Here is a 55,367-nt window from a genome sequence, read left to right on the forward strand (position 1 = left end):
CCCTTTTTTAAAGGGGGACTTAAAGCTCCCTCCTTTATAAAAGGAGGGTTGGGGTGGATTTATATTTAATTAATATCTTTCTACTTTTTTAAGCCAGCCGAATTTATCGGGTGCCGCACCTTTCTGTATTGCGGTATAGGCCTCATATATCTTTCTGGTGTGCTCGCCAATCTCGCCGTTTCCGACCTTGAGTATTTCGCCGTCATCGAAAACGTATTCGTTGACAGGAGAAACAACAGCTGCGGTACCGAAACCGCCCGCCTCAATTATATCCCCGCTCTTTATCTGAGCTACGAAATCTTTGATGGCGATGCGTTCCTGACGAACCTTATATCCAAGGGTCGGCAGAAGCTCTATCATGGATATTGAAGTGATTGAGCGCAGAATCGAATCCGTGAATTCGGGGATTATTACCGTCCCGTCTTTCATGATATGGAAGTGGTTCATAGCGCCCGCTTCCTCAATATATGTGTTTGTTGCGTCGAGGTAAAGAACCTGGCTGGCGCCGCATTGTTTGGCAACCATTCCGGGTTTCAGTGACGCAGTGTAGTTGCCGCCGGTTTTGGAGGCACCCGTTCCGCCTGAAACCGCTCTGTGATATTTGTCGGTGATAAGCAGTCTTACGCTGTGGTTGAAACCGCCCGCGTAGTAGGGACCGCTGGGTGACAGGATAACGCAGTATTTGTATTCACGGCTGGGGCGAACACCGAGAGCATCCTCTGTGGCAAACATAAATGGACGGATATAGAGTGATGATTCGGGTACGTCAGGACACCATTTGCGGTCGATGTCCATAAGACGCATTGCGCCCTCCACCTGAAGCTCTTCGCTGATGGACTGCATGCAAATTAGTTCTGCGGAAACGTTCATCCTTTTCGCGTTCTGATCCAGTCTGAAAGCGTAAATCTCGCCGTCGGCGTGTCTGAATGCTTTTGCGCCTTCAAAAATTGTCTGACCGTAGTGCAGGGACACGGCTCCGGGCATCATTTCGATGGGACCGTAAGGCACGATACGGGCGTTTTTCCATTCCCCGTCTTTGTAATCAACGAGAAACATGTGGTCTGTGCGGAACTGACCAAAGGGAAGGTCTTTGATACCTGCGATCTGCGAATACTTCCTATCACTTTCAGGAAGCAGTTTGGATGTTATTTCCATGGGACTCCTCCAATGCCTTTACCGTCACGATAAAGGGTTCGTGCATGAAAATATACTCCCTAGGTATGCAGATAGTAAAGGAGAAAATGCTTATATTTTCTTTTTGGCATATTCTGCACAGGAAATTCCGGCAAATCTGCCAGTGCTCCAGCACATCTGGAGGTTATATCCTCCGGTCGGAGCGTCCAGATCCATCACTTCCCCCGCGAAGAAAAGCCCGTCAATAATCGTGGAACTCATTGATCTGCCGTCGATTTCTTTAAGGCTCACTCCGCCCGCCGTAACAACGGCTCTCTCGAATCCGGCAAACTGAACCCCTGAAAGCTCAAGCCCTTTCATGGCAGATACAAGCTTATTGCGGTCTTTTTTTGACAGATTTGAAGCTTTCAGCATAGGGTCGATACCTGAAACCGTAAACACGGCAGGCACCAGAGAGGACATAACACATTCATCTATAATATTTTTCAGTATTTTTTTATTATTCGTGCGCATGGACTGTTCAAGTTCTGAATCAAGCTCCGCCTGGGTTTTAAGCGGCAAAAGGTCTATCAGAAGCCTGTTGTCGGCATTGCGGTCGAACTCGTGTCCTGTGATGTCATACACTGCGGGGCCTGAAACACCTTTGTCGGTGAAAACAAGGTCGCCGTCTGCGGATGCGACGTTCTTTCCGTCAGATACCAGTATCAGACGAATATCCCGCAGGCTTACACCCTGCAAATCCTTTATCCATTCGCTGTCGGTATATGCCGGAACGAGAACCGGACGCGGTTCAACAATAGTATGCCCCAGAGCCGATGCCAGTGTATACCCGTCACCGGACGAACCTGTCGCAGGGTACGATTTACCGCCGCAGGCTATCACAGCCGCACGGCACCTGATATCGCGTCCGCCCGCTGTAACAGAGACTACCTGTCCGCCCTCCGTATTTACGTTCGCAACAGGAGATGAAGAAATAAATTCCACGCCGCCCGACACGCAAAACCCCATCAGAACGCGCAGAACATCCGCCGAACCCGCCTCGCCGGCAGGAAAAACCTTAAAACCTTTCTCAACAGCAGTTTTAAGCCCTTTTGAGTTAAAGAACGAAACCACGTCGGAAGTGGTGAATGAGTTTATCGCCTGATACAGAAACCTGCCGTTCTTGCCGAATTTTGCAACGAACTGTTTCGTATCTTTCATAGTATTAGTTATGTTGCAGCGTCCGCTCCCGCTTATTAGCAGTTTACGTCCACATGTGACCATCTTTTCCGCAACAAGCACCTTGGCGCCCTCTTTCGCGGCAAATCCCGCCGCCATAAGTCCTGCCGCTCCGCCGCCTATTATAATAACGTCATACATAGTTGCCCTTTATCAGAAATTTTGTACCTAAAACTCAAAAATATGTTAAACTATGTCACCGATTAATTAAAGGTGATTTATGGAAACTATCAGAGGAAAAGCGGAAAAAATACGCAATACTGTTTCTGTCAACAGCGGAGGGCAAAATTCAACTGTAACAACTAGCCATATTGCACTTTTCCAGATAACTGGAAAACAAATAAAAGTTATATCAGGGGAACCGATAATGATAGAGGAAGGAGACGAAGTAGTTCTTGCCGGAAATCAAAAAAACGGTGTGTTCAATGCTATTGCGTACAAAAACACAACTACCGGTGCAATAGGAAATCAGCCATATCTTTCATATTTTATCATCGGGATTGCATTTCCTGTATTTGCGACCATATTTTTTTTGAATTTCAAAAGTATTTTGACCGAAAGTTTTTTTCAGGTGAAGTTTTTACTCTTTCTAATACTTCTTCCTGCAGTCTTTATTTTGGTTGGGGTGTATTTACTCATAACCGGATTAAAAATTATTAAAGCCAAAGGTATGCTTAACTGAATTTTAATAACTGTCGAACATATATGAATCTTAATTGTCTGCCATATTAAGAGACACACAATGAAATTCTTCAGATCTATAACAGGCAGGCTTCTGCCGGCTTTTTTCATTACGGCACTGCTGCCGACACTGCTTCTTTCTGCCAGTGTCTATTTTTCAGCAAAACAGTCCGCTTTGCTGACCTCTGAAAATATGATAGACGAACAATTCTCCATGGTGGATTCACTCATAGATCAGATGCTGGTGTCCTCCGCAACGGAGCTTTCCGTTGTAGAACAGCATGAAAGCTTTAAAAAGTTCCTGAAAACAGGCGACCCGCAGGACATTGCACGTGAATTCAGCTCAATAATGCTGCGCCATCCTGAGTTTCTGCAAATCAAATATATAGATAAAAGCGGAATGGAGATAATACGCCTGAACAGAACGCAAAAAGGGCTTTCACGCACCAAAAACAGTGAACTGCACAACAGAGCCGACAAGTATTATTTCAGACAGGCAATCAGCATGTCAGGAAAATACATATACGTTTCCGGTCTCGACCCGAACGTGGAAAAAGAGAAAGGGCATATACGAAGACTGGTAGCGCGGATAGGAGTTAAGGTTGAAAAAAACGGCATATTGCTCATAAATCTCGACGGCAACTACATATTCAAACACATCCTTCCCCTTGCCGGAGCAAAACCGGCAAAAGCAATGCTCATCAATAACTCCGGCAGATACATAAGCTATGACGGCAGCAGTTTTAAAGAATACGCCGCAAATGAGATACAAAACCGTTTCGATATAGACGCAAAAAGCCTTCTTACAGAACAGCATATTACTCAAAAAAGGGTCAAAGACGGATATCTTTCCGTAATGCCCATAAAGTTTGACAACTCGGAAGGTTCAAACATGTGGTACGTCGCAATATACGAATCCGACAGCGAAATAAACACCGCAGTATTCTCCATCATGCGCCCCTATATGATAAGTCTCTGGGTGGTTTTCGGTTTTGTGCTGGTATTCACACTTCTGGTGTCGGCAAACATAATCAAAAAAGTTAAACATCTGGTGAGGTTTATACCCTCGGCAGCAGATAATGGATTCACGGAAACAGGCATCAATGAATTTGACGGCATAGGACATGCCATCCGCAAAACAGCTCTGGGACTGAAACAAAGCACCCTTGAGCTTGAAAAGCTGAACAGAAACCTTGAAACAAGAATCGCCGAACAGGTTGAAAAAATAGCAGGTATGACAGAAAAAGAGCTTGATTATCAGAAACAGCTTCGGGAGATTCAGGAACAGCTTATGCATGCCGACAGGCTGGCGTCCCTGGGGATGATATCCGCCGCAATGGCACACGAGATAGGCAACCCGCTTGCCGCCATGAAGACCAGTCTGGAAGTTCTGCGCACAGAGAACGAATCGCCCGAAGAGAAGGAATTTATTACATTGATAATCTCACAAGTGGATAAGCTATCGGTTTTCCTCAAATCGATCACAAAATTCGGCAGAAAGCCTGACGCGGAATATAAAGAAACGGACATAGCGGAGGTTCTTAAAGAGGTTGTTCTGACTCTTGAAAAAGAGACCGAGCGCAACGGGATACGTATAAGCCTTAAAGCGGAAAAAAGTATTGTCGTATGCGACGAAATGCAGTTCAGGCAGGTTATATTCAATATACTCCTCAACTCAGTTCAACAGCTTTCAGAGAAGGACGGCGGAAACATAGACATAACGCTTAAAGGCAACAACGGTGCATATGAACTCATAATTACCGACACAGGCGGCGGAGCGAAGGAACCGGAAAAGATGTTCAAACCTTTTTACACCACCAAACAGGACGGCACAGGATTAGGACTTGCCATTGTGAACGATATAGTCAAATCAACGGGCTGGAGCATCACCGCAGAAAACATAGCGGAAAAAGGACTTCAAACCGTAATAAAAATTAAGAGTGCGGACAATGAAAACTAAACTGCTGATAGTCGAAGACGACCAGCTTCTCGGCAAATCACTTGTACGGTTCTTTTCAAAGGAACATGAAACTACGCTTACAAATACGTTCGCAGCTGCGAAGAACGCCATAATGTACGAGGATTTCGACGTGGCAATCCTTGACGTCAACCTTCCCGACGGTGAAGGAACCGATCTTCTGCCTATCATAAAAAACTCGCCCGGCAACACCGAGGCTATAGTAGTAACAGCTTATCCGGAAGTGCAAATGGCTGTAAAAACCCTTAAAATGGGCGCATTCGACTATGTGAACAAGCCTTTTGAACTGGTAGATCTGCAACTCTGCGTCAACAACGCCATGACACTGAAACTGGCAAAACAGAATCTGGGGGCTATCCATGCCATGAAGGACAGAACTTCTCTGGACAGCATCGTCGGCAGCTCTGATGTTATGCAGGAAATGAAAAAACAGATAATTCTGGCGGCGCAGTCCGACGAAACAAGAGTCCTTATATCCGGTGAAACAGGAACGGGTAAAGAGCTGGTGGCGGAGGCAGTCCATATGCTTTCTCCGAGAAAGGAACGTCCTTTCATGAGCATAAATTCCGCCGGACTGCCTGAACAGCTTGTTGAATCGGAACTTTTCGGATATGAGCAGGGTGCCTTCACCGACGCGAGAAAAAACAAAAAAGGACTGATAGAGATGGCTTCCGGCGGTACGCTTTTCATGGACGAAATAGGCGACCTGCCGATGTCCACACAGGTGAAACTTCTGCGGTTCCTCGAAAACGGAACCTTTTTCAAGCTGGGCGCGACAAAAGAAACGAAAGTAAACGTACGCATCATAACAGCGACCCACAGAAACCTTGAAGCGCTCGTTAAGGAAGGTAAATTCAGAGAAGACCTGTTTTTCAGGCTGAACGTCGTGAATATAGTCATCCCACCGCTTGCAAAAAGAGGCGGTGACTGCATTGAACTGGCTCAGTATTATCTGGACAAATACAGACGAAAGATGAACAAACAGCCGATGGAGCTTTCCGCGCACGACAGGCGTGTTATTCTCGATTACGGCTGGCCCGGCAACGTGCGCGAACTCAGAAACATAATGGAGCGGACAGCGCTTTTCGGTCATCTGCCGGAACTGAACCCGAAACCTGCGGTTGCCCTCGTGCATGAAACAAAGCCAGAAATGTGCTGTTTGAAAGACGTCGAGAAACGGCACATCCTCTCCGTTTACGAATCCTGTGAGCGCAATAAGACAAGGGCAGCAAACGTTCTTGGAGTAAGCCGACTGACCCTCAGAAAAAAACTGGAAGAGTACGGAGTGGACGACCCCGACTGATAAGTTTCTTACCAAACGGCAAGAAACTTACCGGATATTTTTTTATCATCATTAATCACAGAATAATATAAGTATCTATAGCATAATTCTTTTTCAAAAACATAAAAAGTGGCACACCTGTTGCAATCTATATGACATAACGAATACGTTGACTCAGGAGGTCAATCATGAAAAATGCATCACTTTTCGCATCATCAATACTTGCAGCAGCTCTTATGTTTTCCGCTTTCAGCGCTATGGCATCAGAAACAAAAGCGCCCGCAGTTAAAAAAGAGATGGTTAAAGCCGTCATGCTGACACCCGAAGAAACAAAAAAATGTGAGGAATACGCTAAGAACCCTGCAATGGTAAAACTGACCAAAGCAGAAATCGAAAAATGCAAAACACTGAAATCTGATAAGATGAAATAAGCAGTAAGCAATCCTTCAAAATCCCCTTATTATCCGGTAAAAACGCCGCATGCGACTGCGGCGTTTTTTAATATTTTCAATCTTTTAACCTATCTCTTCTTTATCAGTTAAAAAGACCTATTTTGTGAAGGAAGACAATCAGAACTGTCAGAGGTGTTATGAATCTGATGATAAAATACCACACGTTGAACACTATCACCAATTTGTCAGTTTCTGCTATCTGTCTGTAAGCGATCTCTTTTTTGAGGATATGACCAACAAATACCGATGTCAGCATTCCGCCGATGGGAAGCAGATAATTGCTGGCAAAATTATCCATGGCATCAAGAACGGGCATCCCTGCGACAGTGAAATCTCCGAGTACGTTATATGACAAAGCAGCGGGAAGCCCTGTAACAAACAACACAAAACCCATCATGACAGACGCTTTTTTGCGTTCCATCCCTTTTTCATCAATGAGATATGCAACAACGACCTCGAATATTGATATCATGGAGGTCAAAGCAGCAAAAGCAAGCAGAAGGAAAAACAGGAACGAAAGAGCATGACCGAAAGGCAAAGATGCAAAAACCTGCGGAAGAGTTTTGAATATAAGTCCTGGTCCCGCTGCCGGTTCAAGCCCTACTGTGAAAACTATAGGGAACAGCGCAAGCCCTGCGACAAGCGCAACAATCGTATCGAGAACCGCAATCTTAGTTGCCATGGGAAAGATCACCTCTTTATTGTCCATATACGAACCATAAGTTACAATGATACCCATTGCCAGCGACAGGGTGAAAAATGAATGACCTATCGCCTCAAGAACACCTTCTACTGTCAGCTTTGCAAAATCAGGATAAAACATGAATCTTATGCCTTCCATCGCTCCCTTGGTTGTCATAGCATACGCGAACATAACAACCAGAATTATGAACAATCCGGGCATCATGACCCTGTTCCACTGCTCAATCCCTTTTTTAACGCCTTTGAGAACGGCATAGACCGTCAGCACAAGAAATACTGTGAAACAGAAAATCTGCGTCAGAGCATCGCCGACAAGCTGTCCGAAAAGTCCTGTAAGCTGTTCAGCCGGTAGTTTAAGATACGAACCTGAAACCGATTTTAAAAGAAAATTGAACGTCCATCCGGCAACGGTGCCGTAATAGGAAAGAATCACATAACTCGCAATAAAGTTTATCCATCCGATGTTTGACCAGAACGGATTCTTACTTAAATGCTTAAAAGTGCCGACAACATCTTTCTGGGATTCCCTGCCGATGAGCAGCTCAGCTATCAGCAGAGGCAACCCGCATATCACAATGGCGAGAAGATAGACCAGAACAAAGGCGCCACCCCCATTCATGCCCGTAATATAAGGAAATTTCCAGATATTACCAAGCCCCACAGCGGATCCCACCGCGGCTAATGTAAAGCCGAGGCGTCCGCTCCAATGATTTCTCATAGTGTTCTCCTTTGAAAAAATAATAATAGGAAAATTTGTTGTGCTTCTTTATTGCAAAAAAATCAGAAAAATTCAATCGGCTGAAACGATATGTATGAAAATAATCTTAACTTCTGATATCTGCTAAAATAATAAATGAACCAGTGACAGTTTCAACTGATGTTGACCGGAAGGGAAATCAGTAATATATTTTCGTTGAAACAATTGTTCCGGCATGAGGTGCAAAATGGCGACAAAAAAGGGAGAGACATACGTTTGTAAGGTCTGCAACGCGGTAGTTAAGGTTGAAAACGGCGGAAGCGGCGCTCTGATGTGCTGTATGGTGAAAATGACAAAAATGTAACAAGGGCGGACATTCCTGCCCGCCCGTAAGATGTCTTAGTAGTTAAGTATAAGCATCTCAAAATGTTCTTGTTTATGTGCGCAGGCGGGGCATACCGCAGGTGCTTCGATACCTTCGTGGATATGTCCGCACACAAGGCATTTCCATGCAACTGTTGCGCCTTTTTTGAAAACAAGACCGTCTTCAATGTTTTTCGCAAGCTGACGATATCTGGCTTCATGGTGAGCTTCGATAGCCGCAATCTTTGTGAAAAGAGACTCAACCTGCGGAAATCCTTCTTCCTTGGCAATTTTAGCGAATGTGGGGTAAAGAATTTCCCATTCTTCGTGTTCACCATCGGCAGCAAATTTCAGGTTATCGAGAGTTTTAGCAAACGCAACGGGGTAGTCAGCATTGATGTTTACCATAAGAGGTATCTGGTCACCGAGGAGATCGTTTGCATAGTCGAAAAAGCGTTTCGCGTGTACTCTTTCGTTATCGGCAGTTTCAAGAAAAATATTCTCTATCTGACGGTATCCGTCCTTGCGTGCCTGAGCAGCGTAAAAGCTGTATCTGTTGCGTGCCTGAGACTCGCCTGCGAAAGCTTTCATAAGGTTTTGGAGTGTTTCTGTACCTTTCAATGATTTTGACATTTCTGTCCTCCTTTGTTTTATTTTTTGCATTATAACACAGTCTATCTAAATTGCAATATTATTCTTCTGACAATTTTTATCCAATAATACTTCTCAATTCACACTTCATTCAATTATATCAGATAATGTTCACGGCAACAGTAAAAATTGCGCCAGATGGGCTGTTCTCCGCCTTAACATAACCGCCTAGTTTTTCCGCCATCCCTCTTACGATGGAGAGACCTATACCGGTTCCTGTATCGCCCTTTGTTGAAAAGAACGGTTTGAAGATCTCCTCTGGAAGGAGCGATTCGTCAATTCCGCCGCCGTTGTCTGCAAAAACGGCGATAACATGGCTTCCGCCGTTGTGTACGTCAATGTCTATACGACCTTTCTGTATTCCTCGGTCTCTTATAACATCCATCGAGTTCATGATAATGTTCATGGTTATCTGTCTGAAATCTCCAGGCACGCCGAAACTTTTTACAGAATCGTCACCGCTTACGGAAACGGTTATTCCGCTGGCTGTCAGAAGCGGCTTTGCAATGTTAACCACATCGTTTGCAACCGAAAGGACGCTGAAAGAAGATTTCTCTGCGGACAGACTGAAATAGTTGCGAAACTCTGTCAGCGTTTCATTAAGATACTGAACCTGAGCTTTGAGTATTTCGCTGTTCTCTTCAAGGTTGTGAGGTTCATCCTTCATAACCTGCGCCACCAAAGAAATAGTGCTGAGCGGCTGTTTCATTTGATGAACGGCAGCAGACAGCAGACCGCCCATTTCCACCATTCTTTTCTGCTGTATGACCACCATATCTTTTTCCATCAGTTCTTTTTCACGTTTGAGTTTCTCTGTTATATCCCGTATCACCGCAATCACAATGGGTCTGTTGGTGTGGTATGTCTGGCGAACGGTGGTTTCAACTGTGCGAACTTTTCCGTCTGCACGAATTATGCGAAGTCTCCCCTCATAAACGCCGACGCTGTCCAGCGCGACTCTTAATCTCTGGATGTATGTATCGTATTCATCCTTATCTTTAATGAGATCCGATGAATGTTTCTGAACCAGTTCCTCTTTGCTGTATCCGAAAAGAGTACACGCCGACTTATTTACATCGGCGAAATTCATCTTTCCGTTTTCTCCTATCTCAATTATAAGCACTGCATCCTGGCTCATTTCAAAAAGATTCTGATATTTTGAGGTCGTAACGACACACGCCATCTTTTCAGCTTCAACCCGTTCGTTTATCCGTGCGTTCAGATCAGAAAGGAGCAGTTCATACATCCTTTTCTCGGAAGCATCCGCAATAATGGAAAAGAGCAGTGTCTTGTTCTTTGCAGGAATGGGACTTGAATACACTTCAACATCCTTTATTGAACCATTCTTCATTCTGTGTTTAAAGTTGAAATAATTTCTTTTATAAAGTGCTGCCTGCGCCATCTCTTTTTTGATAGCCTCCGGCGAAAGCATATTTATCTGATCTATCGTCAGCGATTCTATCTCTGCCTTTGTATAACCGTAAAAAGCGCACGCTGCCTCGTTAGCATCAAGTATCCTGCCGTTCTTGCCCGCATCAATGAGCATCATAGGAGCCGATTTTGAAAGATATTGAGGAATGAAGGGCTGATCTGATCCGTAAAAATCTATCTGCGACCGCCCTTCTTTTGTCAGGTTTTGTGCCGAGAAGAAATAGTTGTCACCGGAATCATGCATGAATTTCAGGGAAAACACCTGTTTGCGACCATTCACCATCATGGACAAGTGAACTTCCAGCGCACCGTTTCCGGTAGCCACCGACCTGAAATCGGGAATGTTTCCAATGAAAAATGGAGCCGGCAATAATACATCCACACCGGGAAAGTACTCGTCAAAAAGCTGATTTTTAGCAATAATGTTGAGATTCACATCTGTATACGCGGCAGCTATTTTGATTTTCTGCAACAGATCAAGTTTATTTTTCATACGCCGTTCCATATAAATCCGGATATACTTAATCTAACACATTTATATACCGATTGGAATTATTGAAGTTCAGATTATTATATGATACTATAAGTTATTAATGGTGAAACATGAAAATCAGACTTTCAACAGTAACATTAATCACCGCTATCTCAGTTGCGGTCATTTTTTCGTTAACCCTCATATATAATCTTTCTTCTTTGTCGGAAAAACACATAAAAAGGTCTGAAACTGAACTGAAAAGAAACTATGAGGCACGACAAAAAGAGGTGATACGCAATGAAGTTCAGCGTTGCATAAACAGAATAAAACAGGAACAGTCAGAGGTTTACGGCGACGCAAAAACTGCCGTCCGCGACAGAGTCGATTCCGCAGACGAGTATATGAAAATACTCAAAGCCGGCGGAAATTCCGATAAAGCCATAAGAACCGCTCTCGATTCTCTCATCCATTCGTTCAAATGGGAATTCAAAACAGGCTATTATTATGCTCTGGATCAGAACGGCATAATAATCAGCCACGGCGGAAACTCAAAATATGAAGGGATAAATGCTGTTTCCCTCGTTGGCAATACCCAGTTCAACCAGTTTATCAAAAGAGCATACGAAGAAGGCAGTGCATATGGCGAATATGAATTTGAAAAACCGAACGAATCCGGAAAAAAATATTCAAAGATAGCCTACGCAAAGTACAATCCTGACACAAAAATACTCATAGCTGCCGGAATATATCTGGACGAAATCGCAGAGCTTGCAAAAGGAGATATTCTGGCAAGCATAAAAAAAGACCGTTTCGGAACAGAGGACACAGGATATTTCTGGATCATATCAACTGACTACAAAAACATCTTCTACCCTGACAAAACCATAGGCAGTGCAGATATAAGGACTGTTACCTCAGGCGATGGCAGAAAGATTTTTCTGGAAGCCATAGAAATGGCAAAAACTCAGGGCGAAGGATACATCTCATATCAATGGAAACTGCCGGATAAAGACGAATACTCCGAAAAAACCTCATACATAAGCTATGTGCCGGAATGGGAATGGGTAATAGGCACAGGATTCTATTATGTATCTCTGAACGAGCTGATAGAATCCGAAAAAAAAGCGATACTTGGAACATCCAGACAGGAACTCTATTCAAACATAGTTCTGATAACCATCCTTCTGGTTTTTTCCATGGCTGCATCAATATTTGTTTTCAGAAGGATGCGCGAGGTTGAAGACAAACAGTCAAAAATACTGAACGATCTCAAACAGTATAAATTCATCATGGACGAAAGCGCCATCGTCAGCATGACAGACCCTACTGGCATAATAACCTACGTCAACGACCAGTTCTGCACCACCAGCGGATACACAAGAGAACAGCTTGTCGGGCGTAAACACAACATACTCAGACATCCGGACACGCCTTCGGAATATTTCGCGGAACTCTGGAAGACGATAGCCCGCGGTAAAATATTTAAAGGTATCATAAAAAACCTCCGTCCCGACGGCTCCCACTACTATCACAACGTAGTGATAATACCGATCAAGGATGAAAATGAAAAGATTGTGGCTTATACGTCGTGCAGTCAGGATGTCACGGAGGTGATAGAGAACAGGAAAAGGCTTCAGGTTGTCTTCAACACGGACAAACTGACTGGACTCGGAAACAGATATAAACTTCAGCAAGACATCGAAACCTCTAAAAGACCTTGCCTCGCCATCTTGGACATAGACAGATTCCACGAGATTAACGAACTTTACGGAATGAAACTGGGCGACAGACTCCTTGCAATGTTCGCTGACAGGCTGGTAAAAAACTCACATCTGAAAACTTTTGAACTTTACCGCCTCCATTCCGACGTCTTCGCCGTACTGGCTCCATACATGGATCTCATGACCTTTACGGAAATCGTCAAGAGTTCGTTGGCAACTATTACAAAGGAATATTTTGTAATATCTGACAAAGAGATGATATTAAGCTGCTGTATAGGGTTCGCCGACAGCACCCGATCCGACATTATGGCTGAAGCGGATATCGCCGTTCAGCAGGCTAAGTTTGAAAACAAAGCATTTCAGGTTTTCGATCCGAACCTTAAGGATAATTTTGCAACATATGAGCAGAATATAAAGATACTTAAAATGCTGAACGATGCTGTGGACAAAGACAGAACAGTTCCATTCTTCCAGCCGATATATGCTTTCAGTACAAAGGGGATATGGAAATATGAATGTCTGATGCGAATCATAGGAGAAAACGGAGAGGTTATTTCTCCGGCGCAGTTTCTGGATGTCAGTAAACAGACCAGACTTTACCCCAGGCTGACACTGGCTGTGGTGAAAAAATCCATAGATATGTTCAAAAAGGTTAATGCAGAGTTTTCCGTCAATTTATCTGTGGAAGACCTTCTCAACGAAGAGACCATGAACGAAATATTCAGATATGCCAGCAATGCGGGGATAATGAGCAGAATGGTTATAGAGATAGTTGAAACCGAGCGGCTGACAGGGGACGAGAACATTCTGAATATTATAAGCAGATTTAAGCAGAACGGAACGAAAATAGCTATCGACGACTTCGGTTCAGGATATTCAAACTTTGACTATCTGCTTAAGGTTCAGGCGGATTATGTCAAGATAGACGCCAGTATCATAAGGCTTATCTCAAAAGATGAGCGGGCTTCCGACATTGTTCGCTCCATCACAAGCTACGCAAAGAAGATGAAAATGCAGACAATCGCTGAATTCATCGCTGACGAGGCGACAGCAAAAAAAGCGAAAGAACTGGGAGTGGACTTTGCTCAGGGCTACTGGTTCGGAAAACCGGAACCGGAACCAGCAACAGAACCGGAACACGTTCTATGACGCAGTCCTTTTTGATGTAACATATTTCAGTATCAGCGCCGCCAGAGGCGCAAGGTGAAAAAACAGGTCGAAAATATCTATGGGGCGTTTGAGCGTCCCCTCTGAAAGCATCCTCAACTTTTCCACAATATGCGGTTCCGGTGTAAACGGTGCCAATCCCATAACGATTGTCAATACTATAAGTATTGAATAATTGACATTTTTAAACATCAGTTCATCTCCATATGAAATACACAATTATGTTAAGTAAACAGTAGACATGACGATTAGCATCAAAGAATCGAAATTACCGGAGCCAGTCATGTATGTGAACTATAACTCAAAATCAGCGCAACTTCAATACTCCGCTTCCGAGTCGAAAACCGACAAAGCAGGCACAAAGACAAGAAGCGTGGATATCCGTATCGACTATAAAAGTGTCGATATGAAGGCTGTTGACACATCCGATACAAAAACCGGAAACGACAGCTACGTCACAGACAGGGAAGCCGGAAACATAGAAGAATATGTCAGAAAATCGGTTTCCAGCATTATGGACAAAATAGGCAGGCACAGCCAGAACACACTGCGCGCACAGGCGGACACTGTTCTTGCAAACGTGCATATCATGAGTGTATCAATTGAGATAAGCGTTCATACTGAAACCACAGACGCTTCCGACACAGCAAATTCCCTTCTGGGTGAGGATGGTTATTTCGGCATTGAAAAGACATCCCAAAGACTTTTTGAAATGGCAAAAGCACTCTCAGGAGACGACGCCGAAAAGCTTCAGGAGGCTAAAGACGCTATTACAAAAGGATATGAATCCGTTGCGGGACTCTTCGGTGAAAGCACACCGCAGATAACTCACGACACATATAACAAAACAATGGAAAAAATGGACAGCTACATTGACCATCTCAACAGACAGGTTGAAAAGTCCTATGCCTGACAAATATTAAGAAAAATACTTATCTTGGCGCCGAGACCAGTGTTCTCGGCGTTTATGTTTCCGTGCATCCTCTCACATATTATAAGCCTGCTCATATACAGTCCCAGACCGGTACCCTTCTCGCCCTTCGTGGATGAATATGCAGTGAATATCTTGCCCAGCATATCCGCGCTTATGCCGCCGCCGTTGTCTGAAACCGCTATGAGAACTCTGTCTCCGCGTCTTCCGACGGTGATGTCTATCTCGCCGTCCTCCGCGCATTTGGCTTCCAGAGCGTCTCTGGCGTTTGTAAGCAGGTTAAGCACAACGTTCTTGAACTCGTTTTCATAGCCGAACACAGTGATATTTTTGACTTCCTCTCCCTCAGGGTAGATTCCGCATTTGATGCTGTAGTATTTAAGCTGAGGTCTGTAAAGCTGCAAAACGTCGCTGACAGCTTTGAAAACATTGAATTCGCAAGCCTTGCCCATGGGTTTAAGAAAATTTCTGAAATCGTTGATGGTCGCCGTCATAAAATCTATCTGTTCGTTTATGCTGACCACCGTCTTATGTACCAGTTTCTGAGAATCCGCATCAAGTTCAAGCAGTTCCTCAAGCATCTGGGATATCATAGCGATGGCATTGAGCGGTTGCACCCATTGATGCGCTATGATACCGACCATCTCACCCATTGTTGCCATTTTGGACTGTTGCAGAAGCATCCGTTCCTGCTCAATATTCTTTTCCTGCGCCTCTTTCAGACCGGAAATATCGTTCAGAAAGCAGAAAACCCTTGTTTCCTCATCCGTAACAAGCAGTTCAAAACTGGTGAGAATGTGTTTGATATGTCCTTCTTTGGTACGTATACGGTAATCTATGGAACCGCATCTGCTGATGGTCTCCTCAAGGTTGTGAAAAACAGACGAAACCTTTTCTCTGTCCTCCGGAACAACGAAAATATCGGAAGATTTCCTATTTTTAACATCATTAAGGTTATAACCGGTCAGCGTCATGCAATACTGGTTGCAATCCAGGATACGTCCCTCTCTGTCCATAGTAAAGATACCTATGTTTGCCCGATTATAAAGTGTTCTATAGAAGGTTTCCTGCCTGCGCAGTTCCTTTTCGGCATTCTTTTTGAACGTTATGTCGTAGAAAACGCCGTCCAGCACATATCCGGACGAAGAAAGCTTACGGATAACTACCTTTATATGTCTTTCCGCTCCGACATCGTCCAGAACGGTTATTTCCGATTCTATAGTGGTATGTTCAGATATCTCAGACAGCGTATCGCATATTTTGTGAAAGTTTTCATCAGTAATGCGGCTGCATATTTCATCAATATTAATAACAGTTCTCTCGGAGTCAAATCCGAGTACCTGACAAGCTTCCGGTGTAAGCACAAGGCAGCGCTGGTCGCTCAGATATTCAAAGTTTCCGGCACCTGCTATCCTGTTTGACTGACTGAGTTTCTTTCGGTTGAGTTCAAGATCGCTGACAGCCTGATTAAGCGCGATAGTCTTTTTGCGCACCTCTTCATCCAGAAGATTTTCCGGAGAATTCTCCACAGGTTCAGGCAGTGACGAAACGGGAAAAAGCATCGCGAGGATACAGTTATCAAGCCCGATATCCGTAAAAGTTACGATATAATGACTGTTGTCCACGAGAACAAGCTGTCCTCTTTTGCTCAGACCGTTTTCGGCAAAGATATATCCGCCGAATATCTCGGAAATAGCCTTTCCTGTCGGATTGTAATACATGATTCTGCGTACGCCTTCAGACGCCCATAAAACCTTATCAAAAGGTGCTCTTCCGGTGACCCGCAGAATCAGTGAATCTGTATGTTTCGTCATATACCTAATCATATCTTAGAACATGTCTATTACGCAAGTTAAGATATTATGTGAATTATGAATTACTAATTATTTCATCATAAGAAAAGGGAGCGGATGCTCCCTTTAATGCTCGTCGTGAGTATCGCATTTCTCCCCTGTCTGGCAATGCCCCTGCCCGCACTTGCACGAGCTTTTGTTGCGTCTTAAAAAAAGTACAAGAGCGAAAAATGCAACCGCTATAAAAACTCCGATGAAGACTGCGAAAAACTGCATCATATCAGCTTCCGAAATCGTCAAAGAAGATATTCTCCGGTTCAACGCCGAGGCTGTCCAGCATTGAAAGAACCGAAGATATCATAACGGGAGGTCCGCAGAGATAATACTCTATCTCTTCCGGCGCCTCGTGGTCTTTCAGATAATTCTGAAGCGCAACGGTATGTATGAATCCTTTATATCCCGTCCAGTTGTCCTCCGGCTGGGGGTCGGACAGGGCTATGTGATAAGTGAAGTTCGGATACTTCTGCTCCAGTTCCCTGAAATCCTCCGTATAGAAAAGCTCGCGGAGGCTTCGTCCGCCGTACCAGTAGCTTATCTTTCGTGTTGTGTTAAGTGTGCAGAGCTGGTCGAATATAATGGAACGCAAAGGCGCCATACCTGCACCGCCGCCGAGAAACACCATCTCTTTTCCGGTATTTCGTCCGTAAAACTCGCCGAAGGGTCCTGCAATGGTCACTTTGTCCCCAGGCTTTCTGCTCCATACATACGAAGAGCCGATGCCAGGGGGTACCTGCTTGCCGAAAGGGGGGGTGGCTATACGCACATTGAGCTTAACGAGTCCCTCTTCCGCGGGATAGCTCGCCATGCTGTACGCTCTCTGTATCTCCTCTTTGGTTCCGGCGTGGAGTTTAAAGAAACCGTATTTGTCCCAGTCGCCTCTGTACTGCTCTTCAATATCAAAATCAGCAAAATCAGCCTCGTAAGGCGGAACGACCACCTGAATATAACCGCCCGCTCTGAAATCAACCTTTTCAGGCACTTTCAGAACAAATTCCTTTATGAACGTTGCAACGTTGTCGTTTGAAATGACCTCGCATTCAAGCCTTTTCGCCGCGAATACCTCCGGCGGAAGTTCGATGGTCATGTCCTGTTTAACGGCGGTCTGGCATGAAAGCCTTACACCTTCTTTCTCCTGTCTGCGGTTGATATGGGTCTTTTCCGTAGGCAGGATAGCTCCCGCCCCCTCAACGATGGTGACGCGGCACTGACCGCATGCACCGCCGCCGCCGCAGGCGGATGAAACGAATATTCCGTTATCAGCCAGAGCATTCAGCAGCTTTCCGCCGCTTGATACCTGAAAGTCCTTTTTATGGTTGATGTTTATGGTCACCGTTCCGGCAGAAACAAGCATCCTTCTGGCGTTGATGATAACGCCCACCAGAAGCAGGATAACAGCCGTAAAAACGAAGACGCCCATTATTAGCAGTGTCATAACTTTATCCCCGAGAACAGCATAAAGGCTATCGCCATGATGCCAGCCGTAATGAATGTTATGCCCATGCCGCCAAGCCCTCTCGGTGTGTCGGCATATTTAATTCTGTCCCTGATTCCCGCCATGGTAACTATTGCCAGCGCCCAGCCTATGCCCGAACCAAGTCCGAACACAACGGATTCGCCGAATGAATAGTCTCTCTGCACCATGAACAGCGAACCGCCGAGGATTGCGCAGTTAACTGTGATCAGCGGCAGGAAGATTCCCAGTGCCGAATAGAGTGTCGGGACGTATTTATCCAGAGCCATCTCAAGTATCTGCACTATGGCGGCAATAAGACCTATGTATGTGACCAGCCCGATGAAGCCGAGGTCAAGGTCGGGAAGCCCAGCCCATGCCAGCGCACCCTCTTTCAGCACGAATCTGTAAAGAAGGTTGTTCGCAGGAACCGTTATCGCCTGAACAACGACAACCGCAACGCCGAGACCGAATGCGGTCTCCACCTTCTTTGAAACGGCAATGAAGGTACACATGCCGAGGAAGAAGGACAGCGCCATATTCTCAATGAAAATGGATTTTATGAACAGCGAAAGGTATGCTTCCATATCAGTCCTCCGCCTTTACAACTGTCAGTCTGGCTATCCATATCAGGATGCCTATCAGGAAAAACGCGCTGGGCGCAAGGAGGAACAGCCCGTTCGGCTGATACCATCCGCCGGAGTTCACAGAGGGCAGTATGGTGAATCCCAGCAGTTTGCCGGAACCCACAAGCTCCCTGATGGTGGCGATGATGATAAGAACCAGACCGTAGCCCGCGCCGTTGCCCAGACCGTCCAGAAAGCTTCTGAATGGCGGGTTGCTGATAGCGTACGCCTCCGCACGTCCCATGATGATACAGTTGGTGATGATAAGCCCCATGAACACCGAAAGCTGTTTGCTGATGTCGAACATGTAGGCTTTGATTATCTGATCCGCGATGATTACCAGCGTGGCAACCACCGTCATTTCGATGATGAGCCTGATGCTTGAAGGCATGAGGTTGCGCATCATGGAGAGGAACAGGTTTGAAAGCGCCACAACTGTCATAACGGATATCGCCATAACGAGGGTCACTTCCAGTTTGGTTGTGACAGCCAGTGTGGAACAGATACCCAGCACCTGTACGGCGATGGGGTTATTTTTTATTATGGGGTCTGTAAAGACCTTCATAGCCGACATTAAGCACCCCCCTGTTTCAGCGAGTTCAGATATTTTCCGAACCCGTCCTGACCCATCCAGAAACGCACAGTGTTCTCCACACCGCGGCTTGTCATTGTCGCACCGCTCAGCGAATCCACCTGACTTTCGCCGTGCGCTCCGCCTTTAACAACAGAAAGCGCAACCGAACCGTCGTTTCCGTATATCTTTTTATCAACCCACTGGGCTTTCCACAGCGGGTTGTCTATCTCGCCGCCAAGTCCGGGGGTTTCTCCATGCTCATAGAATGTGATCCCGCTTACGGAGTTAAGATCGCTGTTCAGCGCCATGAAACCGTACATCGTACTCCAAAGCCCCGAACCGTAGATGGGCATTACCACCTTCGCTATCTTTCCATCCCCGTCGCGCAGAATGAAAACGGGAATCTTCGCAGGGATGCTCTTGATAACGGTAATATCCTGCTGTTTTGACAGATGCACAGCGTCTTTCGCTGCGGCAAGCTTTCTGATGCTTTCAAAATATTTGCCCGCATCGCCCTTTTCGGCTTCGCCCGTCTTCATGTCAACAAGGTAGGTCTCAACAGAGCCGAACTCCTTGTTTATATCCGTGTCGGATTTCAGAACCCCCGCCGCAAGCAGGATGTTCTTTTTCCTTTCCAGTTCCTTGTTCATGTCCTGTCTGGGTTTCAGAAGCACGTTTGCTCCCGCAACGAAGAATGAACAGATGACAGCCAGTGTGAGGGCTATCATAAACGTTCTAAGATCGCTTTCACGCCGCATATCTCTTAGCCCTCCTTGCTATATTCGCTCTCATGACCAGATAATCCATAAGCGGGGCGAAGATGTTTGCAAAGAGTACCGCAAGCATCGCACCCTCAGGATATGCAGGGTTGACAACCCGCACCAGAGCGGTCATAGCGCCTATCAGAAATCCGTAATAATACTTTCCTTTGTCGGTGTACGCCGCCGAAACAGGGTCGGTTGCCATGAACACCGTTGCGAATGCAAACCCGCCTATGACAAGGTGCCAGTCGGGGGTAAGCGAAAACATATAATTAGTATCGGAACCCATCACGTTGAAAAGTCCTGTGATAATAACCAGTCCGGCAACGGAGGAGACCATGATACGCCATGAGCCTATCCCTGTGTAGATAAGCACAGCCGCACCGAACAGACACGCCAGAGCGGAAGTTTCGCCCATTGAACCGGGGATAAACCCGAGAAAAGCGTCCATCCATGTAACGTTTATGTGTCCGGCAAATGACTGCGTTGCCAGCGGTGTCGCATAGCTGTACCCGTCAACGGCAACCCATGCGGTGTCACCCGTAATACCGGCAGGATATGAGAAAAAGAGGATCGCCCGTGCGAACAGAGCGGGATTTACAAAGTTGCGTCCCGTTCCTCCGAAAACTTCCTTGCCAAGCACAAGCCCCACCGAAAGAGCAACCATCGCCTCCCATATCGGAACTGTGGGGGGCAGTATCAGCGGATAGAGAAGGCTTGTAACAAGGAACGCTTCGCCTATCTCATGTTTGCGGATAACGGAGAACAGAAGCTCCCAGAAACCGCCCACAGCAAGCGTCGCGATATACAGCGGCAAAAAGTACAGAGCGCCGTGGAAAAAATTAGCGCCGATGCTGTTCGGGTCGTACCCGACACCAAGCGCGCGTATCAAAGCATGCCGCCAGCCCTCAAGGTTTTCCGCACCCGTTCCTGCGATAGCCAGATTCGCCTGCAAGCCTGTGTTGTAAAAAGCCATCAGAGTGCAGGGGATCAGCGCAACAACGACAGTTATCATTATCCTCTTGAGGTCGATACCGTCGCGCAGGTGGGTTGTCCCTTTGGTTCTGTGGAGCGGGTTATATAAAAATGTATCCGCCATTTCAAAAACGGGGTACCACCGTTCATATTTTCCGCCCTTCTCGAAAAGATGCTTATATTTTTCAAAGAATTTTCTCATTGTCAGCCCTCCTTCTCAATGGTTGTGAGGGCATCGCGCAGCAGAGGCGCATAGTCTGTCTTGCCCGGGCAGACGTAGGTGCAGAGGCTGAGGTCTTCCTCGGAAAGCTCAAGCGCGCCGAGTTTTTCCGCTCCCTCGTAGTCTTTCATCTGTAAGGCACGCAGAAGGTGTGTGGGCAGAATGTCCAGCGGCATAACCTTTTCGTATGTACCGACGGGAACCATAGCCCTGAAACTGCCGTTGAGCGAAGTGTCAAACTTTATGTCCTTCTCTCCGAACACTTTGGATGCAAAGATATTGACCACTGAATGCATCCTGAATCCGGGAAGCAGCCAGCCCATGAAGGGACGGTCAGTCTGCTCCGCAACGGCTGAAATCTGTGCGAAGTTTTCGGACAGATAAGCTGTTTCGGGTGAAACGGGAAATCCGTAAAGCACCGAACCGTTTATCATGCGCACTTCTCCGCTCTTTATCCTGCTTCTGGTGAGCCATGTGATGCAGGCGCCGTGTACCGTGCGGATATGGCATGGATTCTCCACCATCGTTCCGCCGACAGCTATTATGCGTTCTTCGTTAAGTTCTTTATTTTTAATGAGATATCCAAGGTCTATGACCGTCTGCATGTCAACTGTCCAGACAACCTTTCCCTGTGCAACAGGGCGCAGGAAGTGAACGTGTGTACCTGTCAGTCCGGCTGGGTGTACACCGTCGAAAACAGCTACCTCAACGCCCTCAACAGCGTCTATGCTCACTCCGTTACCGCAGCAGGCATAGGTTTTGCCAGACAGTTTGGCTACAGCCTTAAGACCTTCGTAGAAATAATCTTTGTAATGAGAAAGTATCAGCGAAGCATCAGGCGCAAGGGGTCTGGTGTCCATACAGTTCACAAACACCGCCTCCGGTTGTTCCTCTTCGCGTACGCACACTGAAAACGGGCGTTTACGGAATTTTGTGAGCAGTCCGGAAACCTTTAAAAGCTCCAGAACCTTCGCCCTGTCCGAAACGTTGGTGTCGAACCTTTCCGGTTCGCTTCCGTCCTTTTCAATGACAAGAGAAAGAAATTTTCTCTTCTCCCCGCGGTTGATCTCCGCAACTGTTCCTGACGCAAATGCTGTAAAATAAAGCGATGGATTCTTGCGGTCGGTGAAAAGAAGCTGTCCTTTTTTCACTTTGTCTCCGACCCTAACCTTTATGGAAGGTCTGAGACCGGGGTAATCATCCCCCAGAATACCAACTCTGCCTACGGTGGTCATATCGGCTATTTCGCCGGACGGACGCCCCTTTATCGGCAGATCGAGTCCTTTTTTGATTTTTCGGTGCATATGTCTTACTCCGATAAAATAAAACACAAAATTTTATATTGTAAGTTTAACGCTATGTGCTTGAATGTCAAGAAAGAACGGTGTTAAAAATATTAATTTTGTCCTGTTTACTTCTTTCTGGCGCGGACGATGAGAATACCGCTGAGAAATACCAGAAACATACCTGCAAAAGATACTATGTCCGGCAGTCCGTCGCCCGCCAGAAAACCGGTAAACACACTGAAAACAAGTTCTGAATAGCTTATCGCTCCCATGAGAGACGCACGACCGTAGTAATAAGATTTGGACATGAGAAACTGTGCAGCGGATGCCAGCACGCCTGAAATTATGAAATACCAGAGATGCAGACCGCGGGGCAGAAAATCCCAGTTTGCGTAGCGGGGTTCGCCTGAAAAATAAAGTACTATAAAATATACCAGCGAGCCGATGACGCCAACCAGAGAAAAAACGAACACGACCACCCGTGCATCGTAATAGTCGGCAAGACCACGCACCGTGGTATACGCGAACGCCGCGAGAATTCCGCATAGGATACCCGCCGCATACCCCATGGGCGGAACGTTACCTCCCGGCTTAAGGATAAAAAGAACACCGAAAAAACCCACTCCTATAGCCGTCCATACACGCCAGTCCGCTTTTTCCTTCATAACAAAAACTGCTATCAGCGCTGTGAAGAGAGGCGAAGTTTTTGAGAACGTGGCGGCGGTGGCAAGGTGCATAACACTTATGGCATAGAAAAAAGCTATCATTGCCGTAACACCGTACACCCCGCGCATAATGAGAAGCAGCGGTTTCCCGCCACGGCTTACAGGACGAACCATGATCATTGCAACCCATATGATAAGCATGGTTACCAGATTGCGCATGAAGATTATCTCCATAGTGGAGAAATCCGCCGTAAGTTTTTTTATGAAATATCCCATGGACGAAAAGCACACTGATGCACCCAGCATCATTATTATGCCCATCGTTTCATTGTCATATTTCGGGGTTTGGTTAGCAGACATAGTGCGGGATTATACGCCCATAAACAAAGGTTTACAATGGTTTTAAGCCTCCCTTTAATAAAGGGAGGTTTGGAGGGATTTACATTATTATTGAATAAAAATCCACCCCAGCCCTCCTTTGTCAAAAGAGGGAGCAGAAATCAGAAAAAATAGTGAAAGAGCCAATCGATGCGTCCGCGCTTGATAAAATAAATGCCGCTGAATTTCATTATTTTGCGTATTTTTGCGCGCATTTCCGGTTTATAGCAGTGGATTTTACAGTCTTTGCATTTAGGCTTAGGGTCAAGAGGGCATTTGTCGTTGCGCCGCAGAGCATATTCCAGAACAGTTTTGCAGTCGTCGCAAAGCCCGTCAGTTTTGTGGTTTTCACGGCAGTAAACGCCTATAAAGGCGGTCAGAACCTTTGCATCTCTGACCACCCTTTTCTCTTTTTTCATATCTCTTCCAGAATATCGCCTGTTCTCACCCTATTGCGCAGTTCAAGAAGTTTTTTGTCAAGTTCCTGAAGTTGTTCAAGGTTTTGACGTTCTTTCGCAGAGGTTTCTATTATTTTGGCAACGCCTCCGTTCTTTATGACAAGTCTTTTATCGCCCATCAGCGCCAGAATGGGGTCGTGGGTTGACATCAGAACTATCTTCTCTTCACCGACAAGAAGGTCTAAAGCCTTTTTGCGGTCTATACCTGCATTCTCGATTTCGTCGATGAGAACTATGGGCGATTTGCTCAAAAAAGCTGTGTCAGCTATCATAAGTGCTCTGGACTGACCACCGGAAAGTGATGTTACCGGGGTGTCGCCGTCAAATTTTTCTCCTGCAAGCTCGTTCGCCTTCTCTATGATGATTTCGACCTTCTCGTCAGGGTTCTGCACAAAACGGCTCTCCGCGTGTATCTTAACGAACTCTCTGGCTGTCAGATCCATTACGAAGTTCATGTTCTGAGAAAGCTGTGCAACGGGCTTGTGTTCCGGAGAAAATCTCCAGCTCTTATCAGGGTCAGCACCGTTTATCTTAATGCGGCGCTTTGTGGGTGTGTCGCCCATCGCCATCCACTCGATATCCGCCAGCAGACGGCTTTTGCCTGAACCCGTGGGACCTACGATACAGATTATCTCGCCGGCTTTAATCTCAAGCTCAAAGTCCTCATCCTCGCCCTTCTTGTTGATGCCTCCGGTGATAGTAAGGCTGCTGATCACTGACGTTCTTTCTGTCATTGAACCCACAGCCTCAAGGAACGTGAAGAAATTGTTCAAAAACTCCGCAGGTTCGATGCCCATGTCCTCAAGCTGTGTGTCGGTGAGATTGTCAATGAAGTCTTTCACCGATACCGTCGGTATTTGAAGTCCTTGCGACTCGAAAAAGTCTCCGGCAAAAGGCATTTCAGCCAGAAGTTCCGTAAAAGGTTTATGTAAAATTAGTTGTCTATCCATTATCCACATCCATCTTTCTTACGTTGCCCATCTGATATTTAGAGCCGATCCTTTTTTCGCCGAGGCAATATGAGCAGAGTGCCGAGGGCATTGAGAAACGAAGGCTCTTTCCGTCCAGTGTGTCTGTTTCGGTCTTTTCATCACCGAACAGGGTTGAAAGCTCAAATGCACCCTGCCCTGTGATACCGTTGACGTGCATGATGCTCGCTGTTGGGTTTACCGTTGCAACCCTCGACGCGAACACCTCGCGTTCTGCCTGAGAAACAATGTCGCCTTTGGTTATAACGACCACGTCGGCGGATTTCAGCATGGGACCTATCTTCTTGGGCGTATTGATGCCTGAAAGGTTGTCTATTACGCATACAGCAAGTATCTCTTTTATGTGCGGGCTGCATCTGTTGCAAAGTCCCGCGCTCTCGCTGATGAGGATATCTACGCCCTGTTTTTTTCCCCACTCGAAGCTCTCGGAGACGTTGCTCACGAAGTAGTGGTCGGGGCAGAGTGCGCCTGAAAGCCCTTTCTTAACGGGAATACCCTTCTGTTCATACAGTTTATCGTCGTCTGTGTAGAGGCAGTCGAATTTGACCACACCCGCTTTCAGACCTCTCTGGCGGAGGCTCTCAACGGTTTTAAGTATCACCGCGGTCTTACCTGATGACGGTGGACCGCTTACGGTTACGAATCTCATTGTTACGCCTCCAGTCTTTCGTTGAACATGCTGTTCAGTCTTTCAAGCAGACTGCCCATATCTGTTTTGTATATATAGTCCCAGCCGACCCAGTAGAACTTAGCGCCTTCCGGCAGTCTGTTATCCACTTCTTTGTTCAGCACAGGGAAAAGCCCTTTGTGCGCCATTATCTCCCCTGTCTCTTTTCCGTAAAGGAAGTCGGCGGCTGGCTTGATGATCTCTTTTCTATCCTTGCGTGTGAGCATGAACACGGGGCTTATGATACTGCCCTCCGATGGCCATACGATTTCAACGGATTTGCTTCCGAACAGCATCTTTGTGAAGAAGTAGGGCATGATGGTGACGGCGGGTTTCGCCTCTGTCTTTTTGCCTGCGTTCTTGACCATCTGCGCCGGATGCATTGATTGTATCATGCTTTTTGCCAGCTTCTCCACACCTGTGTCGCCGAACATATGATGGATATGCACCAGAAGCGAGTTGAACAGGTCGAAGTCGCCAACGGGAAGTGAAACGCTCTTTTCAAATTCGGGTGCAAGCAGATCAGCCCAGCCTCCGGGAACAGGTCTTGAGCCGAGTGCGTCAAGGTTTACCATGAACACGGCGGGGACAACCCCAACCATACCGTAGTTGCCTCTTGGGTCTTTCATCTGCGCAAGATAATCATGACATTCGCCAGTCATGTCCTCAAACATACCGTTTTTCACATGTTTTCCGAATGAACGCTCATCAAAGAAAACGTCGAAACCAGCAGATACGAAAAGGTCGGGAACGTTCTCTGCTTTGATGCCGACAACGTTCTCCTCAAGCCATCCCTGCCCCTGTGCGGCGGCAATGAGGTCGTATGCCACGGTCAGTCCCGTCTGCTCTTTAACACTCTCTGCAAAAGCGTCTATCTTTTCAAGCAGAGGCAGGCGCACCGGACAGGGCAGAAGCCCTTTAAGGGTTATGTCGCCCTCTTTTCTCTGCTCTTTCAGGGTAACGTCAACAGACGCGTCGTTGTTCTTTTCTATTTCAGCAAGGCTGTTCAGAAAGGTCTGAACGTCGTAATTTTTCTGTTTAATAGCAGTTTCGAGTTTAAGAAATTTTCCGGCAGCTGAAAGCACTTTTTCGTCTTTAAAGGTGTCGAAACCTTTGCTTACAAAAAGGCTGAATGCCACCGGATGCTGTTTTGCAAGTTCGTAAACTGTTATATTGGCGTTTATCATTGTAATCTCCTTAGTCTTTCATCTTATGAAAGCCAATATAAACACATTGTACGGGAATAACTTGATTGATGTCAAAATTTGTCTGAATTTTTTATCGCGGACTGTATTTTTGGTGCCATCATGTTTGCCACAAACAAAGAACCATGTGTTGACAAGTGGTTGGAGTCAAAATAAAGCGGAGACATTCCGTCGAAAAGCTCACATTCTCCGTTCCTGCAAAGAAACTCCGAAGGGTCTATGACGGAAAAACGCACCTCTTTTGAAAGAGAAGCAATCATATCGTTGAAATCTTTTGCCCATGCATAGTGGGTGGACGAGCTGAAATCATAGTCCAGTTTGCCGACCCTTTCGCCAAACATCTGCTTCATCATAGCATATTTGCCCGCCTCAACAGGCACGTCAAAACCGATGTCAGGCACATCCAGTATCACAACCGCATTTATTCCGGCGGTGTTAAGTCTGGCTATTGTCCCCTTAAGCCCCTGATAGAGCAATCCGTCGCTCGCATAGGGGTTGCCTTTGTCCTTGTCGTCTTTCACTACATAAAGTTTTGTAGTACCCAGATAACGCTTGTTGTTGGCATACATGCCCCATCTCGCCGTCAGAAATACTGTCTTTACGCTGGGTTCGCTTATAATAACTTCTAGCGCCTTATCTATGTATTTACTGCAATCGAGATACCTTGCGCCGTTCAGAACGTCAGCGCCGTTTGTCGGAGCGCATGTGGAGCGAGCAAACAACAGACCTGTAGTATCGGTTTTTTTAAGCAGGGCATCCATACCGCTGCTCATGGCAAGAGCATGAGAATCACCTATTAATGCAAAGGTCGGCTCATTTTTTCCGCCGATACGGCAGAGTTTATCTTTTGTGATATCCTCGTATTCCATATCGAAACACTTTTTCGGGTCAAGCCCGCCCATCTTTGCTGTACTGGCTTCAATGACGTTTTTCGGAAATCTTGCACTCATGCCGTTGGTATGCTCAACGTATATGGCGGGCAGACACAAAATACCCATACAGGCGGCTGCATATGCAAAAAGCTGTTTTTTATTACGCACTCTCATCGTGCGCAAAGGTTTTTCAATGACGTAATAAGAAAATATCGCCAGAGCGAAAACAGCGGGAATAAGAAATGTGTTTGTCAGGAAAAATGATCTGAACTCCACGGCGGAGATATAGTTTCTGAAAGCGAAAAGCGGCCAGTGCCATATATAAAGAGAATATGATAAAAGCCCTATCCATACCAGCGGTTTCAGCGAAAGCACCCTGTTAACGGCTGAACCCTCGGCATGAATTATCAGGGCTGTGCCGACACACGGAAGAAGAGCGGCATATCCCGGAAAACGGGTGTTCTCGTCTATTAAAAATATGCCTGCGGCTATAAGCAATAATCCGGACACACCGGAAATCTCACGTTTAAGCCCTTCTGCAGAAGGAAAAAAGCCCAACGCAAGCATAGCGCCGAGCATCATCTCCCACGCGCGGAAAGGCAGATTAAAAAACACTGCCGACGGAAACATTTTTATACATAATACGTTCAGCAGAAAAGAGATTATAAAAATTGAAATGATTATTGTTTTAAGGTGTCTGAAACCGCGCTTTGCAAGAAACATAAGCATCAGAGGGAAAAATATGTAGAACTGTTCCTCAACTCCCAGCGACCATGTATGAAGAAGCGGCTTGCTCTCTGCGGCTGTCTCAAAATAGCCGCTGTCACCCCAGAAAACAATATTTGCACAGAAAAATACTGCGGCGGCGGCACTTTTCCCGAATTTTTCAAAATGGGACGGAAGCAGGAAAAAATATGAAAGCAGACCCGTCACGGCTATCATGGCGAAAAGTGCAGGAAATATGCGTTTCACACGTCTGACGTAAAAATTAGCAATGGTAAATGTGCCGGAAACAAGTTCTTTATAGATGATTGATGTGATCAGGTAGCCTGAGATAACGAAGAAGACGTCGACACCGATAAACCCGCCGGAAAAAACGGATATACCCGCATGATATAGAATAACAGGCAAAATGGCTATGGATCGCAATCCGTCGATATCTTTTCTGTATTTCACTTTTTACCCTGTCGACAAAACTTCATAAAACTACATGTTTAAAACAGAAAAGACAAGAAAAAACCCGCATATTTAGGAATATGCGGGTTATGTTTTTTGCAATATCAGGTTAAGCGTCCGCGCCGCCGCTGCCAACAGGAGGCAGAGTTGAGCGCGTTTTGCTTCTTTCCATAGACTGAAGTGCGAGATAATTTTCTCCGAAACGGTTCATGTTCTCCCTTTCATCGTCAAACTGGTCATAGTGGCGCTCTTCATCGTTAACAAGATCTTCAAAAAGCTTCTTGGAAACAGAATCCGCGTTAGCAGAACACTCATTTGCCCATCTGTTATAATCCATCGCACTCTTTTCTTCCATTTTCCGTGCCATATCAAGCATTTTAGAGACGTCTCGCTGTTTAACGACATCCCAACCTGCCTTAAGCTCTATCTCCCCGTCAAGGAACAGAATCCTGTCAGAAAGACGCTCAACGTGGATCATCTCTTCAATGGCAGTTCTCTTAAACAGTGCGGCAAGCAGGTCATACCCCTGATCGTCGCAGTGGAAATGGAAATACATGTACTGGTGGAGCGTTGCCACCTCATCCGCAATAGCTTTGTTCAGAAGCTCTATACTCTTTTCATGCATGACAGTCTCCCTGTATCATATGATAGAACAAGGATAGACTACAAATATCTGCGTTTCAAGACATATATTAGCTTCAGATAAATCTTTTCCCTTTACGGGTAAAAAAATTTAACAGCTTAATTTGCGGAGAATAGTTTCAAGCATCTGTCTGTCTTCCGCCGAAAGTCTGCCCATCATACGTTCAACGTTGCTTTTGTAACGGTCATAAACCATGTTAATCAGATCCATACCCTTCTCAGTGATGGACACTGTAAAAAAGCGTCTGTCGTTCCGGTCTTTGCGTCTCTCAGCAAGTCCGCTCTTTTCAAGGTTGTCTATAACAGTGGTCATGTTTCCTGTTGTCTTGCGGATTATCTCCGCAATATCTTTCTGGCACATAGCTCCTTTTGTGTAAAGAGCTTCCAGAACGCCGAACTGGCTCACTGTAAGACCGAAATCCTTAAGGTGCGCATAAGCGCAGGACGATACTGTCTCCGCCGTCTGAACGAGCTTTGAAAAAGTTTCCATTGTGTCGAGATATTGCTCTGCTATTTTATTATTCATATAACACCGCCTGAATGATCAAATACTCAACGTTAAAGTATACCAGTTTAATCTTAATTTCAAGCGGAAATTCAGACAAATTTACTATTTTTTAGAACATACCTCGCGAGTGATATCCGCTATCGCTTCATAATCCTGCATAATCTGTTTATCGTCAGCAAGTTGCAATGCCAACGCATTAACTATCATACGGATTGATGAATCATCTGAAACGCGATAGATTACCCAGCGTCCATCCTTTTCAGAGGTTATAACCCCTGCGGAACGCATCTGTTTCAGGTGTGCGGAAATTGTGGAAAGTGCTATGCCTAAAACTGTGTCCAGTTCACAAACGCACATAGGGCGTTTGTTCAGCATCAGCACCATACGTAGCCTGTTTCTGTCGGCAATTGATTTGATTATCTCAACTGCTGAATCCAACTCTGTCATGTTTCACCCCTTAAAAATGAAATACACTGCTCCCGTCATGCAGAGTGCCGCCCAAAGATAGTTCAGTTTCAGCGGCTCTTTCATGAAAACAACCGAGAACGGAATGAATACCAGAAGGGTTATAACCTCCTGAGTTATTTTAAGCTGACCGAGAGAAAGCGTCTGATATCCAAACCGGTTTGCAGGAACCTGAATGAGATATTCAAAAAATGCTATTCCCCAGCTTATAAAAACAGCCCAAAGCCAGCTTCTGTCCGCCTGATGTTTCAGATGCCCATACCATGCGAATGTCATAAAGACATTTGACATTGTCAGCATCCCAACGAACAACGCACTATTTCTCATATTATACCTAAATATTTGTTTTAATCCATACCTAAAAAAAGTGGGGCAGATGCCCCACTTTCCGGTTATGCATTAAACAGTTTCAGTCATTATCTTTGTTAAAAGTGAAGCGAATTTTGCCGTGTCCGAAGGCATATTTCCTTCCAGAATAAGTGCCTGATCATAAAGCAGTTCGCTTATATCCGCAACCTTTTCGCCATCGGGATTATTTTCAAACTCGGCGTTTAACTTTTCAATCAGAGCGTGACCGGGGTTAAGCTCAAGTATCTTGCTTCTTTTCGGAACTTCCTGTCCCATCTGCTTAAGCATCGCCTCAAGATTGGGATCCATATCCGAATCGCCTGACACAAGAACACAGGGCGAGTTTTTAAGTCTTGAAGAGAGTCTTACCTCGCTTACGCTGTCGCCGAGAACCGCTTTCACTTTCTCTGTCAGTTTAGCAAAATGCTCTTTCGCCTCTTTCTTCTCATCCTCTTTTCCAAGGCTGATATCGCCTTTAAGGATGGATTTGAATTTCTTGCCCTTATATTCCATAAGACCTGAGACGATTATGTCGTCAACATCGTCGGTCATGAAAAGCACTTCCAGCTCTTTCTCTTTCAGAGCCTCCAGATATGGCGATTTTTCCAGCTCGGCGCGGCTTTTACCTGTGATGTAGTATATCTCGTCCTGCTCCGTTTTCATACGGGCAAGATAATCGTCCAGACAAGTTACTTTGCCGTTATCCGTTGCAGTTGACTGCATCACCATAAGAGAAGCGATCTCCTCTTTGCGTTTGAAGTCAAAATGTATGCCTTCTTTCAGCACTCTGCCGAATTCGTTGAAAAACTCAAGATACTTTTCCGGTTCTGAAGTCTTCATTTTTACTAAAGTTTCCAGCACCTTCTTTGTGATATTATTTTTGATGGTTTCAACCTGTCTGTTGTTTTGCAGTATCTCCCGTGAAACGTTCAGCGGCAGATCGGACGAATCCACAACACCGACAAGGAAGCGCAGCCAGCTGGGTATCAGTTCGCCGCAGTGTTCCATGATCTGTACGCGGCGCACATAGAGCGCGGGACCGGATTTGAAATCGGCATAGAGGATATTCATCGGAGCCTTTGAAGGGATGAACAACAGAGCCGCGAACTCGGAAGTTCCCTCAGCCTTGAAATGGATAGTTGAAGCGGCGTCTTTGAAGTCGTGGGAGATGTGACGATAGAACTGGTTATACTCGTCCGGCTGAACCTCACTCCTGTCTTTCAGCCATATAGCTTTCATGGAGTTCAGCGTCTCTTCTTCAACGATATCCTTGTCTTCCTCTTTCTTTGTTGTATCCATAACAACCGGATAGCTTATGTAATCGGAATATTTCTTTACGATATCCTTAATTTCCCACTGATCGGTGTATTCATTGCCCTCTTCTTTAAGATGAAGAACAATGCGTGTTCCGCGCTCGTTCATTTCATAGGGTTCGATGGTGAAAGAACCGTCAGCGGTAGATTCCCATTTAATACCGACGCTGGCGTCCTCACCGGCTTTTCTTGAATAGACGGTAACACGGTCGGCAACCATGAACGAAGAATAGAAACCTACGCCGAACTGACCTATCAACTCTGGACTTTTCTCTTTGTTTTCGAGCATCTGCATGAACTCTTTAGTGCCGGAATGGGCAATTGTGCCGAGTGCCTTAACTGCTTCATCCTTTGTCATGCCGATTCCGTTGTCAACAACGGTAAGAGTGTTCTTCTCTTTATCGGGGATAAGCTTGATCTTATAATCCGCACTCCCCTCAAGAAGCTCATCGTTGGTCAGCGCATGAAAGCGCAGCTTGTCGATGGCATCGGATGCATTGGAGATAAGCTCTCTTAAAAATATCTCCTTATGCGAATAAAGCGAATGAATCATCAGCTCAAGAAGTTTGTTCACCTCGGTTTTGAACTCCATTCTCTCCTGTGACATCTGAAAACCTCCTGATAATAATTTTTTACGCAACTGAATATTATGTTTTTTACCGAAAAAATCAAGTTTCAAAAGAAATGCTGACACAATACGCATGCAAAATAATCATACCGAGAGTATGATTTATCTATTGACAACCTGACCACAGATGCCTAGCTTACAAATCATACCGATAAGTATGATTTGTTCCGAATAACAACAAGGAGATATGTTTATGGATGAAAAACTGAATAAGAATTTGATAGTCCTTTTGCTTGGGCTGGCAGGTTTTGTGGTGACCGCCGATAACTGGGTTGTGGCGCCGATACTTCCGGCAATATCACAAAGTTTCGGTATAGACGTAGGAAGTTCCGGTCTGCTGGTCTCCGCATATATGCTTCCGTTCGGTGTTTTCCAGATAATCATGGGACCTTTGTCCGACAGATATGGGAAAAAACAGGTGCTTACCCTTTCAATAATAACCTTCACTATTGCAACCGGACTTTGCGCACTTGGCACAAATCTGACAAATCTGGCTTTCATACGGGCGCTTACAGGCGTTTTCGCGTCATCCCTCATGCCTATATCCATAGCGCTGATAGGCGATATGTTCCCCATGCACGAGAGACAGAAGGCGATAAGCACCTTTATGGGCATAGCATATCTCGGACAGGGTCTGAGCATGATAATAGGCGGTTCGATAGCGTATCTTTTCAGCTGGCGGGGCGTATTTGCTGTATATGCCGTTTTTTCGCTGATACCGACGCTTCTGTTCATAAAACTGTACAAAACCATACCTTCCGAAAAGAACCCAAAAAGCGAAATGTTCAGACCCTATCTGAGAATGATATCAAAATACGAATACGTTTCACTGCTGGGCATAGTTTTTCTTGAGGGTATGTTTATAATCGGCAGTTTTTCATATGTCGGAGCGTTCATCTCTGAGGTTTTCAATTTCAATTATCTTAAAATCGGGCTTATCATGACAGGTTTCGGCGTGATGACTCTGGCGGGAGGAAGAGCGGGAAGCAAAGCTGTCAAAACAACAGGAGCGAAAAACATGGTGGCTTTCGGACTTCTTTCAGCCGCCACAGCTAACCTTCTGCTGTATTATCTCGGAACCAACATCTATATGGTTGTCATAGCGGTCTCTCTGCTGGGGCTTGGGTTTATCCTCACCCACTCGACCCTTATGACCCAGATAACAGGTATGGCGCACACATCACGCGGAACGGCTATGGGTCTGCTCGCGTTCAGCTTTATGGGCGGCGGAGCCATCGGAACTGCGCTGGGCGGCAGGATAGTGACCGCATCCGATCTGAAACATCTGTTTCTCATCTTCGGAACTGCGCTCATTGTCACTCTGATATTAAGTCTGCTTACACTGAGAAACCTCGGTGCAAGGGAGGCTGTCCCTTCTAACGCATAAACTGCAAATGGACAGAATAAGTCAGTGCGGCAGGCATTAGACTGCTTCGTCGCCTGCTCCTCGCAGAGACATGAAATACAAGCTTAGCCTAAGGCTTTCAAAATGCAAGTAGTACAAGGAAGTTTTTGCTTCCGCAGGGGAGTGTACACATCAGTACATGACCCAAGGAAACAACAAACTGACGCCGTAATACGCAGCATATTGGAAGCCTTAAAAACAAACGGGCACGGTGGTTAGTCGTGCCCGTGTTTCCTCCTTGTTAAGGAGGGAGGAGGGTTATGTTTTACTGCCGGTTATTGCTAAGTCTAAATATAAGACCGTCCTTTCATGTGTCAATGATTTGTTTTATGCGAAAAATTAGTGTAGTATGTGTGCCTCGTATGAAAGGAGAAAGACTCTGGACGGACTTACACTCACCAAAGCGGTGAACACTATAAAACAGCGATACGAAGGCGTTCAGGTGACAAAAATAAATGTCACCGAGGACAGCCTTACCATAGGACTTTTCGCACCTGACAGAAAGAGCCTCCATGTGCGCACCACAGGCGGCGCACCGGCTCTATTCACAACTGACGTGCAGGAAGGCGTTCCCGATCCGTTTCTGGACAGGCTGTCCGGCGGAAAGATTGTAGAAATAGGCGGAAGAAGATACGACCGTCTTTTCTGGCTGAATATAGAAAAACGCAGACCCAGCGGAAAGATGGAGACCCACAGGCTGATATTCGAGCTGATAGGCAAGATGGCTAACGCCGCACTTGTAAACGAGAACGGAAACATCATCTGGCTGTTCGCGAAGAACAACGCAGACCCCGACAGAAGCTTTTCAGTGGGCGAAAGATACTCCGCACCGAGGCTCAACAAGCGCGACACACTTGAAAAATATGCCACCGCAAATTTTGCAGACCTTCTTGGTTTTTACCCCGTTACAGTGAAGCACGCGGAAACGTATCTTGCAAACGGGTACAGCTTTGCAGAGACCGCTACGCTCATAAACGAAAGCCTGACCGACGGGATCTTCCACACGGACGCACAGGGGCGCGTAATCCCTTTTAAACCTTACGAAGACGGCGGAACCATCGGCATAGACGACCTGAAAGACAGGCTGTACAAAGCGACCATCAAAAAAGACGACGGCATCCGTTTGCGCCTGACGCGTTTTTTTTGAAAAACAGGCGGAAAAATACCTTACCCTGAAAGATAAGCTGAAAGAAGAATATGCCGAAGCGGAAACTTTTCCGAAGGTACGGGCAAAAGCCGACCTTCTGAAAAGCAATCTGCATCTGCTTAAAAAAGGAAAAGGCAGGATAGAGCTGGCAAACTATACCGCTGACGGCATCGAAACCATTCCTTTCGACATACCTGAGCTTTTTGATGCCAACAAAGAGGTGAACAGACTGTATCGCCGTGCGGACAAGCTGGAGCGCTCGGTCGCCCTTCTGACATCGCGAATCGGCGAGGTTGACAACATGATAGATTCCGCGCTGGAACAGCTTTACTACATAGAAATTTCGGCGAAAGAGGACGAGCTTCGGGAGCTTGCCCTTGAGATGAAAAAATCCGAGCCGAAACAGAAGAGGCAGATAAAAGAGAAACAGTTCATGCGGCTTGAAATCGGCGGCGGAACGGCATACATAGGGCGAAACTCCGTGAGCAACCACAGGCTGGTTTTCCAGTTCGCAAACCCCGACGACATATGGTTCCATGCGCAGAGGATACCCTCCGCGCACCTAGTCTTCCGCAAAAGCGGCGGCATAACACAGGACGAAGCGGAGCAATGCGCCGCAATCGTCGCGGGAATGAGCAAGGCGAAACTGAATCTCAAAGTAACCGTTGACTATACACAGAAAAAAAACGTAAAAAAGCCTAAGAACACGCCGCCCGGCTTTGTTATTTACCACAGATTCCGGTCGGTTACCGTAACACCCGTTCATATTGACGAAAACACTGATTGATATATATTGCTAAACGGAGACACACATGGAAAGAATGGAAGCACTCAGGAAAAAAGCTATTTTTCAGGCGGCACGCCGCGCTATACTGGAAAATGAGATGTTCCTTCGTGATTATGTCACAAATCACCTGCCAGAAAGCTACACAGAGGAAGACCTTGAAAACTTCATTGAAATGCTGGTCAGGATGTTCGACAACGATCTGTTCGACCTTGTGATGGGCGTTAAATCTGCGGAAGATTTGAAAGACCTCTATGATTACAGATTTACAAAGGATATTCAGGACTTCGCGGAACAGCGCCGTACGGAAATCAAAAAAGCGAAAGGTCTTATATAACATGAGCGAAAGATGGATGGCTGTTTTTGAAGATATGACATGGTACGACGCAAAGCTGGACTGCGAAGGCGACGCCTGCGAACTTTATATCTATAACAAAAAACAGAAAATTAAGACAAAAAAGATGAAAGAGAACGGGTTCACAAAGGTTATCCGCCTTCAGGACAGAATGAGCGGCGACACCATCGACCTTGTGGATTTCAACGAGATGGACAGGTTCTTTGAACAGAATATGGTTATCTTTAAAAACAGACAGGGTCTGCACAGAGAAGTACGCAGATACATAGATTTCAGTCTTAAATAATGTCAAAAGTAGGATTCACAACAACAATTCCTGTGGAGATCGTTCTGGCGGCGGGCAAAATACCCGTTGACCTGAACAACGTCTTCATCACAGACCACGACCCCATAAAAATGGCGGAAGAAGCGGAGGATGAGGGTCTGCCCCGCAACCTCTGCGCATGGATAAAAGGCATCTACACCGCCGTTAAAAAGGCGGAAATTGACGAGGTTGTCGCCGTTACGCAGGGGGATTGCAGCAATTCCCACGCTCTGGCGGAGCTTTTCATATCAGCAGGTATAAAGGTTCATTCGTTCAGCTATCCCTTTGAAAAAGAAAGCAGATACGATCAGCTTAAAACAGAGATGGAGCGCTTTGCAAAATCTGTCGGAACCACTCTGGAAAGCGCAGTGGAATATTCAAAATATACTGACCCAGTGAGGGATAAACTGCGGAAACTGGACAGAATGACAGTGGAAGGTCATGTATCCGGTTTCGAGAATCACCTCTGGCTGGTAAGCTCCACAGACTTTAACACCAGCCTGTCAGCATATGAAAAAGACCTCGACGATTTCCTCTCCATGACCGAAGGCAGATTCCTTGAAAAAGACGGACTGCGCATAGGCTTCATAGGCGTTCCGACGATATTCTCCGACATCTACCAGTTCGTCGAATCCAAAGGCGCGCGGGTGGTATTCAACGAAATACAGCGCCAATTCGCTATCCCGTCAAACGATCCGGACTACGTTCAGCGCTACGTCGACTACACATACCCTTACGACGTTTTCGGCAGGGTTGAGGACATACAGAAAGCTGTGGATGAACGCAGACTGGACGGCATAGTCCACTATGTTCAGTCGTTCTGCTACCGCCAGATGCAGGACATCACCATACGCAAGAATATCAAATGCCCTATCCTCACCATCGAGGGAGACGCACCGGGCGGCATAGACGCACGCACTAAAATACGCATAGAATCATTCCTTGAGATGCTTGTGGCGAGGAAACAATGAAACTCGGCATAGACCTTGGCAGCAGATTCGTAAAAATAGCAGTACAAAACGGCGAAAACATCGAATTTCACCGTGAAGATACAGTATTTTTCTATAAAAACCGTGTAAAACGTGAAAACGGGACGGTAAATATCGACCTTTCGGCATACGGAGCAGACAGAAACACCGTCATAACCGCAACAGGCTACGGGCGGAACATGCTGAGTTTTGCAAACGCAAACGTGATATCCGAAATAAAGGCGCACTATCAGGGCGCTCTGCGCTCCACAGGCGAAGACGAGTTCATCCTTGTGGACGTAGGCGGGCAGGACAGCAAGGTCATCTATGTGAAAGACGGCTATATTGAAGATTTCGTTATGAACGACAAATGCGCCGCCAGCACTGGCAGATTCCTAGAAAACGCCTGCCGCATACTGGACATCAGCCTTGCGGAACTGGCGGAGATGACCGAAAATCCCGTTAAGCTGAACTCCACCTGTGCAGTGTTCTCCGAAAGCGAGCTTGTGGGCAAGATAGCCGAAGGCGTGCGACAGAGCAGATAGGCGCAGGGGTGAACGAAAGCATCGCCCGCAGACTTTTCCCGCTGATACGCAAGTACCGGCACAAAAAGCTTTATGCCGCCGGCGGCGTCGCGGAAAACAGAGGACTTATCCGCCTGCTTTCAGACATGGCAGAGAGCGAAATATCTGTCATAAAAAACCCGCAGTTCAACGGCTGCTTCGGGTGTTTATACTATTAAAAATGTTCTTATTTAAAACAAGGTGTACGGATGATTTTGAAAACAGATTTGGGTGATGCTGGTGAATCAAAATTTAAAGAGTTATGTAAACTTGAAGGCATCGTTGCCAATAAATCTGATGATGATAAAACAGGCTGGGATTTCCATTTAGAATTCGATACAGATAAAAACCATTCACCTTTTCAAGCGATTAACAACCAAATAGAATGTAAAGTGCAAGTAAAATCGACTCAAAGTTTGGAACTAAATGTTAAGGTAAAACTCAGCGCTCTGGAGTATTTATTAAAATCACCTCTCCCTGCTTTCATGTGTTTAATCGTTTATGAAGGTTTAACATTTAAATCAGTTTATATAGAACACCTCGACAAAGCATTAATTGATATAATTAGTCATAAGATATTCATCTGCAAACAAAATAATAGAAATTTAAATAAACAAAAATATAATTTCAAATTCAAAAAAACATCAAAACTAAATTTAGCAGCTCCTAATCCTATTAAACAAACAATCTATTCACATATTAATAATATGTACACCTACATAACTGATAAAGAAAAAATTTTATCTCAACTCAGGGTACGATAATGGTAGATATTCTATCAATATGACCGTTAATTCAAAAAATTACGAAAATTTAGAGAACAGTTTCCTCGGGTATCAAAATCCAATAACTATAGATAAACTAGAAATAAGCGAAATACGATATGGAATACAAAACTCAAACCTCTCTTTGTTAAACATGATACTATAATCAAACTAGCTCAACAAACACCTCAGAATATTATTTTAGAAGTGTCTTCAAAATTTACTCAAAAACTCATTTTTGAAACTGATTTTTATATTAGTCCATTTTCCTCTGAAAATAATATCAAGATAAGACTAAAACATAGGCTTTTTGAAATATCAATTAACAATAATTCCATTAAAATCAATGTAAATCATTTCTTCAGTCACAAAATTAATCTTGCAGAATTAAAATCAATAATCTCTTTGATAAAATTGACTTACAAAAGCCCAGAATATAAAATCAGACTAATATTACCTGATACAAAAGAAACTATTTTTAGCGGAGTTACCAACAATAAGCTAAATGAGATTTCAGATAGACTTCAATACAATTTAAACTATCTGACAAAACTAGAGTATATTTTTACTCAATCAGAATATTCTAATTTAGAAATTGATATGGGATTCTGTTCAAAAGAGCTAGAAAATATTGATACCATTTATAGTTTTCTTCATAATGAGAGCTTTAATATAGAATTTTCTTTTGATGGAAGTATTGAAAACCTATCTTCTAGTTCAGTAAAATATATTACAATAGTACTATCAAACAAACTTCAGAATCTTCTTTTCTCTTTTCTTCTGGTTTGTAAATGTAAGATTTCAATAAAAAACAATTTTGATTTTAATATAAAAAGTAATAAAAAAGTATTCATCGGTAAATATATCATAGACACAGAAAATGTTACCCCAAATGATTTATACCAGTATAACTTGAATAACATTAACGACTTCATAAAATTACAAAAATTAATTAAAAATAATAATCTCATTTTAATCCCAGAACAATTCAGGAAGTAAAGTAGCAAACTATTTCTCCCTTCCCTTATCTCTCTTTTCCCGTATAATCGAATATGGAACTGATTCGCATAATAACAGCGGGGATAGCGTCGATGGCGATGGCAATGGGCATCGCGCGGTTCGCATACACCCCAATGATACAGATAATGACTGAAGCAGGCGTTCTCACCGTTGCACAGGCTGGCGGTATCGCCTCGCTGAACTATCTGGGCTATCTCGCAGGCTCAATCTTCTTTATGGTCAAACCAATCAGGCGCAAATACACATGGTTTGCCGTGATGTATCTCATGAATGCCGTTTCACTCGGTCTCTTCGCCCTCACACAGGATATTTACGCATGGTCTGTCCTGCGCACCGTTTCCGGTTTTGCAAGCGCAGGAATGTTCCTTCTGATGTCTGTAATTATCTCCGAAGCGCTCGTACAGAAGGGGCAACTGCGCTTTGTTGGGCTTATTTACACAGGAATAGGCATAGGAATACTTATCTCAGGCTTCACTGTGCTGGTCTTCGGTCAATACATGGGATGGAAAGGGCTTTGGATCGTATTTTTTATCGGTATGCTGCTGACCGCCCCACTCTGCTGGTTTCGACCAGCAGGCGGTCATACTCACTCTCAGACGGTATCCGCTCCCGAAGAACCCATGCATCCGTTCATATATTTCCTGTCAGCGGCATATTTCCTTATGGGGACGGCATACATAGTTTCCGGAACGTTTCTGGTGCTTATCATCGGGCGCGCAGGTTTCAGCGGATACTGGGCATGGATGATAACAGGTCTCTGTGCCGTTCCGGGCATAATCTATTTCACACTTAATGCCGGACGCACCGGATTCATGAAAAACCTTATCCCCGCATACGTCTTTCTGGGGATAAGCTGCGCCATCCCCGCAATATCCGGTTCCGCACCCGCGCTCTTTCTCGCGGCGGGGATGTACGGGGCAACGTTTCTCGGCATAGTGGCGCTTACTGTGGGTTTTGCGAAAAAGCTGGCGGGCTCCCGCACTGCTTATGCCATCGGGCTTGTGACCGTAGCTTTCAGCGTCGGACAGATGATAGGACCCGCCGCCGCCGGATGGTCTGCGGAAAAGACAGGAAATTTCTCATATTCACTTATGGCGGCGTCGGTTCTATGTGCCGCGGCGATTTTAATATTAATGGCAGGATGCTATTTCAATAGACGGAGGTCGGTATGCCGTATGTAAACATTAAGATAACCAAAGAAGGCGTGACGAAAGAGCAAAAGGACGAGCTTATTAAGCGCGCAACTCAAATGCTTGTGGACGTTCTGAACAAGAACCCTGAAACAACCGTTGTGGTCATTGACGAGGTTGAAACGGACAACTGGGGTATCGGGGGCATAGCCGTTACGGAACGCCGCAAGATGTCAAAGTAAAAAAGACCCCGCCTAAGCGGGGTCCGCACCGGAGAACTGTACCATTCTTGTGTGTTTAATATAAGGCACAGTCTCAATTTATCCTGAACATCTTTGTTACACTCATCTGGTCGTCCGCCTGCCTCTGCAGGTCTGCAACCGTTGCCGAAACCTGTGTCAGTGCCGCAGAACTCTGCTCCAGACCGGATGATATAACCTGTGTATTGTCGTTTATGTTGTTAATTGCTGCAGTCTGTTCCTGCACGGCTGTTGTTATCATAAGACTTGAGCTGTTAATCTCCTCAACTGCACGGACTATCTTTTCAAAAATCTCATCCGTGGAGGCAAGCGTCACAACGCCCTCATGAACCCGTGATCCCGCAAGCTGCATGTCCTCGTTTGTCTTGTTTGTTTCAACAACAAAGGACGAAATAATTCTTTCAATCTCAGATATCGACTGCTGTGTGCGCTCGGCAAGCTTACGAACTTCGTCGGCAACAACAGCAAAACCTCTGCCGTGTTCCCCTGCCCTCGCCGCCTCAATAGCCGCGTTAAGAGCCAACAGGTTAGTCTGGTCAGCTATATCGTTTATAACAAGCAAAATACTGCTTATCTCTTTAGATGACTGCGAAAGCCCTTCGACAGTCCGGCTAAGCGCGGTGACATTCTGCTGAATGTCTCCCATTACACGGTTCGCCATATCTATGCATCCCTTGCCTTCGCCTGTAAGGTTTTTCGCCGCTGCAGACTTTGAAGTCACGTCGTTTATGGAGCTTAAAACCTGAGAAGATGAAGTGCTTATCTGTTCTACAGCGGATGCAACACCGTTAACCTGCCCTGTCTGCTCCGTAAAGGTGCTTGCAAGCTCCTCTGTTGTGCTGGCAAGTTCCGTACTGCCCGACGCCAGAGTATTTGACGAATGAACAATGCCCTCAATAACGTCATGGAGCTTGATCTTCATATTGTCAAGCGCAAGCGCAAACTGACCTATCTCGTCCTTCTGGTTGATGTCCAGCTTAACTGTAAAGTCCCCGTCGGAAAGCGTGTTGGCAAAATTCACTGCTTTTGCCATGGGAACAGTTACTGATTTTGTGATGATAAGACCTATGATTATACCGCAGAAAATAGCTATCACCGAAAACACACCGACAAACATAAGAGCTACGCTTATGGACGAATCCATAGCAGCGCGCTCCTGTGCGGAAACATCGCCGCATATCTTCTGTGCCGCTATTGCGCTTTTCATCATTGATGTCTGAAATTCGGCACGTTTTCTGAGACTTTCGGCTATGTTCAGAAAATCCTGATCATAGCTTTTAAGCGAAGAAGTGAGCTTTCCGATGTCGGTTGACATGTCAGCGGACGAGGGGTTTGCAGAAGCTATATTATAAGCCTTTGCATAGCTTTTCTGCTGTCCGTCAAAAAGATCCTGACTTTGAGACATCAGATAGCGAAACGCATAAAGACGCATCTGCAGCAGATTTTTTATTATATCGTCCGACCCTATTCTGTCAGCCAGAGTAAAAACATTTTCTGCGGAGTCATTTAGCTGCACTTTAAGTCTCTTCTGCTCTTTCGCCTCGCTGACGTATTTATCAAAATTTTCTTTATATTCCTTGATACGGGTAGTTATCTCTTCGAGTTTTTCAAGATCGTTAGAAGTGGCGTATTTTGCGAGATCAACCTGAGCTATCTGAATTGCGTCGTTCAGGTTATTCTGAACCTCAGCAATGTATTGATCGTCGTCGAACATAGTGAATTTAACCTGATTAAGCCTTGCGTCATACAGGAGTTTTTCAATATGCGTAAACATATCTCTTTTCTCAACTAGTTTGGAAATAAACAGCATCCTGTTGAAACTCAGCAGGCTTATGGTGGTCAGCAAAACCAGAACGATACCGAATCCGATGAACAGTTTTCTTGAAAGTTTCATATTTTTCAACATATGCACCCCCTATGTGCTTTTGCACATTTTGCATAACATTTAACCGATAGCTAAACAGATAAATACAAAATAATATCAGCTCTTTTTTACAAACAGCAAACATCATACCCCCAAGTGAACCGATCCCGCGGAACAAAACAAATTTACTTTAACTCCTAAATATGATATAGATATCAATAAAAAACATGAGCGCATATCTGCATACAAAAGAGAAAAGTATTTAATTAATAGTGTAATTTTCACGCTAATCGATAAAAACGGATAAATATAATCTATAAACGCATAGAGAATTAATTAGCTTAATTATGTTATTATCATAGGTTAAAACCTATGTCAAACCAAATATGACTTGTTTTATCCTATTGGATATATCCCAGATAACGCTTATACATAGTGTCATGAGCAAACAAAATATACAAAACTCAACTCTTTTAATGTCAATCGGAGAGACTGTCAGAATGCTCAGAAAACGTAAAGGGTATTCACAGGAAAAGCTTGCAGAAATGGCGGATCTGCACACAACGACAATCTCCGAAATTGAATGCGGAAAGAGCAATCTTACCATTATAAGCCTTGAACGGATTGCACACGCACTTGACAGCTCTATTATTTCATTTTTTCCAGAAATAACAATATTTGATAACGATCAGTTTAATGAACAGGTAAAAAGATTAATAATTAATCACCGACACATGAAAGAAAGGGACAGACCTATTCACCATAACGTTGTGAAAGCAATAGCAGACGCATTTGATTGCGATGACGAGACAAAAAAAAAACCTGCCATAAAGACAGGTTTTTTTTAAAAAAAGAGCGGGTAGCCGGACTCGAACCGGTGACCTCAACCTTGGCAAGGTCGCGCTCTACCAACTGAGCTATACCCGCGGGCGAGGTATTTTTATATTAGAATCTTCCTCGTGTGTCAACAACATTTTTAATTATTTTACGAGATTCTTAAACTCCGGCTTATGAAGTAAAAAACCACGCGACGCATCCCTCGACATGTCAATCACCCCGGAACCGTTCAGAACTCTGAAATACTGCGAACGGAGCGAATCGCTAAGCTTCATATAGTCGAATCTCTCCGAACATGTCACGCCTGATCCGACGGGAACATTATGATAATTAACAGTAAAGTTATAGGGTGAAGTTTGTGTTATTGTAGTGGCGTAAATATTGGTTTCCGGTGTTTCCACAACACGCTCCCCTTCGTCCAGAATCGTTTGACCTGCATACTCAAAATACAGATCATAATAACTGTAATAGCCGTCATAAGCATAATATGATTTGAAACCGGTTGTCAGGGCGTCAGTAGATTTAACATCCACACCGTTTGAGCAGTTGACTGTTGCATACGTTATTTTGTAAGTCCCCTTCAGTGTTGTGTCATTATCAAAGTCCAGTGCGGTCATGTTGGAATCCTGTTCAGAACTCCCGCCGGACGTGTCTGGCAGAACATCCCCTCCGCCGCATCCGTAAAGAATCGCGACCAAAATTGTAACCGACAATAGCAATAACCTTCTCATGTGCACCTCCTGCATGCCTTACCCATATTATCTTCACACTCTTGGGCAAATGTCAAATCGGATTAAAGTTTCAATGCGTATACTGATTTATCTTAAGGAAACAAGCGCCTGTTCGATATGTTCAATACATCTCCACAATTTCTACACACTGAGGCTTCCTATGAAAATATCAGGTTCTGAAATCTTCAACCATGTGAATCAACCGGAAATCCAGCAGACAAACAACAGAAAGATATCTGCCAACCTGATGCAGTCCATGGGGCTTGAAACCGATATAATGCGCTCTGTACGTCAGATTGTGGACAAGGTGGAAATAGCCGCAATGCAGAAAATGAAGGCGAATTACAGTACAGTAATTGTTGACGGCGGCGACGGAAACGACGAAATACGCGCAAAGGACCTTATTGATTCAAAGCTGAACGGCGGTAATGGTGACGACGCTTTTTATCTCTCCAACATCAGCAATTCGTCCGTGGACGGCGGCGAAGGAAACGACATAATCAATATTGATCATGCGAAAAATGTAGAAGTTAACGGCGGTGCAGGGAACGACGAAATATACATTAATAAAACGAGTGTCAGACTTCATGTGTTGGAACCTTGGGAAGTGCCTTTGCAGGATAATGCACCGAAATCATATGTAGATGGCGGAGAGGGCAATGACACAATAATCATGCAGAGCCAACAGTCCATTATTGACGGAGGAACAGGCGACGACATAATAAGAGGCGCAGGAATTATCGACGGCGGAGACGGAAACGACATAATTAATGGTTCAGGTATTGTACGCGGAGGTGAAGGAGACGACACCATAAGCGGATATGGAACGATATCCGGCGGCACCGGGGACGATATAATCAGGGGTTCCGGTCTCATTAAGGGCGATGAGGGCAACGATATAATAAACGGTGCAGGCATAATTTCAGGCGGCACAGGCAACGACATAATAAATCTTATATCAACTTTGCGGCTTGATGATTACAGCGGAAGCGCAAACATCATTCAATACGAAAAAGGCGACGGACACGACATAGTGAACATTGCAAATCAGGACACCATCCTAGACATGCGAAGCATTTCCAAAGACGAGGTGGATATCCTTGAATCAGTTAATAAAAACACAGGATACAAAGAACTGACAGTTACGATGAAGGACGGCAGCGGAAGTATCACGTTCATTTCCAATAATGAAAATGACGAACTTTACGCAAATGCGGCGAAGGTAAGAAATGCGTTGGAAGATCAGGGCTTAATACCAGAAACACCGGATAAACCCGTTACTTTCATACCGGAATATATTCATTTTTCCGACGGTGTGGTGACGCTGGAGCGGTAAAAAGCTGACTTTGAAAAACGCCTTATTTAATGTATAGTGGATAAGGAGTTTATATTCGGGCTGAAAGAAGAAACAATCATAGCAATTAATGATGTTTTTGCGCAGTATCCGCAGATAAAAAAGTCTGTGGTATTCGGTTCGCGCGCAAAGGGCAACCACAGGGATGGTTCAGATATTGACATCTGCCTTTTCGGTGAAATAGACCTGCCACTGTTACATAAAATAGAAGAATCCATTGATGAACTCAACCTGCCCTACACCGTGGACTTGGTGGTCTACGACCGCATCCAGAATCAGGACTTGAAAGAGCGTACTGATAGAGTGGGAGTTGGTTTTTAATACTAAGCCCCTACTTTCTCAAAAACTCACATAAATTTATCCGTCATTTATCCGCCATACCCGTCACATATCCGCCCCAGATAGCTATTTCAGCGTTAAAAACTTTTCAAGTCAGCAACAGAGAAAATGATGAAAAGAATTGTGTTTATGATGTCTGGTTTGAAAATGAATATACGAGGCGAAGCAGATATAGACAATTTGTTTTATCGAATTATTCATGATATATTCGTAACAGTACAAGCCTTGCGGCAGCGGTGCGCATCAGCGCAACGGCGACGCATGGCTTCACTCTTAACTAGATTATAGTGATTAATAAGCAGAAAATATTTTTATACTTTATCTATTTATTGGTGTATTATTGTGTTGTGATCTTCTGTTCGTGAAGTCGTGGGGTAATTATATGAAATTATACAATGTTACAATTCATAATTTTAGATCGGTAATACATCAGTCATTTAGTATGAATGATTATACTTTGCTTATTGGAGAAAATAATGCAGGTAAATCAAATATTCTAAGAGCGTTAAGAGTATTTTATGAACATGATCTAAAATACGATGCTAAGTTGGATTATCCTAAATATGTTTCAGAAGATGAAGAAAGTTGGATAGAAATAGAATATCTAACAACAGAAGATGAACAAGATTCTTTAAAGGAAGAATATAGAAGTGAAGATAAAATCTTAAAAGTAAGAAAAATTTTGAAAACAGTAGATAAAAATTTTAGTGATAAAATAGACTCAAAACAAAGTAATATTTTTGCATATGAAAATAATGTTTTGTCTACTAATTATTTTTATGGTGCACAAAATGTCTCGCTATCTAAACTGGGAAAGATAATATATATTCCAGAATTAAGTAAAGTTGATGATAATCTTAAATTAAGTGGTCCTTCTCCTCTTAGAGAAATGATTACATATGTTATGAAAAAAGTAGTTGAAAAGAGTGATTCTTTTAATAATTTATCATCAGCATTTCAGGAGTTTAATTCAAAATTTAAACATGAGAAATCTGATGAGTTGTCAATCAACAGTTTTGAAAATGATGTTAATGATGAACTTGGTAATTGGAATATAAAATTTGGATTGAATGTGAACCCCATACAGGCATCTGAAATAATTAAGAATTTAGTAACTCACTATATATACGACTTAGAGTTAAATAATAATGTAGCAATAGATGCTTTTGGTCAAGGTTTGCAGAGACACTTAATTTATACATTACTTAAATTATCTGCTAAATATTCAGAACCTAAAAAAAGCAAAAAGAAAGAATTCGCACCAGAGTTAACATTAATCCTTTTTGAAGAACCTGAATTGTTTTTACACCCTTCACAACAAGAAATATTAAATATAAATTTAAGGGAAATGGCTTCAGTAGATGATCAGCAAATTCTAATAACGACACACTCTCCAGTTTTTGTAAGTAGAAATTTTGACCAAATTACATCTATTGTTCGTTTGGTCAAAGATGGTGATACAAAAATCTATCAAATTAATAAAGATAAAATATGCGAAATTCATGATTTTAATAAGTCTCTTCATAAGGTATTTTATGATATTCTGAATGATCCAAATAGTGACGATAGTTTAAAAAAGGAAATTAGATCAAAAAATCTCGCTCGTGAAGATGATGATTTACAAAGTAGATTAGAACAAGAAAAGTTTAAATATTTTTTATGGATGGATAGTGAAAGAACCTCATTATTATTTGCAAAAAAAGTTTTGATTTGTGAAGGTGCAACTGAAAAGATATTTATAGATTACATGTTAAATACTTGTTGGATGGATATAAAACAAAAAAATGTTTATATACTTGATTGTATGGGAAAATTTAATATTCATCGTTTCATGAAGTTGCTAAATGAACTTGGTATAAAACACTCAGTCTTAATGGATAAGGACAATAAAGATATTCAAAATATAGTAAATGACTTTATAGAAAATAATAAAACTGCAATTACTGACAAAATTTGTTATTTCAATAATGATTTGGAAGACTTTTTAGGTCTTGCTAAGCCAAGACCTGATTTGAAACCTTTGAACGTTATGATGTCTTATGACAGTGGTTTGATTGTGAAAGAAAGAATCGAAGAATTACATAATTTAATCTTAACGTTACTTTGAGATAAAGATAACTGAATTTAATATACATCATTTTCACATCACTAGATATAAACGACAAAAGCCGAGCTAAAAACTCGGCTTTTTAAATATCTACTGATATTAGCTTTTTGTTTGGAGGCGACGCCCAGAATCGAACTGGGGTACGCGGATTTGCAGTCCGATGCCTAACCACTCGGCCACGTCGCCTTAAAAGGAAAAAAAAGACCGGTAAAAAAGAACCGGTCTCTCAAAAAAAGCGGGTAGCCGGACTCGAACCGGTGACCTCAACCTTGGCAAGGTCGCGCTCTACCAACTGAGCTATACCCGCGTGAGGTAGCTTTTATAGCTTATCACGAATCTGTTGTCAACATCTTATTTCAAATTTTCTTTATTTTTGTCAGAACATAAAGCACGGTCAGAACTTATAAAAAACCGTACCCTCCTGAAAAGCGCCCTCAGGCTTCGGCGTCACCGTATACCTGAATCCTGCCCTGACAAAATCCTCTCTTATCTCCCTGCCGGAAGAATAGGTCGCCACCCTGCCAACATCCGTACAAAGCCTGTAAACGTCCCTGAAAACTGCCTCCGTCCACATCTCCGGATTCTTCCGTTTGCCGAACGGATCAAAATATACGACATCAAACTTAAGAGGCATTTCGCGGATGATATTGCGCGCATCACCGATGGCGATATCAAGCCGCACGTTCTCCGCCTGCCCTTCGTCTATAAGTTTCCTGAGAAGCTCATAGCCTCCGTAAGGCCACATAAATCTGTTCTGCCTGATGGTGTCAAAAAGCGACGACTGACGCTCCACCGTGACAATATGGAGCCTGTGGCGGTGCTTCATGGCGAGAATCCTGTCAAGGGTAACGGCAAGGTTGCTTCCGCCGCCCAGACATATATCCAGAAGACGAACGTCCTGCACCTGCAAAAGCTGCTCTATGCCGCTGGCGGTATAGAATTTATGCAGGCTTTCCGTGAATGCGCCCACGCTTTTGGCTCTATACCCCTCGTTATAGTCCATGCTATAGAGTGATATAGAGCCGTCAGCTGTAATTAATGGTTTGTTTTTACTTTTTAACGGGATTAAATTCGGCATTATGAAAATAGATGTGCCAGTTGTCGGATATCCTGTCTGGATAGTCGTCCCTGTAGTGTCCGCCTCTGCTGCCTTTGCGTTCGCCTGCGGCAGTCGCCATCAGAAGTCCAACGGTCAGCATATTGCGTATCTCGGCTGTGGTTCTGTCTCTGGGAACATAGTTTTTATATTTCGCCAGATTGCCGCCCAGATATTCTTTCGCGCGGATAAGTCCCGCCGCGTTGCGTGAAACGCTGACGCAATCCCACATACATTCCTGAATATCTTCAACCATGGTTTCGCCGCGCTCTTCGCTTACGGTCTCGAACTCAGGTATTTCAATAGCATTGACAACCCTGTCTTTGTTGTCGGCAGCGGCTGTTTCGGCGCCTCTTCCGCCGTATACAACGCCTTCAAGCAGTGAGTTGCTGGCAAGCCTGTTTGCCCCGTGTACACCATTACATGCCGCTTCGCCGCACGCATAAAGCCCTTTCAGGCTGGAGCGTCCGAACTCGTCGGTGTATATGCCGCCCATGTAATAATGAGCCGCAGGACTGACAGGGATAGGGTCAACTGTTATATCAATGTCATATTCCAGACAGGTGTTGTAAATTTTAGGAAATCTGTTGCGTACAAAGTCTTTTTCCAGATGTGTCAGGTCGAGCAGAACATGGTCTGCATCGGTCTGCTTCATCTCAAAGAATATTGCGCGGCTGACAACGTCTCTGGGTGCAAGTTCGCCGTCGGGATGATATTTCGCCGCGAACCGCTCCATGTGGACATTTCGCAGAACGCCGCCCTCGCCTCTCATCGCTTCGCTGAGAAGAAATGCCGGCGCACCCTTAACGGAAAGTCCCGTGGGGTGGAACTGATAAAATTCCATATCGCGCATGTCTGCTCCCGCACGGAATGCCATCGCCATTCCGTCGCCTGTCACGACGGCAGGGTTTGTTGTGCGTCTGAAAAGCCTGCCTGCGCCGCCTGTGGCGACTATGACCGCTTTTGCGTAATAGCTTTTGAACTCAAGGGTCTTTTCGTCCAGAGCAAAAACACCGCAAACACTGTCAGGGGCGTCTTTGATGAAGTCTATGGCGTATGTGAATTCAATCTTTTCGATGTTATCAAAGTTTTTTGAATATTCTTTCAGTGTGCGGACAATCTCGTGTCCGGTAGCGTCGCCCTTCGCATGGATGATGCGGTTGACGCTGTGCGCCGCCTCGCGGGAAAATTCCAGCACGCCGCCGTGCATATCGAATTTTGCACCCCATGAAATGAGCTGTTTGATATATTTCGGTCCCTCTTCAACAAGCGTCGAAACGGCTTTGAGGTCGCAAAGTCCGTCCCCTGCGCGCAAAGTGTCTTCTATGTGAAGAGTTATGTCGTCGTCATCGGAAAGGGCGACTGCAACGCCGCCCTGAGCATACTCGGAGGAACTTTCCCCCAGAAAACATTTAGTCACAACAGCAACGCTGCCGTATTCGGCAAGCTCAATAGCCGCCCGAAGTCCGGCGACACCGCTGCCGAGAACTATATAGTCGTAAAAAAAGTTTTTCATTTAGAACCTGATTGCCGCCTTAAGGGCATACTGGTTAACATCGCCGCCTCTTGCCGCTTCAACGTTAAGAACGATGAAAGGGAAAGGACATATCTGGAGACCGACCATACCTCTGACAGCGTTAACGTCTTCGTCGTCAAGGTCTACAGTGTCGGAATCAGTGCTTGCCATTGTATAAACGTCCTCGATACCTGCATAGGGCGTAAGCATGAGGAATCCTTTGCTGATGTAAAGACCTACAAGACCTGATTGAAGGTCAATGTCGTCCATGTCCATAACTTTAGTATAAGCCGCTTTAGCGCTTATTGCGGGTGTAACAACAGTACCTTCGAGAATTGCGTATTTAGCTTCGATGGTGACCGCTGTGAAATCGATGTTGCCGCCTTTTGTGATGCTGGCGCCGAGGTCAACACCAAAAGGAAGTCCTTTTTGGATATGCACTCTGTTTGCCAGTATACCGCTGTCGGGGTCACCGTCGTCCCATGCGTGTTTCCATCTGCCGGAGCCGTCGTCAATGGTGGTGAACTGGGATTCCAGCGCTATGTCAAAACCGAGGGTACCCAGAGGTTCTGCGGGGCTGTTGGGTGTGGGGGTAACGGCAAGACCGATATCCTGCACCAGATCGCTGAATTCATCCTGCGTAAGGCTGTTTGACAGTTTAAAATCCCCTGCAAATGCCGTCGCGCAGAAAAGCATTGTAACAATAACCAAAATCTTTTTCATTTGATCCTCCTTTTCAGATCAGGCAGCCCGAAATCTTTTTGAAAATTCTCACGGGTTCTGTTGAAGTAACCGAATTTCATAGTCTTATGTTTCTTTCTTATAAGTTTAAGGAGGTTCTTAAGCCCCAGAATCTCCTCTTTCTTAAACTTCATTCCTGCAAACAGAAAATCCGGGTCGATGTTCAGATTGCGCAGCTGGATAAGGTCTATCTTATACGCATCCAGAAAATCCACCAGAGTGTTCGCTTCGCTCTCTCTGTCGTTTATGCCCGGCATGGTGAGGAAGTTAAGCGACGTATATACATTATATCTGTTGGCAAGCTCTATACTTTTCAGCACATCATCAAGGGTATAGCCAACAGGATTGTAATATGCGTCATATGTGGATTGTACCACTGAATTGAGGCTGACCCTAATACTATCTACACCAGCGTCGAAAATCATCTTCATTTTTTCAGGACTGGAGCAGTTCGAGTTGAAATTTACCGTAAGTTCCGGAGCCTGCGCTTTGATAAGTTTGATAGCCTTTGCAATGGTGTCCGCAACGGTGATGGGATCGCCTTCGCATCCCTGCCCGAAACTGACGATTGGTTCTTCCGCCACTTCGTAATGGTTCAGCGCAACCTGCGCTATCTCCTCGGGAGTGGGCGTGAATTTTATCCTGTCCTGCGGTGCTGTCAGCCGTTTATCGTCCTGTTTGGATATACAGCCCATGCATCTGCTGTTGCAGGTGGGTGCGGTGGGCAAAGGACATTCCCATCTTCCGATGAACGCGTTCTTCGCCGCCGTGCAATGGTATTCCAGCGCGCAGGTGGAAAGCTGTTTATAAAGCCTGTTGTCGGGATATTTTTCAAGCATTCTGTCCACAGTGGGTTTGAAAGCGTCGGTATAGTCGAAGTTTGCGGGGTTCCATTTGCTGTCGTCGTCAACCTTAATGGCGGGAACGACGAATTTGTCGTTAAGCCAGCCCACGGCGGTGTAAGCGTAAAGCGGAAGCACCTCTTCCGTGTTTTTGACATATGCCGGAAGGAAAAGCCTCAGAAAGCCGGGGTCGAGAAACGCACTGACCGCATAGCCGCCCGTAAAGGTTTCCATACCTGCAGTCTGGGGGTTATAAGCCACAGGGTGGCTGTTCGGAACGAAATAAAGCCTTGAACAGGGCGGAAGCTCGATAAGCTCCACCTCATATGGAACGAAATTATAGTTCTCGCTCCTCACAGTCATTTTCAGATGTGGGTGATCATATATGTTGCCCTGCCTGTCGGCAAAGAGAAGATTCGGAATTGCGTACATTAAATGATGCTCCGTAGTTTTGAAAAATAATAGTTTTACCACGTTGCAAAGTCAAGGTGATATAAACGGTTTTTTAATGGAGAAATAAGCAAACTATTGGACGAATCTGATTTGATGTTGTTATTTTTCTTAATTTGTGGCTATAATTTATGGTTAAATGCAGGGTGACATATAGTTCATTACCCACAAACGTATAGAAAAATCAAATACATTCTAAGGAGACTTTTTATGACCGATATCATTGATGTTTTTGCCAGAGAAGTGCTGGATTCCAGAGGCAATCCCACAATCGAGGTAGACGTTGTTACAAGCGGTGGCATTCTCGGACGTGCGATAGTCCCATCCGGCGCATCAACAGGTGAATACGAAGCTGTTGAACTGCGTGACGGCGACAAGACCAGATATATGGGCAAAGGCGTTCAGAAAGCTGTTCAGAATGTTAACGAGATAATCGCTCCCGAACTTGAAGGTATAGACGTTACCGAACAGAAAATGATCGACGAAATACTCATCAGTCTTGACGGCACAAAAAACAAGGGCAACCTCGGCGCAAACGCAATCCTCGGTGTATCGCTGGCATGTGCAAAAGCAGCCGCCGAATCTTGCGGACTTCCCCTTTACAAATATATAGGCGGAACCTTCGCAAACACCCTGCCCGCCCCCATGATGAACATCATCAACGGCGGCTCCCACGCGGACAACAACGTGGACATTCAGGAATTTATGATTATGCCCCTTGGCGCCGACAACTTCAAAGAAGCTCTGCGCATGGGCGCGGAAGTTTTCCATACTCTCAAAAAAGTTCTGAAAGACAAAGGCCTTAACACAGCAGTAGGCGACGAGGGCGGTTTCGCTCCCAACCTCGGTTCAAACGAAGAAGCTATCGAAGTTATCATCGACGCCATCAAAAAAGCAGGATACGAACCCGGTAAAGATATCTTTATCGCTCTGGACGCGGCTTCCAGCGAATTTTACAACAAAGAGAAAAAATGCTACGTTCTGGCTGCCGAGGCTAAACCCGAAAAAACGGCTGCCGAAATGGTTGAATACTACAAATACCTCGTTGAAAAATACCCGATCATCTCACTTGAAGACGGTCTGGACGAAAACGACTGGGACGGCTGGAAACTTCTTACAGACGCTCTCGGTAAAAAGATTCAGCTCGTCGGTGACGACCTTTTCGTTACAAACACTGAAAAACTGAAACTCGGCATCGAAAAAGGAATCGCAAACTCTATCCTTGTAAAGCTTAACCAGATAGGTACTCTGACAGAAACACTGGACGCTATCCAGACAGCGCGCGAAGCCGGATACACATGTGTAATCTCTCACCGCTCCGGTGAATCCGAAGACACAACAATCGCAGACCTCGCCGTTGCTGTTAACGCAGGACAGATAAAAACAGGCTCACTCTGCCGTACAGACAGAATAGCCAAATACAACCAGCTTCTTCGCATCGAAGAGGAACTGTTCGAGCAGGCTACCTTTAAAGGACTTAAGGGTTTCTATAACCTTAAAAAGTAGACTGTGAGAACAAGCCTGCACGATGCAGGCTCATGAAGCGTAGCGGAATGTGAGGCTGGGTTGGCTTTGCCAGCCTAAGCCGTTGACGAAAATTTCTCAGGAAGGGAAATTTTCGCCGGTTATATGTGGCAGGCTACGCTTAAGGGACTCAAAGGATTCTATAATTTAAAAAAGTAATTAGAAGAATTAAGATATAAAAAGGCGACCGATTGGTCGCCTCAGATTGTTGACAAACGCCATGTAATTGCAATTACATGGCGTTTTCTGTTATATTATGTGATGCTTAAAGAGACAGAAGACCAATTTCAAACAGAACTCTATCTTAACATAGATGACCTTGTC

The 55,367-nt window shown here is 44.9% G+C and carries 55 protein-coding genes and 3 tRNA genes; 24 read left to right on the forward strand and 34 right to left on the reverse strand.

All coding sequences use genetic code 11. The features are described 5' to 3' along the window. Nucleotides 1–69 precede the first annotated feature (69 nt). Nucleotides 70–1,155, reverse strand: coding sequence for a branched-chain amino acid aminotransferase (locus LRY47_RS05370; protein WP_295223268.1), 1,086 nt, complete (start codon nucleotides 1,153–1,155; stop codon nucleotides 70–72). A 90-nt stretch (nucleotides 1,156–1,245) separates the two neighbouring features. Continuing rightward, nucleotides 1,246–2,493, reverse strand: coding sequence for an NAD(P)/FAD-dependent oxidoreductase (locus LRY47_RS05375; protein WP_295223270.1), 1,248 nt, complete (start codon nucleotides 2,491–2,493; stop codon nucleotides 1,246–1,248). Between the two features lie 79 nt (nucleotides 2,494–2,572). Here LRY47_RS05375 and LRY47_RS05380 point away from each other — a divergent pair, with 79 nt between their 5' ends. The 4 genes from LRY47_RS05380 (at nucleotide 2,573) to LRY47_RS05395 (ending at nucleotide 6,724) form a co-directional block, all read left to right on the forward strand. Further along, nucleotides 2,573–3,034, forward strand: coding sequence for a hypothetical protein (locus LRY47_RS05380; RefSeq protein WP_295223273.1), 462 nt, complete (start codon nucleotides 2,573–2,575; stop codon nucleotides 3,032–3,034). Nucleotides 3,035–3,094: 60 nt separating this feature from the next. Next, a complete protein-coding gene (locus tag LRY47_RS05385; protein ID WP_295223276.1) occupies nucleotides 3,095–4,993 on the forward strand; it encodes a PAS domain-containing sensor histidine kinase in 1,899 nt (632 codons plus the stop codon). Continuing rightward, a complete protein-coding gene (locus LRY47_RS05390; RefSeq protein WP_295223278.1) occupies nucleotides 4,983–6,314 on the forward strand; it encodes a sigma-54 dependent transcriptional regulator in 1,332 nt (443 codons plus the stop codon). Before LRY47_RS05385 ends, LRY47_RS05390 begins: the two co-directional genes overlap by 11 nt. Before the next feature lie 167 nt (nucleotides 6,315–6,481). Continuing rightward, nucleotides 6,482–6,724 carry a hypothetical protein gene (locus LRY47_RS05395; protein WP_295223281.1) on the forward strand — a complete coding sequence of 81 codons (243 nt, stop codon included), beginning with the start codon at nucleotides 6,482–6,484 and terminating at the stop codon, nucleotides 6,722–6,724. Nucleotides 6,725–6,827: 103 nt separating this feature from the next. Here the strand turns inward: LRY47_RS05395 and LRY47_RS05400 are convergent, their stop codons facing one another. Further along, a complete protein-coding gene (locus tag LRY47_RS05400) occupies nucleotides 6,828–8,165 on the reverse strand; it encodes a sodium-dependent transporter (RefSeq protein WP_295223283.1) in 1,338 nt (445 codons plus the stop codon). 226 nt (nucleotides 8,166–8,391) lie between these two features. On the opposite strand from LRY47_RS05400, the gene LRY47_RS05405 reads away from it, so the two are divergent. Continuing rightward, nucleotides 8,392–8,508 carry a desulfoferrodoxin gene (locus tag LRY47_RS05405; RefSeq protein ID WP_295223286.1) on the forward strand — a complete coding sequence of 39 codons (117 nt, stop codon included), beginning with the start codon at nucleotides 8,392–8,394 and terminating at the stop codon, nucleotides 8,506–8,508. Nucleotides 8,509–8,543: 35 nt separating this feature from the next. Here LRY47_RS05405 and rbr read toward each other — a convergent pair whose 3' ends face one another. Both rbr and LRY47_RS05415 read right to left on the reverse strand, forming a co-directional pair. Beyond that, nucleotides 8,544–9,140: a rubrerythrin gene (gene rbr, locus LRY47_RS05410; RefSeq protein ID WP_295223287.1), complete on the reverse strand. Its 597-nt coding sequence runs from the start codon at nucleotides 9,138–9,140 to the stop codon at nucleotides 8,544–8,546. 118 nt (nucleotides 9,141–9,258) lie between these two features. Further along, nucleotides 9,259–11,082 carry a PAS domain-containing sensor histidine kinase gene (locus LRY47_RS05415; RefSeq protein ID WP_295223289.1) on the reverse strand — a complete coding sequence of 608 codons (1,824 nt, stop codon included), beginning with the start codon at nucleotides 11,080–11,082 and terminating at the stop codon, nucleotides 9,259–9,261. Nucleotides 11,083–11,192: 110 nt separating this feature from the next. On the opposite strand from LRY47_RS05415, the gene LRY47_RS05420 reads away from it, so the two are divergent. Further along, a complete protein-coding gene (locus tag LRY47_RS05420) occupies nucleotides 11,193–13,934 on the forward strand; it encodes an EAL domain-containing protein (RefSeq protein WP_295223291.1) in 2,742 nt (913 codons plus the stop codon). Here the strand turns inward: LRY47_RS05420 and LRY47_RS05425 are convergent. After that, on the reverse strand, nucleotides 13,929–14,144 hold the full coding sequence (locus tag LRY47_RS05425) for a hypothetical protein (protein WP_295223292.1): 216 nt from the start codon (nucleotides 14,142–14,144) through the stop codon (nucleotides 13,929–13,931). The genes LRY47_RS05420 and LRY47_RS05425 overlap by 6 nt on opposite strands. Nucleotides 14,145–14,193: 49 nt before the next feature. On the opposite strand from LRY47_RS05425, the gene LRY47_RS05430 reads away from it, so the two are divergent. After that, entirely contained in the window at nucleotides 14,194–14,865 is a 672-nt protein-coding gene (locus LRY47_RS05430) for a hypothetical protein (RefSeq protein ID WP_295223293.1), read from the forward strand. Here the strand turns inward: LRY47_RS05430 and LRY47_RS05435 are convergent. The 19 genes from LRY47_RS05435 to htpG all read right to left on the reverse strand — a co-directional run bounded on the left by LRY47_RS05435 (nucleotide 14,856) and on the right by htpG (nucleotide 32,921). Further along, nucleotides 14,856–16,697, reverse strand: coding sequence for a PAS domain-containing sensor histidine kinase (locus LRY47_RS05435; protein WP_295223294.1), 1,842 nt, complete (start codon nucleotides 16,695–16,697; stop codon nucleotides 14,856–14,858). The two genes, LRY47_RS05430 and LRY47_RS05435, sit on opposite strands and share 10 nt — an antisense overlap. Before the next feature lie 105 nt (nucleotides 16,698–16,802). Further along, the gene (locus LRY47_RS05440) at nucleotides 16,803–16,955 is read right to left on the reverse strand and encodes a hypothetical protein (protein WP_295223296.1); all 153 of its coding nucleotides are present in this window, start codon (nucleotides 16,953–16,955) and stop codon (nucleotides 16,803–16,805) included. Between the two features lies 1 nt (nucleotide 16,956). Further along, nucleotides 16,957–18,168: an NADH:ubiquinone reductase (Na(+)-transporting) subunit F gene (gene nqrF / locus LRY47_RS05445; RefSeq protein WP_295223297.1), complete on the reverse strand. Its 1,212-nt coding sequence runs from the start codon at nucleotides 18,166–18,168 to the stop codon at nucleotides 16,957–16,959. After that, nucleotides 18,165–18,773, reverse strand: coding sequence for an NADH:ubiquinone reductase (Na(+)-transporting) subunit E (nqrE, locus tag LRY47_RS05450; protein ID WP_295223299.1), 609 nt, complete (start codon nucleotides 18,771–18,773; stop codon nucleotides 18,165–18,167). The genes nqrF and nqrE overlap by 4 nt, the downstream gene beginning before the upstream one ends. 1 nt (nucleotide 18,774) lies before the next feature. Then, nucleotides 18,775–19,386 carry an NADH:ubiquinone reductase (Na(+)-transporting) subunit D gene (locus LRY47_RS05455; RefSeq protein WP_295223302.1) on the reverse strand — a complete coding sequence of 204 codons (612 nt, stop codon included), beginning with the start codon at nucleotides 19,384–19,386 and terminating at the stop codon, nucleotides 18,775–18,777. Beyond that, complete coding sequence (locus LRY47_RS05460) at nucleotides 19,386–20,144, reverse strand: Na(+)-translocating NADH-quinone reductase subunit C (RefSeq protein WP_295223304.1); 759 nt, start codon at nucleotides 20,142–20,144, stop codon at nucleotides 19,386–19,388. Before LRY47_RS05460 ends, LRY47_RS05455 begins: the two co-directional genes overlap by 1 nt. Further along, nucleotides 20,134–21,324, reverse strand: a complete 1,191-nt coding sequence (locus tag LRY47_RS05465) for an NADH:ubiquinone reductase (Na(+)-transporting) subunit B (RefSeq protein WP_295223306.1) — start codon at nucleotides 21,322–21,324, stop codon at nucleotides 20,134–20,136. Before LRY47_RS05465 ends, LRY47_RS05460 begins: the two co-directional genes overlap by 11 nt. A gap of 2 nt (nucleotides 21,325–21,326) precedes the next feature. Continuing rightward, entirely contained in the window at nucleotides 21,327–22,646 is a 1,320-nt protein-coding gene (locus LRY47_RS05470) for a Na(+)-translocating NADH-quinone reductase subunit A (protein ID WP_295223307.1), read from the reverse strand. Between the two features lie 107 nt (nucleotides 22,647–22,753). Then, the gene (locus tag LRY47_RS05475; RefSeq protein ID WP_295223308.1) at nucleotides 22,754–23,653 is read right to left on the reverse strand and encodes a DMT family transporter; all 900 of its coding nucleotides are present in this window, start codon (nucleotides 23,651–23,653) and stop codon (nucleotides 22,754–22,756) included. Nucleotides 23,654–23,793: 140 nt separating this feature from the next. Next, complete coding sequence (locus LRY47_RS05480) at nucleotides 23,794–24,090, reverse strand: nitrous oxide-stimulated promoter family protein (RefSeq protein ID WP_295223310.1); 297 nt, start codon at nucleotides 24,088–24,090, stop codon at nucleotides 23,794–23,796. Next, nucleotides 24,087–25,079, reverse strand: coding sequence for an ATP-binding cassette domain-containing protein (locus tag LRY47_RS05485; RefSeq protein ID WP_295223312.1), 993 nt, complete (start codon nucleotides 25,077–25,079; stop codon nucleotides 24,087–24,089). The genes LRY47_RS05480 and LRY47_RS05485 overlap by 4 nt, the downstream gene beginning before the upstream one ends. After that, nucleotides 25,072–25,767 (reverse strand): GTP-binding protein, encoded by a 696-nt coding sequence (locus LRY47_RS05490; RefSeq protein ID WP_295223315.1) that lies wholly within the window; start codon nucleotides 25,765–25,767, stop codon nucleotides 25,072–25,074. The genes LRY47_RS05485 and LRY47_RS05490 overlap by 8 nt, the downstream gene beginning before the upstream one ends. A 2-nt stretch (nucleotides 25,768–25,769) precedes the next feature. Further along, on the reverse strand, nucleotides 25,770–26,972 hold the full coding sequence (locus LRY47_RS05495) for an ABC transporter substrate-binding protein (protein ID WP_295223317.1): 1,203 nt from the start codon (nucleotides 26,970–26,972) through the stop codon (nucleotides 25,770–25,772). Nucleotides 26,973–27,043: 71 nt separating this feature from the next. Further along, nucleotides 27,044–29,038: an acyltransferase family protein gene (locus LRY47_RS05500; RefSeq protein ID WP_295223319.1), complete on the reverse strand. Its 1,995-nt coding sequence runs from the start codon at nucleotides 29,036–29,038 to the stop codon at nucleotides 27,044–27,046. Between the two features lie 109 nt (nucleotides 29,039–29,147). After that, nucleotides 29,148–29,663: a ferritin-like domain-containing protein gene (locus tag LRY47_RS05505; protein ID WP_295223320.1), complete on the reverse strand. Its 516-nt coding sequence runs from the start codon at nucleotides 29,661–29,663 to the stop codon at nucleotides 29,148–29,150. 108 nt (nucleotides 29,664–29,771) lie between these two features. Next, entirely contained in the window at nucleotides 29,772–30,206 is a 435-nt protein-coding gene (locus LRY47_RS05510) for a MarR family transcriptional regulator (RefSeq protein ID WP_295223321.1), read from the reverse strand. 84 nt (nucleotides 30,207–30,290) lie between these two features. Beyond that, on the reverse strand, nucleotides 30,291–30,635 hold the full coding sequence (locus tag LRY47_RS05515; RefSeq protein ID WP_295223323.1) for a metalloregulator ArsR/SmtB family transcription factor: 345 nt from the start codon (nucleotides 30,633–30,635) through the stop codon (nucleotides 30,291–30,293). A 3-nt stretch (nucleotides 30,636–30,638) separates the two neighbouring features. Next, nucleotides 30,639–30,980: a DMT family protein gene (locus LRY47_RS05520; RefSeq protein WP_295223324.1), complete on the reverse strand. Its 342-nt coding sequence runs from the start codon at nucleotides 30,978–30,980 to the stop codon at nucleotides 30,639–30,641. A gap of 72 nt (nucleotides 30,981–31,052) precedes the next feature. Further along, on the reverse strand, nucleotides 31,053–32,921 hold the full coding sequence (gene htpG, locus LRY47_RS05525) for a molecular chaperone HtpG (protein ID WP_295223325.1): 1,869 nt from the start codon (nucleotides 32,919–32,921) through the stop codon (nucleotides 31,053–31,055). Between the two features lie 214 nt (nucleotides 32,922–33,135). Between htpG and LRY47_RS05530 the strand changes: the two genes are divergently transcribed. The 12 genes from LRY47_RS05530 to LRY47_RS05585 all read left to right on the forward strand — a co-directional run bounded on the left by LRY47_RS05530 (nucleotide 33,136) and on the right by LRY47_RS05585 (nucleotide 41,624). Continuing rightward, on the forward strand, nucleotides 33,136–34,329 hold the full coding sequence (locus LRY47_RS05530; protein WP_295223326.1) for an MFS transporter: 1,194 nt from the start codon (nucleotides 33,136–33,138) through the stop codon (nucleotides 34,327–34,329). Between the two features lie 367 nt (nucleotides 34,330–34,696). Then, nucleotides 34,697–35,494, forward strand: coding sequence for an NFACT family protein (locus LRY47_RS05535; RefSeq protein WP_295223327.1), 798 nt, complete (start codon nucleotides 34,697–34,699; stop codon nucleotides 35,492–35,494). 37 nt (nucleotides 35,495–35,531) lie between these two features. Then, entirely contained in the window at nucleotides 35,532–36,281 is a 750-nt protein-coding gene (locus LRY47_RS05540; protein WP_295223354.1) for an NFACT RNA binding domain-containing protein, read from the forward strand. Between the two features lie 25 nt (nucleotides 36,282–36,306). Continuing rightward, nucleotides 36,307–36,615: a succinate dehydrogenase assembly factor 2 gene (locus LRY47_RS05545; RefSeq protein ID WP_295223328.1), complete on the forward strand. Its 309-nt coding sequence runs from the start codon at nucleotides 36,307–36,309 to the stop codon at nucleotides 36,613–36,615. A 1-nt stretch (nucleotide 36,616) separates the two neighbouring features. Then, on the forward strand, nucleotides 36,617–36,919 hold the full coding sequence (locus tag LRY47_RS05550; RefSeq protein WP_295223330.1) for a hypothetical protein: 303 nt from the start codon (nucleotides 36,617–36,619) through the stop codon (nucleotides 36,917–36,919). Further along, complete coding sequence (locus tag LRY47_RS05555) at nucleotides 36,919–37,908, forward strand: 2-hydroxyacyl-CoA dehydratase (protein WP_295223331.1); 990 nt, start codon at nucleotides 36,919–36,921, stop codon at nucleotides 37,906–37,908. Before LRY47_RS05550 ends, LRY47_RS05555 begins: the two co-directional genes overlap by 1 nt. Next, a complete protein-coding gene (locus tag LRY47_RS05560; protein ID WP_295223333.1) occupies nucleotides 37,905–38,450 on the forward strand; it encodes an acyl-CoA dehydratase activase in 546 nt (181 codons plus the stop codon). Before LRY47_RS05555 ends, LRY47_RS05560 begins: the two co-directional genes overlap by 4 nt. Before the next feature lie 8 nt (nucleotides 38,451–38,458). Beyond that, nucleotides 38,459–38,647, forward strand: a complete 189-nt coding sequence (locus LRY47_RS05565; RefSeq protein ID WP_295223334.1) for a hypothetical protein — start codon at nucleotides 38,459–38,461, stop codon at nucleotides 38,645–38,647. Between the two features lie 30 nt (nucleotides 38,648–38,677). After that, complete coding sequence (locus tag LRY47_RS05570) at nucleotides 38,678–39,232, forward strand: DUF4365 domain-containing protein (protein WP_295223335.1); 555 nt, start codon at nucleotides 38,678–38,680, stop codon at nucleotides 39,230–39,232. 207 nt (nucleotides 39,233–39,439) lie between these two features. Beyond that, on the forward strand, nucleotides 39,440–40,231 hold the full coding sequence (locus tag LRY47_RS05575) for a hypothetical protein (protein ID WP_295223336.1): 792 nt from the start codon (nucleotides 39,440–39,442) through the stop codon (nucleotides 40,229–40,231). A 53-nt stretch (nucleotides 40,232–40,284) separates the two neighbouring features. Continuing rightward, nucleotides 40,285–41,433: a YbfB/YjiJ family MFS transporter gene (locus tag LRY47_RS05580; RefSeq protein ID WP_295223337.1), complete on the forward strand. Its 1,149-nt coding sequence runs from the start codon at nucleotides 40,285–40,287 to the stop codon at nucleotides 41,431–41,433. Further along, entirely contained in the window at nucleotides 41,421–41,624 is a 204-nt protein-coding gene (locus LRY47_RS05585) for a 4-oxalocrotonate tautomerase family protein (protein WP_295223339.1), read from the forward strand. Before LRY47_RS05580 ends, LRY47_RS05585 begins: the two co-directional genes overlap by 13 nt. 73 nt (nucleotides 41,625–41,697) lie before the next feature. On the opposite strand, the gene LRY47_RS05590 is transcribed toward LRY47_RS05585, so the two are convergent. Continuing rightward, a complete protein-coding gene (locus LRY47_RS05590) occupies nucleotides 41,698–43,548 on the reverse strand; it encodes a methyl-accepting chemotaxis protein (RefSeq protein ID WP_295223340.1) in 1,851 nt (616 codons plus the stop codon). Nucleotides 43,549–43,910: 362 nt separating this feature from the next. Here LRY47_RS05590 and LRY47_RS05595 point away from each other — a divergent pair, with 362 nt between their 5' ends. Next, complete coding sequence (locus LRY47_RS05595; protein WP_295223341.1) at nucleotides 43,911–44,354, forward strand: helix-turn-helix transcriptional regulator; 444 nt, start codon at nucleotides 43,911–43,913, stop codon at nucleotides 44,352–44,354. A 6-nt stretch (nucleotides 44,355–44,360) separates the two neighbouring features. Here the strand turns inward: LRY47_RS05595 and LRY47_RS05600 are convergent. Together LRY47_RS05600 and LRY47_RS05605 are read right to left on the reverse strand one after the other, a co-directional pair. Then, nucleotides 44,361–44,433: transfer RNA gene (locus LRY47_RS05600), tRNA-Gly, on the reverse strand. A 53-nt stretch (nucleotides 44,434–44,486) separates the two neighbouring features. After that, entirely contained in the window at nucleotides 44,487–45,074 is a 588-nt protein-coding gene (locus tag LRY47_RS05605) for a hypothetical protein (RefSeq protein ID WP_295223343.1), read from the reverse strand. 160 nt (nucleotides 45,075–45,234) lie between these two features. On the opposite strand from LRY47_RS05605, the gene LRY47_RS05610 reads away from it, so the two are divergent. The 3 genes from LRY47_RS05610 (at nucleotide 45,235) to LRY47_RS05620 (ending at nucleotide 48,874) form a co-directional block, all read left to right on the forward strand. Further along, nucleotides 45,235–46,410: a calcium-binding protein gene (locus LRY47_RS05610; RefSeq protein ID WP_295223345.1), complete on the forward strand. Its 1,176-nt coding sequence runs from the start codon at nucleotides 45,235–45,237 to the stop codon at nucleotides 46,408–46,410. Between the two features lie 36 nt (nucleotides 46,411–46,446). Next, nucleotides 46,447–46,749, forward strand: a complete 303-nt coding sequence (locus LRY47_RS05615) for a nucleotidyltransferase domain-containing protein (RefSeq protein WP_295223346.1) — start codon at nucleotides 46,447–46,449, stop codon at nucleotides 46,747–46,749. 400 nt (nucleotides 46,750–47,149) lie between these two features. Further along, the gene (locus LRY47_RS05620; RefSeq protein WP_295223347.1) at nucleotides 47,150–48,874 is read left to right on the forward strand and encodes an AAA family ATPase; all 1,725 of its coding nucleotides are present in this window, start codon (nucleotides 47,150–47,152) and stop codon (nucleotides 48,872–48,874) included. Nucleotides 48,875–48,986: 112 nt separating this feature from the next. Here the strand turns inward: LRY47_RS05620 and LRY47_RS05625 are convergent. The 6 genes from LRY47_RS05625 to LRY47_RS05650 form a co-directional block, all read right to left on the reverse strand. After that, nucleotides 48,987–49,060: transfer RNA gene (locus LRY47_RS05625), tRNA-Cys, on the reverse strand. A 48-nt stretch (nucleotides 49,061–49,108) separates the two neighbouring features. Continuing rightward, nucleotides 49,109–49,181: transfer RNA gene (locus LRY47_RS05630), tRNA-Gly, on the reverse strand. A gap of 87 nt (nucleotides 49,182–49,268) precedes the next feature. After that, nucleotides 49,269–49,877, reverse strand: coding sequence for an MnmC family methyltransferase (locus LRY47_RS05635; protein WP_295223348.1), 609 nt, complete (start codon nucleotides 49,875–49,877; stop codon nucleotides 49,269–49,271). Nucleotides 49,878–49,923: 46 nt separating this feature from the next. Then, complete coding sequence (gene nadB / locus LRY47_RS05640) at nucleotides 49,924–51,486, reverse strand: L-aspartate oxidase (RefSeq protein ID WP_295223350.1); 1,563 nt, start codon at nucleotides 51,484–51,486, stop codon at nucleotides 49,924–49,926. After that, a complete protein-coding gene (locus LRY47_RS05645; RefSeq protein WP_295223351.1) occupies nucleotides 51,487–52,209 on the reverse strand; it encodes a hypothetical protein in 723 nt (240 codons plus the stop codon). Continuing rightward, complete coding sequence (locus tag LRY47_RS05650) at nucleotides 52,206–53,501, reverse strand: radical SAM protein (RefSeq protein ID WP_295223352.1); 1,296 nt, start codon at nucleotides 53,499–53,501, stop codon at nucleotides 52,206–52,208. The genes LRY47_RS05645 and LRY47_RS05650 overlap by 4 nt, the downstream gene beginning before the upstream one ends. A gap of 228 nt (nucleotides 53,502–53,729) precedes the next feature. Here LRY47_RS05650 and eno point away from each other — a divergent pair, with 228 nt between their 5' ends. After that, complete coding sequence (gene eno / locus LRY47_RS05655; RefSeq protein WP_295223353.1) at nucleotides 53,730–55,025, forward strand: phosphopyruvate hydratase; 1,296 nt, start codon at nucleotides 53,730–53,732, stop codon at nucleotides 55,023–55,025. Nucleotides 55,026–55,367: the final 342 nt, after the last annotated feature.

Source organism: Seleniivibrio sp. (genome assembly GCF_021209385.1).
In the GTDB taxonomy this organism is placed as follows: Bacteria; Chrysiogenota; Deferribacteres; order Deferribacterales; family Geovibrionaceae; genus Seleniivibrio.

Excerpts from the sequence above, each read along its gene's own strand:
- LRY47_RS05370 (WP_295223268.1), bottom strand. The coding sequence starts at position 1,155 with ATGGAAATAACATCCAAACTGCTTCCTGAAAGTGATAGGAAGTATTCG.
- LRY47_RS05375 (WP_295223270.1), bottom strand. The coding sequence starts at position 2,493 with ATGTATGACGTTATTATAATAGGCGGCGGAGCGGCAGGACTTATGGCG.
- LRY47_RS05380 (WP_295223273.1), top strand. The coding sequence starts at position 2,573 with ATGGAAACTATCAGAGGAAAAGCGGAAAAAATACGCAATACTGTTTCT.
- LRY47_RS05385 (WP_295223276.1), top strand. The coding sequence starts at position 3,095 with ATGAAATTCTTCAGATCTATAACAGGCAGGCTTCTGCCGGCTTTTTTC.
- LRY47_RS05390 (WP_295223278.1), top strand. The coding sequence starts at position 4,983 with ATGAAAACTAAACTGCTGATAGTCGAAGACGACCAGCTTCTCGGCAAA.
- LRY47_RS05395 (WP_295223281.1), top strand. The coding sequence starts at position 6,482 with ATGAAAAATGCATCACTTTTCGCATCATCAATACTTGCAGCAGCTCTT.
- LRY47_RS05400 (WP_295223283.1), bottom strand. The coding sequence starts at position 8,165 with ATGAGAAATCATTGGAGCGGACGCCTCGGCTTTACATTAGCCGCGGTG.
- LRY47_RS05405 (WP_295223286.1), top strand. The coding sequence starts at position 8,392 with ATGGCGACAAAAAAGGGAGAGACATACGTTTGTAAGGTCTGCAACGCG.
- rbr (WP_295223287.1), bottom strand. The coding sequence starts at position 9,140 with ATGTCAAAATCATTGAAAGGTACAGAAACACTCCAAAACCTTATGAAA.
- LRY47_RS05415 (WP_295223289.1), bottom strand. The coding sequence starts at position 11,082 with ATGAAAAATAAACTTGATCTGTTGCAGAAAATCAAAATAGCTGCCGCG.
- LRY47_RS05420 (WP_295223291.1), top strand. The coding sequence starts at position 11,193 with ATGAAAATCAGACTTTCAACAGTAACATTAATCACCGCTATCTCAGTT.
- LRY47_RS05425 (WP_295223292.1), bottom strand. The coding sequence starts at position 14,144 with ATGTTTAAAAATGTCAATTATTCAATACTTATAGTATTGACAATCGTT.
- LRY47_RS05430 (WP_295223293.1), top strand. The coding sequence starts at position 14,194 with ATGACGATTAGCATCAAAGAATCGAAATTACCGGAGCCAGTCATGTAT.
- LRY47_RS05435 (WP_295223294.1), bottom strand. The coding sequence starts at position 16,697 with ATGACGAAACATACAGATTCACTGATTCTGCGGGTCACCGGAAGAGCA.
- LRY47_RS05440 (WP_295223296.1), bottom strand. The coding sequence starts at position 16,955 with ATGATGCAGTTTTTCGCAGTCTTCATCGGAGTTTTTATAGCGGTTGCA.
- nqrF (WP_295223297.1), bottom strand. The coding sequence starts at position 18,168 with ATGACACTGCTAATAATGGGCGTCTTCGTTTTTACGGCTGTTATCCTG.
- nqrE (WP_295223299.1), bottom strand. The coding sequence starts at position 18,773 with ATGGAAGCATACCTTTCGCTGTTCATAAAATCCATTTTCATTGAGAAT.
- LRY47_RS05455 (WP_295223302.1), bottom strand. The coding sequence starts at position 19,386 with ATGTCGGCTATGAAGGTCTTTACAGACCCCATAATAAAAAATAACCCC.
- LRY47_RS05460 (WP_295223304.1), bottom strand. The coding sequence starts at position 20,144 with ATGCGGCGTGAAAGCGATCTTAGAACGTTTATGATAGCCCTCACACTG.
- LRY47_RS05465 (WP_295223306.1), bottom strand. The coding sequence starts at position 21,324 with ATGAGAAAATTCTTTGAAAAATATAAGCATCTTTTCGAGAAGGGCGGA.
- LRY47_RS05470 (WP_295223307.1), bottom strand. The coding sequence starts at position 22,646 with ATGCACCGAAAAATCAAAAAAGGACTCGATCTGCCGATAAAGGGGCGT.
- LRY47_RS05475 (WP_295223308.1), bottom strand. The coding sequence starts at position 23,653 with ATGTCTGCTAACCAAACCCCGAAATATGACAATGAAACGATGGGCATA.
- LRY47_RS05480 (WP_295223310.1), bottom strand. The coding sequence starts at position 24,090 with ATGAAAAAAGAGAAAAGGGTGGTCAGAGATGCAAAGGTTCTGACCGCC.
- LRY47_RS05485 (WP_295223312.1), bottom strand. The coding sequence starts at position 25,079 with ATGGATAGACAACTAATTTTACATAAACCTTTTACGGAACTTCTGGCT.
- LRY47_RS05490 (WP_295223315.1), bottom strand. The coding sequence starts at position 25,767 with ATGAGATTCGTAACCGTAAGCGGTCCACCGTCATCAGGTAAGACCGCG.
- LRY47_RS05495 (WP_295223317.1), bottom strand. The coding sequence starts at position 26,972 with ATGATAAACGCCAATATAACAGTTTACGAACTTGCAAAACAGCATCCG.
- LRY47_RS05505 (WP_295223320.1), bottom strand. The coding sequence starts at position 29,663 with ATGCATGAAAAGAGTATAGAGCTTCTGAACAAAGCTATTGCGGATGAG.
- LRY47_RS05510 (WP_295223321.1), bottom strand. The coding sequence starts at position 30,206 with ATGAATAATAAAATAGCAGAGCAATATCTCGACACAATGGAAACTTTT.
- LRY47_RS05515 (WP_295223323.1), bottom strand. The coding sequence starts at position 30,635 with ATGACAGAGTTGGATTCAGCAGTTGAGATAATCAAATCAATTGCCGAC.
- LRY47_RS05520 (WP_295223324.1), bottom strand. The coding sequence starts at position 30,980 with ATGAGAAATAGTGCGTTGTTCGTTGGGATGCTGACAATGTCAAATGTC.
- htpG (WP_295223325.1), bottom strand. The coding sequence starts at position 32,921 with ATGTCACAGGAGAGAATGGAGTTCAAAACCGAGGTGAACAAACTTCTT.
- LRY47_RS05530 (WP_295223326.1), top strand. The coding sequence starts at position 33,136 with ATGGATGAAAAACTGAATAAGAATTTGATAGTCCTTTTGCTTGGGCTG.
- LRY47_RS05535 (WP_295223327.1), top strand. The coding sequence starts at position 34,697 with ATGTGTGCCTCGTATGAAAGGAGAAAGACTCTGGACGGACTTACACTC.
- LRY47_RS05545 (WP_295223328.1), top strand. The coding sequence starts at position 36,307 with ATGGAAAGAATGGAAGCACTCAGGAAAAAAGCTATTTTTCAGGCGGCA.
- LRY47_RS05550 (WP_295223330.1), top strand. The coding sequence starts at position 36,617 with ATGAGCGAAAGATGGATGGCTGTTTTTGAAGATATGACATGGTACGAC.
- LRY47_RS05555 (WP_295223331.1), top strand. The coding sequence starts at position 36,919 with ATGTCAAAAGTAGGATTCACAACAACAATTCCTGTGGAGATCGTTCTG.
- LRY47_RS05560 (WP_295223333.1), top strand. The coding sequence starts at position 37,905 with ATGAAACTCGGCATAGACCTTGGCAGCAGATTCGTAAAAATAGCAGTA.
- LRY47_RS05570 (WP_295223335.1), top strand. The coding sequence starts at position 38,678 with ATGATTTTGAAAACAGATTTGGGTGATGCTGGTGAATCAAAATTTAAA.
- LRY47_RS05580 (WP_295223337.1), top strand. The coding sequence starts at position 40,285 with ATGGAACTGATTCGCATAATAACAGCGGGGATAGCGTCGATGGCGATG.
- LRY47_RS05585 (WP_295223339.1), top strand. The coding sequence starts at position 41,421 with ATGCCGTATGTAAACATTAAGATAACCAAAGAAGGCGTGACGAAAGAG.
- LRY47_RS05590 (WP_295223340.1), bottom strand. The coding sequence starts at position 43,548 with ATGTTGAAAAATATGAAACTTTCAAGAAAACTGTTCATCGGATTCGGT.
- LRY47_RS05605 (WP_295223343.1), bottom strand. The coding sequence starts at position 45,074 with ATGAGAAGGTTATTGCTATTGTCGGTTACAATTTTGGTCGCGATTCTT.
- LRY47_RS05610 (WP_295223345.1), top strand. The coding sequence starts at position 45,235 with ATGAAAATATCAGGTTCTGAAATCTTCAACCATGTGAATCAACCGGAA.
- LRY47_RS05620 (WP_295223347.1), top strand. The coding sequence starts at position 47,150 with ATGAAATTATACAATGTTACAATTCATAATTTTAGATCGGTAATACAT.
- LRY47_RS05635 (WP_295223348.1), bottom strand. The coding sequence starts at position 49,877 with ATGGACTATAACGAGGGGTATAGAGCCAAAAGCGTGGGCGCATTCACG.
- nadB (WP_295223350.1), bottom strand. The coding sequence starts at position 51,486 with ATGAAAAACTTTTTTTACGACTATATAGTTCTCGGCAGCGGTGTCGCC.
- LRY47_RS05645 (WP_295223351.1), bottom strand. The coding sequence starts at position 52,209 with ATGAAAAAGATTTTGGTTATTGTTACAATGCTTTTCTGCGCGACGGCA.
- LRY47_RS05650 (WP_295223352.1), bottom strand. The coding sequence starts at position 53,501 with ATGTACGCAATTCCGAATCTTCTCTTTGCCGACAGGCAGGGCAACATA.
- eno (WP_295223353.1), top strand. The coding sequence starts at position 53,730 with ATGACCGATATCATTGATGTTTTTGCCAGAGAAGTGCTGGATTCCAGA.